Below are 54,803 nucleotides of genomic sequence, written 5' to 3' on the forward strand. Positions count from 1 at the left end.
CCCCCCGGGCGCCCCCCGAAAAATATTTGGGCGCGGGGGGGCGGGCCCGGCCCCCCCGTCCCGTTCCAGGCAGCGGTAAGGCATGCAAGGACTGATCGATTCGCTGCTCCACTGGGCGCAGCTCTTCTCGTGGGGCGACCAGGGCTGGGGCGACGAGTTCGTCTGGGCCGCGGTGATGACTGTGCTGCTCTCCACCGCCAGCTACATCTTCGGAATCGTGGTCGGGCTGATCGCCGCCTGCCTCAAGGTCTGGGGCGGCTTCGCGCTGCGTGGGCTGATGGAGATCTACACCACCGTCATCCGCGGCGTGCCGGAGCTCTTGATCATCTATCTCCTGTTCTTCGGCAACGAGCGGGCGATCAACGCCATCCTCGGCGCGTTCGGCATCACCGAGCCGTTCCGGCTGAACGAATTCGCGATCGGCGTCTTCGCCGTCGGGCTGATCTCCGGCGCCTATGCGACCGAGGTGCTGCGCGGCGCCATCCAGGTCATCCCGCACGGCCAGATCGAGGCCGGCCGGGCCTTCGGCATGCATGGCTTCATGGTGTTCCGCCGCATCATCCTGCCGCAGACCATCCGCCTGGCGCTGCCCGGCCTGGGCAACATCTGGCAGCTGATCCTGAAGGACACGGCGCTGGTCTCCGTCGTCGGGGTGACCGAGCTGATGCGGATCAGCCAGGTGGCGGCGCGGTCGACGCGCGAGCCGTTCCCGTTCTTCATCACCGCGGCGGTGCTGTTCCTGGTCATCACCACGTTCTCGACCAAGATGTTCCGCAAGGCCGAGGCGCATTACGACCGCGGCGTGCGGCGGGCGGGCTGACCATGGATCTCGACCTGATCCTCGACACCTTCGGCCGGCTGCTCGGCGGTGCCCTGGTGACCATCCAGCTGATCGTGCCGGCGCTCGCCCTCGGCGTCGCCATGGCCATGGTGCTGGCGCTGATGCGGGCGTCCGGCAACGGCGTCCTGTCGCGCATCTCCCGCGGCTACGTCTTCGTGTTCCGCGGCACGCCGCTCTTGGTGCAGATCTTCCTGATCTATTTCGGGCTCGGCCAGTTCCGCCCGCTGTGGGAGGCGCTCGGCGTCTGGGACTGGCCGCTGCGCGAGGCCTTCCCCTGCGCGGTGATCGCCTTCGCCATGAACACCGCCGCCTACACCAGCGAGATCATCCGCGGCGGCCTGCAGGCCGTTCCATTCGGCCAGATCGAGGCCGCGCGCGCCTGCGGCATGTCGCGCTCGCTGGTGTTCCGGCGGATCACCGTGCCGATCGCCGTGCGCCAGGCGCTGCCGGCCTACGGCAACGAGATCATCCTGATGGTGAAGGCCAGCTCGCTGGCCTCGATCATCACCATCATGGAGATCACCGGCATCGCCAAGCAGATCAACTCGCGCACCTTCGCGCCGTTCGAGGTGTTCACCGCCGCCGGCATCCTCTACCTCGCCATGAACTTCGTGGTGGCGCAGGGGGTGCGGGCGGTGGAGTGGAAGCTGACCCCGCATCTGCGCCGGCGCAGCTGAACAGCTAAATCCGGCCCTCGGCTCTGCTAAGCTGCAGCGGATGTTCACCTTCACGCCGCTCCGCCCCGCCGACCTGCCGCGCCTGCGCCTGTGGCTCGCCATGCCGCATGTCCGCGCCTGGTGGGGCGATCCGGACGCCGGGATCCGCGAGATCCGCCGGCTGATGGCGTCGGACTGGGCCGAGCCGATGCTGGTCGCCTGGCAAGGCCGGCAGATCGGCTATCTCCAGGCCTATGACGCGGCCGCGGCGGTGCCCGGCGGCGATGCCGAGCCCGGCAGCTTCGGCATCGACCTGTTCATCGGCGAGCCGAGCTATGTCGGCAAGGGGCTCGGCACCGCCTTCCTCGGCGCCTACACCGACCGGCTGCTGAAGGGCGGGCGGGCGCTGCGCATCCTGGCCCGGCCGGCCCGCACCAACCACCGCGCCGTCCGCTGCCTGGAAGGGGCGGGGTTCCATCCGCTGGGCGACGATGGCGGGCCGGTCCTGCTGATGGCGAAGGATCGGCCGGGCCTTTAGGACAAGCCGGGAAACTGCCGAGTCGCGGTCCGGCGCAGGCGTGTTATGCTTCCTCAAAACCAGAACAATCGGGGAATCGCCATGAACGTTGCCCGTATTCTGAATGTGAAGGGGAATACCGTCATCCATGTCGCGCCGGACCTCCGGCTGACCGAGGTGGTGACGCTCCTGCGTGACAAGCGCATCGGCGCCGTGCTGGTCAGCGGCGACGGCCGCCACATCGACGGCATCCTGTCCGAGCGCGACGTCGTCCACCGCCTGGCCGACAGGGGGCCATCGCTGCTGGATGAGCCGGTCTCGGCCATCATGGTCCGAACCGTCATCACCTGCGGCCTCGACGACACGGTGGCGGAGTTGATGGGGATGATGACGCAGCGCCGCTTTCGCCACCTGCCGGTGGTGGACGGCCAGGGGCTGATCTGCGGCATGATCAGCATCGGCGACGTGGTGAAGGCGCGGCTCGACGAGATCGAGAGCGAGGCCGAGAGCCTGCGCGAATACATCACCACCAGCTGACGTGGCCGGCGCAGCGAAGCGGGAACTGCCGGACGGCAGGCCATGTTCTTGCGAGTGAACGTCCGCGCCGGCGCCGCCGGCCGGCCGGCTCACAAGAACGAGGTGCCCGACATGTTCGGCAGTCTGCTCCACTGGGCCGTGGTCTTCCTGATCATCGCGCTGGTCGCGGCCCTGTTCGGCTTCGGCGGCGTCGCCGGCACGGCAATGGCCGGCGCCAAGCTCCTGTTCTGGGTCGCGATCGTGGTGTTCGTGATCATGCTCGTCGCCGGGCTGCTCAGGCGCGGCTAGCGCGGCCGACCACCAGACGCGTCGACGGCCGGGCGCCCCAGGGGTGTCCGGCCGTCGTCGCGACGATTCAGGCCGCCTCGGTCTTGTCGGCCGGCGTCGCTGACAGACGCAGGCCCATCGCCTGCAGCACCCGCATGACGGTGCCGAGCTCGGGATTTCCGCCGCTGCTGAGCGCGCGGTAGAGGCTTTCGCGAGAGAGGCCGGAATCCTTGGCGATCTGGGTCATGCCGCGGGCGCGGGCGACGGTGCCGATAGCCTCGGCGATGAAGCCTGGATCCTCGGTCTCGAAGGCGGCGGTCAGATACTCCGCCTGGGCTTCCGGGGTGTCGAGATGGCGGGCGGAATCATAGGGGCGGGTCGCGGTCATTCCGGTTGCTCCTTGGCCAGGGCCTTGGCCCGCGTGATGTCCTTCGCCTGGGTGCTCTTGTCGCCGCCGCACAGCAGGATCACCGTCACATTGCCCCGCTGGGTGAAATAGACCCGGTAGCCTGGGCCATAGTCGATCCGCAGTTCGCTGACGCCATCGCCGACGGGTTTGGCATCACCGGCGTGCCCGGCGGCCAATCGATCGATGCGGACAGCAATGCGAGCGACAGCACGGCGATCTTCGAGGGGCGTCGATCCAGCGGGAGAATGTAGCGGTCTCGACGATCGAGCGCATAGTGCACTGTAGCTTGTGGGCTACGGATCGGCAAGACGCACATCGGCACGACAAGTGCATTCACGGCGAAAGTCGCCGCCGGCCTATCGAATGATACTATCGCGGAAGGGAGATGGTGGAGCTGAGCGGGATCGAACCGCTGACCTTCTCATTGCGAACGAGACGCTCTCCCAACTGAGCTACAGCCCCACGAATTCGAACCCGGGCGGTTGGGCATCCCGGCGAACGGCGCGGAATATCGTGCCCGCCTCCCGGCTTGTCAAGCGCCTGATCCGGCCACCTGTCGTTTTTCGGCGGCGGTCGTTTGAAACCTCGGGCGGCTCGGATATAAGGGGGCCGGGCCGCAGCCAGGGCGGCCTGATCGGCTCGCAGGCGGGACCATGACGGACTTCATCGGCCAAAAGACGGTCACCCTTTTCGGCGGCACCGGATTCGTCGGCCGCTACGTGGCGCAGATGCTGGCCCAGCGCGGCTGGCGCATCATCGTCGCCGCGCGCCACCCGGACCGGGCCCTGCCGCTGAAGACGGCGGGGGCGGTCGGCCAGGTCGTGCCGGTCTTCGCCGACATCCGCGACGACGGCTCGGTGGCGGCCGCGGTGGCCGGGGCCGACGCCGTGGTCAACCTGGTCGGCATCCTGTTCGAGCGCGGCAAGCAGCGTTTCGACGCCATCCATGGCGAGGCCGCCGGCCGCGTCGCCCGCGCCGCGGCGGCCGCCGGCGCCAGCCGTTTCGTGCAGATCTCGGCGATCGGCGCCTCGGCCGACAGCCCGTCTTCCTATGCCCGCACCAAGGCGGCGGGCGAGGCGGCGGTGCGCGCCGCCTTCCCGGGCGCGTCGATCCTGCGGCCGAGCGTGGTCTTCGGGCCCGAGGACGGCTTCTTCAACCTGTTCGCCAACCTCGCCCGCACGGCGCCGTTCCTGCCGCTGTTCGGCGGCGGCACCACGAAGTTCCAGCCGGTCTATGTCCAGGACGTCGCCGCCGCCGTGGTCGCCTGCCTGGAGCAGGACGGCGCCGCCGGCCAGACCTATGAGCTCGGCGGCCCGCGGGTCTACAGCTTCCGCGAGCTGATGGAGCTGACCCTGAAGCAGACCGGCCGCAAGAAGCGCCTGGTCTCGCTGTCCTGGGGCGTCGCGGCGTTCGAGGCGAAGCTGTTCAGCCTGTTGCCGAAGCCGCCGCTGACCCCGGACCAGGTGGTGCAGCTGAAGATCGACAACGTCGTCGGCGCCGGCGCGAAGTCGCTGGCCGATCTCGGCATCCAGCCGACCCCGGCCGAGCTGATCCTGCCGAGCTATCTCGACCGCTACCGCCCCGGCGGCCGCTTCGGCAACAGCCTGCTGGCCTGACCGGTCACCCCCCGGTCAGCGCCCGGGCCAGGTAGGGTAGGCTCTCATCCATCCGGTAGTCGACCGAGGAGTGGTTGTCCGGGAATTCCTCGTAACGGTGCGTCACGCCCAGCCGCTCCAGCGACCGGTGCAGCCTCCGGGCGCCGTAGACCAGGTTGAACTGGTCGATGTCGCCGCAATCGATGTACAGCGCCTTCAGCGACTTCAGGGCGTCGGCATGCCGATCGGCGAGCAGCGCCGGGTCCCATTCCAGCCAGTTGGCCCAGCGCTCCTCGATCAGCTCGCAGGTGTCGGGGTTGACCGGCAGCCGGATGCCGAGGAACTGCGACGGGTCCGGGTCGTAGGTCGCGGCCATCGCCAGCCACATCAGGATGTGGAGGTCGGCATCCTGGATCTTCTTCGCCTCCTCCAGCGCGGTGATGAAGCGCTCGATCGAGCCCTCGTGCTTGGCCAGCGCCCGCAGCACGTTCGGCATCTCCAGCAGATAGGCCAGCTCGAACGCCATGTCGCCGGAATGGCACGCGGCCGCGCTCCAGGTGTCGGCCCGGCGCATGGCGTGGATGATCGAGCCGTAGCCGCCGGAGCTCTTGCCGAACACGCCGCGCCGGCCCGGCCCGCCGCAGCCGAGCCGCCCCTCCACCGCCGGCAGCATCTCGTCGATCAGGAAGTCCTCCCACCGGCCCATGGCGGCGGAGTTGATGTACTGGTTGCCGCCGAGCCGGGTGAAGCAGTCCGGGAAGGCGATCACCACCGGCGGCAGCTTGCCCTCGGCGATCAGCCGGTCGGCCCGCTCCGGCACGTTCTCGCCGAAATTCTTCCAGTTGGTGTGGGCTGGCCCGCCGGCGGTGAAGCCGACCAGGTCGACCAGCAGCGGCAGGCCGCGCCCGTCATGTCCGGCCGGGATGTAGAGATCGACCCGCCGTTCATGCGGATCGCCCAGCAGGTTGTCCCGCAGCACCCGGCTGTCGATGGTCAGGCTCTCCAACTGCCCGCGCGGGGCGGTCCGGTTCTTGCGCATGCGTTCGCTCCCGTAGATTGTGCCGCCACCCTAGACCGAGTCTCGGTGGGACGCATCCCGGGCCGATCAGAACGGACGCAGCCGGATCGGCTCCAGCGGCAGGGTCTGGCCCGGCCTGACGAAGATGACGACGAAGTCGAAGGGCCGTCCGGTCACGCCGCGCAGCCGCTTGGCGACGCTGAGCTCGGTGCGCCAGGTGTCGAGCCCCTGGTACTTCGCCGCCTCGCCCAGGCACCAGTCGTCGTCCTTCAGGCAGATCACGGCCAAGCCACCGCGGCGCAGCCGGTCGGCGTCGATCCAGGGGGCGTAGGCCGAGGCAAAGGCGGTGAAGTCGGTCGGGTGGTCCGGGCTGTAAAAGGTGGCGCCCAGGGCATAGCTCTCGCTGCCGGCGACGACCGCCAGCGGGGTGCCGACCTGCTGGCGCCACAGTGCCGTCACCCGCTCGGCCACCAGCCGCCGCGGCTCGGCCGCGTGCTCGATGTCGTGCCGCAGGGTCCAGGCGCCGGCGAAGGGCGCCGCCGACAGCAGCAGCAGCCCGCCGATTCCGGTCAGCCGTGCCAGCCGGTGCAGCGCCGCCCGGTCGATCGCCAGCCGCAGCCAGACGATCGCCGCCAGCGGCGACAGGCTGAAGATCGGGATGGCGAACTGGGTGACGATCTTCACCTTGAAGGCCAGGGCGATCGCGACCGTGAGCAGGAAGGGGCCGAGGGCGAAGATCGCCAGCGCCCGGCGGTCGCCCGTGGATGGAACCGGAGGCCGATCCTCCGGCGTCGCCGTCCGGCCGCGCCGCCACAGCCAGGCCAGGGCGGCGCCCAGCAGCGCGTGCACGGCGACGCAGCCGGCGACGAAGATCCCGGCCTTGGCGAGGATCCTGAGCGTGTCGGAGTGGCTCTTGCTGGCCATGTACTGCAGCGGGCCGATGGCGGCGTGCAGGTGCCACAGCACATGCGGCGTCATCGCCGCGGCGAAGACGGCGAGCGCGGCATAGGGAGCGAGGCTGGCGAAGAACCGGCGACGGTCGGGATGGGCCAGCGCCGCGGCCAGGCAGCAGGCCAGGATGACGCCGCTGTAGTATTTCGACAGCATCGCCGCCGCGGCCGCCAGCCCAAGCATGACGGCACTCGTCAGGTCGCGCCGGTCGAAGGCGCGCAGGAACAGCAGCATCACCAGCGGCCACAGCGACAGCAGCACCGAATTGGCATTGAAGTTCAGCGACTGGACCGTGGCGAAGGGCAGGGCCTCCAGCAGCAGCACCGCCGCCAGCCGCGCCGGGCCGGACAGGTACCGGCCGGCGATGGCCCAGACCGCGGCCAGGCCGATCGCGGCATTGACCGAGGACAGCAGGTAGAAGGCCCAGTCGACGATCGGGAACAGGCTGAACCAGCCATGCACCACCCAGGCGTAGAAGGGCGGGTGCTTGTAGGTGCCGAGCGGCATCTCCTGCGCCCAGGAGAAGGCCTCGGTCATGTCGTTCTGCAGGTCCGACGGCGCCAGGTACAACAGGCAGAAGGCGGTCCACAACACGACATGCGCCACCAGCAGCAGCAGGAGGTCGCGGGTGTCGCTCTCGGAACGGCGGAGCGGGGCGCTGAGCGCGATCGACATGGGGCGAGGCAGGCAATGGAACCGGCCGTGCCGTTAGGCCCGGCCGGAGCCGGCGTCCAATTACCTCTTCGTATGCCGCCGGCCGGCGGGGTCAGATCTTCCCGACCTCATAGGCCGTCTCGTAGCCGCCGGGGACGGCGCTCTCGAGCAGCGGCTGGATCCGCGCCACATGCTCGGTGAAGCGCGGGTCCTGGCGGAAGCGCTGGGCGTCCTCGACGGTCTCGAAGGCGGTCACCAGCACCACTCTGCGGCCGTCGAGCGACCGGAACAGCCGGCCGCCGCGCAGCCCCTCGACCTGGCCGCGCACCCGGTGGTGCTGGGCCAGTTGCAGCTCCATGAACTCCTCGAACCGGTCGGGCTTCGGCGTGATCACGCTGATCGAGACATAGGGCTTGGTCATGGTGGGCTCCGGATGAAGGAGCTCCCCTGCTAAAGGTTCAAGCGAGCTTGAGGTCAAGGCTGGTTTTGAGTGCCGGCAGCCAGGAGGCTGGAACAAGCGGTGCGTGACGGCTGCATCAAGCGACATGATTCGCCGATAGTTCCGGATCGGTATCAATATTCTTGAAACAATCGTGCCGAAATGCTGCTCTATCTGCGAATGGCTCTTAACAACGCGAAATTAGTCAACAAATATGACCTAATCGCGAAAAACTGCTCGCCATGGATTTCCGAATTCCGTAAATGTCGCGTGGCCTCGCCGCTGCGGGGTTGTTCGACTCCGCGTGACGAGGGGCCGCCCATGGCGACGAAGATGCTGCAGTTCGTGAAGACCGCCGGCGAGATGCCGTCGAAACGCGCTGCCGAGACTCGCCGGCACGACTGGCTCGAGGTCTACGGGCCCTATGTCCGGCAGAAGGCCGAGGAGCAGTCGTCGCGCTGCTCGCAATGCGGCGTGCCGTTCTGCCAGGTGCATTGCCCGCTGCACAACAACATCCCGGACTGGCTGAAGCTGACCGCGGAGGGCCGGCTCGAGGAGGCCTACGAGATCTCCTCGGCCACCAACTCGATGCCCGAGATCTGCGGCCGGATCTGCCCGCAGGATCGGCTGTGCGAGGGCAACTGCGTGATCGAGCAGTCGGGCCACGGCGCCGTCACCATCGGCTCGATCGAGAAGTACATCACCGACACCGCCTGGGCCGAGGGCTGGGTGAAGCCGCCCGTACCGCTGCGCGAGCGCGCCGAATCCGTCGGCATCATCGGCGCCGGCCCGGCCGGCATCGCCGCGGCCGAGCAGCTGCGCCGCCTCGGCTACCAGGTCCATCTCTACGACCGCTACGACCGGGTCGGCGGGCTGCTGATCTACGGCATCCCCAGCTTCAAGCTGGAGAAGGAGGTCGTCGCCCGCCGGGCGCAGTGGCTGGCCGATGCCGGCATCACCCTGCACCTGAACTTCGAGGTCGGCCGCGACGCCACGCTGCAGGAGCTGCGGTCGCGCCACGATTCGGTGCTGATCGCCACCGGCGTCTACAAGGCGCGCGACTTCCAGGCCCCGGGCTCCGGCCTCAAGGGCATCGTCGCCGCGCTCGACTACCTCACCGCCTCGAACCGCACCGGCCTCGGCGACGACGTGCCCGAGTTTGCCGACGGCACGCTGAACGCCGCCGGCAAGCGGGTGGTGGTGATCGGCGGCGGCGACACGGCGATGGACTGCGTCCGCACCGCGGTGCGCCAGGGCGCCGTCTCGGTGAAGTGCCTGTACCGCCGCAACCGCGCCAACATGCCGGGCAGCCAGCGCGAGGTGCACAATGCCGAGGAGGAGGGCGTCGAGTTCGTCTGGCAGGCGGCGCCGGAAGCGTTCCTGGGCGACGGCATCGTCACCGGCGTGCGCGCCCATTCGATCCATCTCGGCGTCGCCGACGCCACCGGCCGGCAGAGCCCGGTGGTGATCGAGGGATCGGCCCACACCATCGAGGCCGACCTGGTGGTCAAGGCGCTGGGCTTCGACCCCGAGGACCTGCCGACCCTGTTCGACGCGCCGGGCCTGCCGGTGACCAAATGGGGCACGGTCCGGGTCGACCACAAGACCATGATGACCGCGGTCGACGGCATCTTCGCCGCCGGCGACATCGTCCGCGGCGCCAGCCTCGTCGTCTGGGCCATCCGCGACGGCCGCGACGCCGCCGCCGCCATCCACAGCCATCTCGCCGCCAAGGCCGCCGTTCCGGCGGTCGCGGCGGAATGACGCCAGCCGGAAGGAGCCAGCTCATGAGCCAGTTTGAGAAGTCCCCCGGCCAACGCTTCGTCGAGGAATACGACGCCAATGTCGCCCGGCTGATCGAGGCCCATGCCTATGACCCGGCGGAGGAGCATGATGCCTGCGGCGTCGGCTTCATCGCCACGCTGGACGGCAAGCCGCGGCGCGAGGTGGTGCAGGCCGGCATCGACGCGCTGAAGGCGGTGTGGCACCGCGGCGCGGTCGACGCCGACGGCAAGACCGGCGACGGCGCCGGCATCCATGTCCAGATCCCGCAGCAGTTCTTCCACGAGCATGTCGAGCGCGTCGGCCACCGGCCGATGCCGGGCGTGATCGCGGTCGGCCAGGCCTTCCTGCCGCGCACCGACCTGGAGGCGCAGGAGAAGTGCCGCTGCCTGGTCGAGGGCGAGATCCTCAGCTTCGGCTACTACATCTACGGCTGGCGCCAGGTGCCGATCGACGTCGCCATCATCGGCGAGAAGGCGAATGCCGCCCGGCCGGAGATCGAGCAGATCATGATCGCCAACCCCAAGGGGGTGCCGGAGGAGCAGTTCGAGCGCGACCTCTACGTCATCCGGCGGCGGATCGAGAAGGCGGCTCAAGGTGCGGGCATCGCCGATTTCTACCTGTGCTCGCTGTCCTGCCGGTCGATCATCTACAAGGGCATGTTCCTGGCGGCGCAGCTGACCGCCTTCTACCCGGACCTGCTGGACGAGCGCTTCGTCTCCAACTTCGCGATCTACCACCAGCGCTATTCGACCAACACCTTCCCGACCTGGCGCCTGGCCCAGCCCTTCCGCATGCTCGCCCACAACGGCGAGATCAACACGCTGAAGGGCAACAGCAACTGGATGCGCGCGCATGAGACGCGCATGGCCAGCCCGGTGTTCGGCGACGCGATCGAGGACATCAAGCCGGTGATCCAGGGCGGCAGCTCGGATTCGGCGGCGCTCGACGCGGTGTTCGAGGTGATGGTCCGCGCCGGCCGCAATGCGCCGATGGTCAAGGCGATGCTGGTGCCGGAGGCGACCCCGGCCGACGCCGACATCCCGCCGGCGCACCGCGCCTTCGTCAGCTATTGCAACGCGGTGATGGAGGCCTGGGACGGCCCGGCCGCGCTGGCGATGTATGACGGCCGCTGGGTGATGGGCGGCATGGACCGCAACGGCCTGCGGCCGATGCGCTACACCATCACCAATGACGGGCTGCTGATCGCGGGGTCGGAGGCCGGGATGGTCCGGCTCGAGGACAGCCGAATCATCGAGCGGGGGCGGCTCGGCCCCGGCCAGATGCTGGCCGTCGACCTGCAGGAAGGCCGCCTGTACCACGACCGCGAGATCAAGCAGGTGCTGGCCTCGAAGCAGCCGTACCAGGACTGGACCAAGCGGATCAAGGTGATCGACGGGCTGATCCGCGCCGGCGGCGAGGACACCGGCGCGGCGATGCCGCGCGAGGAGCTGCGCCGCCGCCAGGTCGCCATGAACATCACCATGGAAGACCTGGAGCTCATCCTGCATCCGATGGTGGAGGACGCGAAGGAGGCGGTGGGGTCGATGGGCGACGACACGCCGATCGCCATCCTGTCCGACCTGAACCGGCCGCTGCACCACTTCTTCCGGCAGAATTTCAGCCAGGTCACCAACCCGCCGATCGACAGCTTGCGCGAGCGGCGGGTGATGAGCCTGCGCACCCGGCTGGGCAACCTGGGCAACATCCTCGACGAGGATGCCAGCCAGTGCGACCTGCTGCAGCTGGACAGCCCGGTGCTGACCAACGCCGAATACGAGGCGATGCGCGCCTATATGGGCGCGACCGCGGCGGAGATCGACTGCACCTTCGACCGCGAGGGCGGCGAGCAGGGGCTGCGCGACGCGCTGCGCCGGGTCTGCCGCGAGGCCGAGGACGCGGTGCGCGGCGGCGCCACCCATATCGTCCTGACCGACCAGCATGTCGGGCCGGACCGGGTGGCGATCCAGATGATCCTGGCCACCGGCGCGGTCCACACTCACCTGATCCGCCAGTCGCTGCGCACCTTCACCTCGCTGAACGTGCGGTCGATGGAATGCGTCGACGTGCATCATTTCGCGGTGCTGATCGGCGTCGGCGCCACCACGGTGAACGCCTATCTGGCGCAGGAGGCGATCGCCGACCGCCAGCGCCGCGGCCTGTTCGGCGACCTGTCGCTTGACGCCTGCATGAAGCGCTACCGCCAGGCGGTGGATGACGGTCTGCTGAAGATCATGTCCAAGATGGGCATCTCGGTGATCTCGTCCTATCGCGGCGGCTGCAACTTCGAGGCGGTCGGCCTGTCGCGCTCGCTCGTCGCCGAGTACTTCCCGGGCATGCCCAGCCGCATCTCCGGCCTCGGCATGGCCGGCCTTCAGATGAAGGCGATCGAGATGCACGAGGCGGCGTGGAACAGCAACGTCGTCACCCTGCCGGTCGGCGGCTTCTACCGCTACCGCCAGGGGCAGGAGCGTCACGCCTGGGAAGGGCGGATGATCCACATGCTGCAGCAGGCGGTGGCGACCGACAGCTACTCGCTGTACCGCAAGTATTCCGACATGATCCGGCACCAGGCGCCGGTGGCGCTGCGCGACCTGCTGGACTTCGTGCCGGTGCGCGAGTCGGTCTCGATCGACGAGGTCGAGAGCATCACCGAGATCCGCAAGCGCTTCATCACCCCCGGCATGTCGCTGGGCGCGCTGAGCCCGGAGGCGCATGGCACGCTGAACGTCGCCATGAACCGGATTGGTGCCCGGTCCGACAGCGGCGAGGGCGGCGAGGACCCGGCCCGGTTCCGCCCGGACAAGAACGGCGACAATTGGAACTCCGCGATCAAGCAGGTCGCCTCGGGCCGCTTCGGCGTCACCGCGGAGTACCTGAACCAGGCGCGTGAGCTGGAGATCAAGGTCGCCCAGGGCGCCAAGCCCGGCGAGGGCGGCCAGCTGCCCGGCTTCAAGGTGACGGTGGAGATCGCCAAGCTGCGCCACGCCACGCCGGGCGTGATGCTGATCAGCCCGCCGCCGCACCACGACATCTACTCGATCGAGGACCTGGCCCAGCTCATCTACGACCTGAAGCAGATCAACCCGGACGCCAAGGTCACGGTCAAGCTGGTCAGCCGCACCGGCATCGGCACCATCGCCGCCGGCGTGGCCAAGGCCAATGCCGACATCATCCTGATCTCCGGCCATGTCGGCGGCACCGGCGCCTCGCCCCAGACCTCGCTGAAATTCGCGGGCGTGCCGTGGGAGATGGGCCTGTCCGAGGTGCACCAGGTGCTGACCCTGAACCGGCTGCGCCACCGCATCCGGCTGCGCACCGACGGCGGCATCAAGACCGGGCGCGACGTGGTGATCGCCGCGATCCTCGGCGCCGAGGAGTACGGCATCGGCACCGCCAGCCTGATCGCCATGGGCTGCATCATGGTCCGGCAGTGCCACTCCAACACCTGCCCGGTCGGCGTCTGCACCCAGGACCCGGAGCTGCGGGCCAAGTTCTCCGGCTCGCCCGAGAAGGTGGTGAACCTGTTCAGCTTCATCGCCGAGGAGGTGCGCGAGATCCTGGCCCAGCTCGGCTACCGCTCGATCAACGAGATCGTCGGCCGGACGGAGCTGCTGCGCCAGGTCAGCCGCGGCGCCGCCCATCTCGACGACCTCGACCTCAACCCGCTGCTGGCCAAGGCCGATCCGGGCGAGCATGCGATGTATTGCACACTCGAGGGCCGCAACCCGGTGCCGGACACGCTGGACGCGCAGATGATCGCCGACGCCCGGCCGCTGTTCGAACTCGGCGAGAAGACCCAGCTGACCTACTCGATCCGCAACACCCACCGCGCGGTGGGGACGCGGATGTCCTCGATGATCACCCGCAAGTTCGGCATGACCGGGCTGCAGCCGGGCCATGTCACGGTGCGGCTGCGCGGCAATGCCGGCCAGTCGCTCGGCGCCTGGGCGGTGCAGGGGCTGAAGCTGGAGGTGTTCGGCGACGCCAACGACTATGTCGGCAAGGGCCTGTCCGGCGGCACCATCGTGGTCCGGCCCTTCGCGGCGTCGACCTTGAAGACCAACGAGAACACCATCATCGGCAACACGGTGCTGTACGGCGCCACCGCGGGCCGGCTGTTCGCCGCCGGCCAGGCGGGGGAACGCTTCGCGGTGCGCAACTCCGGCGCCACGGTGGTGGTCGAGGGCTGCGGCTCGAATGGCTGCGAGTACATGACCGGCGGCACCGCCGTGATCCTGGGCCCGGTCGGCGACAACTTCGCGGCCGGCATGACCGGGGGCATGGCCTTCGTCTACGACGCCGACGGCAGCTTCGCCCGCCGGGCCAATCCGGAGAGCGTGCTGTGGCAGCGGGTCGAGACCCGGCACTATGACGACCAGCTGCGCGCACTGATCGCCGAGCATGTGCGCGAGACCCAGAGCGCTTGGGCTGCCTCGATCCTGCACGACTGGCCGATCGAGCGGTCGAAGTTCTGGCAGGTGGTGCCGAAGGAGATGGTGTCGCGGCTGCAGCACCCGATCCACGGCGAGGATGAGGCGCTGCGGATCCCGGCGGAGTAGAGCCTGTTCGATAATGCTACTGGTGCGGTCGTCTGATGGCGGTTTCTCCGCTTCCGGTGCTCACGGACTTAACGTCCGCTGCGCGCCGGTTCTCGAAACCACCACCAGCCGACTCACACCAGCGCATTCTCAAACAGACTCTGCGGTGCGTTAGACGATAGGCGCGCTCAAGCCACGGCGTAGCGCTGGTACAGCCCGTTGCGGAACACGCCGCTCGGGTCGTGCCGGCGCTGTGCCGCGACCACCTTGTCCCAGGTGGGATAGGCGCGGCGCAGCTGCTCCGCGGTCGCGTGCAGGCGGTAGGGCAGGTAGTAGGTGCCGCCCGTGTCGAGCGCGGCGTCGATCAGGCCGCGGGTGATGCGCTGCATCCGCTCCTCGCCGGCGGCGGATCTCTCCTGGACGAACAGCATGACCAGGCCGAACACGTCCTCGCGGGCATAGGCCAGGGCGCTGCGGTCGTCGCGGCGGACGTCGCGCACCGTGACGTTCAGCAGGTTGCCCTCGTCGCGCCGGATCACCGCGCGGGCCGCCTGGGCGAAGTCCCACAGCCGGGCCCGCGGCACGAAGTACTCGTGCAGGATGTCGGTCGACCCGGCCTCGCGGTTGGCGAAGACGGCGGCCGGCTCGTTCAGCAGGCTGTTGCGGCTGGTCCGCTCCGCCAGCCACGGCCCGGCTTCGCGCTCCAGCCACCAGCGCAGCGCCTTGCCGGTGTCGCTGCCGGCGGCGTTGCGGAACACCAGCCGCTGCATCCCGCCATGGTCCAGGGTGGGCAGGGGCAGGACGGCGCCGCGGGTCTCCGGCACCGGCACGTACCAGCCCAGCACCGCCTCCTCGAACAGGCCGCCCGGATCGACTGACAGCCTGCCATAGGCCATCTCGACGGGCGACCCCGACGCTGCGACCCGCTCGGCGAAGGCGGCGGCGTAGTCCTTGGTCGGCATTACGGCGAAGTCCGGCACGTACATCGCGTTGGGCAGGATGGCGATCTCGGCCTCCAGGATCACCCCGAACAGCCCGTAGCCGCCCAGCGCCAGGCCGAACAGCTCGTCGTCGGGGCCGCACTCCACCACCGCGCCGTCTGCCGTCAGCAGCCGCAGCCGGCGCACCGTGCTCGCGGCCGGCGGGCTGTTGGCGTGCCAGCCATGGGCGTTGACGCTCAGCGTGCCGCCGATGCTGAAGTCGTTGTTCGACTGCATCACGGCGGGGGAGAAGCCGGCGGCATTCAGCGCCGGCACGATTTCGCGCCACAGCGCCCCGCCGCCCACCCGCATCACCCGGGCCTCGGCGTCGATCGCGAGACCGTTGAGGGGCAGCGCGTCCAGCACCCAGCCGTCGCGCATCAGGCTCTGCCCGCCCATCGAATGCCGCGCGCCGGACACGGCCAAGGCCGGCTCCTGCCCGGCCGCGATCCGCCGCAGCAGCGGCGCCAGCCGCGCCGCTGCCGCGTCCGGATTGGCCTCCGCGAAGGCGACGCCGCGCACCGGCGTCGGGTTCAGGCCGCTGGCGTCGTCAAGGAGGGTGCGGGGCGGGGCCGGGAGCGGCAGTCTGGCCGCATCGGACAGGCGCTGCAGCCACGCCCCGCCCATGCCACCCAGCGTCGCCGCACCCAGCGCCGCGGCACCGGTCGCCAGCACGCGCCGGCGCGTCGATCCCCTCCTGGCCATGCTTCCCCCGCATCATTCCGTGCCGGCGATAATATGACCGGGACGGGAGTGGGATTATGGCGAGACTCAGACGTATTGCGCGATGCCGTTGCCGAAGGACCAGTTCTCCTTCGCCACCTCGATCAGGTTGATGAACACATCCTCGCGGCGCAGGCCCGGGCTCTCGGCCAGGCGGTCGGCGATCCGGCGATACAGCGCCTGCTTCTGCGCCAGCGTCCGGGTGTTGCTGACGGTGGCCTGGATGAACACCACGTCGTCGGTCCGGGCGATGCCCGGATAAGTCGGGTCGTAGTCGAAGCCGGTCTCGTCATGCTCGTGCACCAGCACGAAGCGGTCGTTCTCCGGCACGTCGAAGGTCTCGCGCAGGGACAGGTAGACGGCATCGCGAATGGCCGCGATATGGCCGGCCGGCTTGCCCTTGCGCAGCGAGATGCGGATGAGGGGCATGGGGTCACTCCGAGATTGGCGGCGGGCGCCGCGACGCCTTGGATATAGCGCCGGCTTGACCATTTCGAAATGAACTCGATATCACTATCAGTGATTTCAGATTAAAATGATGAAGCCATGCGGTCCCTCGACCTCGATGCCGTCCGGGCCTTCGTCCTGGTCGCCGATCACGGCAGCTTCACCCGCGCCGCCGATACGCTCGGCGCCACCCAGTCCGGCGTCAGCCTGCGGCTGAAGCGGCTGGAGGATAGGCTCGGCGCCCGGCTGGTCGAGCGCACGCCGCGGCTGGTGCGGCTGACGCCGCAGGGCGAGGCCTTCCTGCCGCGGGCGCGGCGGCTGCTGGAGGCGCAGGACGAGGCCGTCGCCGCGGTCTCGGCCCGGCCGCGGCGCCTGGTGCTCGGCATCAGCGATCATGTCGCGGGGCCGGAGCTGCCGGGGCTGCTGGCCCGGGTGGCGGGGCAGGGGCCGGGGCTGGCGTTGGAGGTCCGTCTCGACTCGTCGCTGGATCTGCTCCGGGAATACGACGCCGGGTCACTCGACGCGGTGATCGTCCGCCGCGACGCCGGCCGCCGCGACGGCGAGGTGCTGTTCCGCGATGAATTCGGCTGGCTCGCCTCGACCGGCTGGCATCATCGGCCGGGCGAGCCCCTGCCGCTCGTCACTCACAGGGAGCGCTGCGGCGTTCGGGTCGCGGCGCTGCGCGCGCTCGACGCCGCCGGCATTCCCTGGGTCGAGGTCTTCGTCGGCGGCGGCGGTGCCGCTGTCGCGGCGGCGGCCATGGCCGGGCTCGGCGTGTCGCCGCTGGCGCGCCGGACGGCGCCGCCGGGCACGGCCGATGTCGGGCCGAGGCTAGGGCTGCCGGCCCTGGCGCCGAGCGAGGTGATGCTGCATTCGCGCCTGTCCGACCCCCGGCTCGCCGGCGCCCTGCGCGGCCTCGCCGCCGCCTTCCGCCTGCCGGTCGCGGCGTGACTCGCCGTCGCAGCCAGACCAAAGGCACGGGCCCGCCGGTTGGTTCCCGGCCGCGGCGCGGGGGTGGCATGTGCCATCGCAGCGCAACGCGACTCTTACCGAACCATGGCGGCATCGGTTAGAGTTCGCGCGCCATGCGAACCCTCTACCACATCTGGCTCTCCGCCCAGTCCCGCATCGTCCGGCTGCTGCTGGCCGAGAAGGACCTGCATTGTGACACCAAGGTCGAGCGGGTCTGGGAGCGCCGCGAGGAGTTCCTCGCCCTGAACCCGACGGGCGAGGTGCCGCTGCTGATCGAGCCGGACGGCACGACGCTGACCGATGTCTGGGTCATCGTCGAGTACATGGAGGAGATGCATCCCGAGGTGCCGCTGCTGGGCGACACCACCCTGGCGCGGGCCGAGACCCGGCGCCTGCTGGTCTGGTTCGACCAGAAGTTCGGCCGCGAGGTTACCGAGAACCTGGTCGGCGAGAAGTTCATGAAGCGGGTGACGCGCAGCGGCCAGCCCAGCTCCGACGCCATCCGTGCCGGCCGGCAGAACGTGCACTACCACCTCGACTACATCTCCTACCTCGCCGAGACCCGGCGCTGGCTGGCCGGTGATGAGTTCAGCCTGGCCGACATCGCCGCGGCAGCCCATCTCTCGGTGGTCGATTATCTCGGCGACGTGCCCTGGGACGCCCATCCTGAGGCGCGGCAATGGTATTCGCGCATAAAGTCCCGGCCCAGCTTCCGGCCGCTGCTGGAGGACCACGTCCCCGGCATTCCGGCACCGGCGCATTACCGCGACCTGGATTTCTGAGCCGGTCCGTCCTATCTGTGTTGTTGAGAGTGATTCTTAGATAGCGCCGTCCTCCGCGACGGATCATCGGAGACGAAGCATGGATGCGTTGGATCTTCTGCTGAAGCGCCGCTCGGTGCCCGCCCGCAACATGGTCGAGCCCGGGCCGGATGCGGCGGCGCTGGAGCGGATCCTGCGGGCCGGCACACGGGTGCCGGACCACGGCAAGCTGGCGCCCTGGCGCATCCAGCTGCTGCGCAAGGACGGGCAGCGCCGGCTGGGCGAGGCGATGGCCGAGATCTTCGCCCGCGAGACCCCGGACGCCACCGAGGCGCTGATCGAGGCGATGCGGCAGAAGCCGGCCCTGGCGCCGCTGCTGCTGGTCGTCACCCACAAGCCGCAGCCCGGCAAGATCCCGGAGCTGGAGCAGATCCTGTCCGGCGGTGCGCTGTGCCAGAACATCCTGGTGGCGGCGCACGCCCAGGGCTATTGCGCAAGCTGGATCACCGGCTGGCCGGCCTACCACCCGCAGATCGTCGAGCTGCTGGGCCACAACCCGGCGACCGACAAGATCATCGGCTTCATCTATCTCGGCACCCCGTCCGAGCCGATGGAGGACCGGCCGCGCCCGGCGTTGTCCGACGTCGTCACGGAATGGTCCGGCCCGCTGGTGCAGGTGGCGTAAGGCGGCGCTTGGTGGGGCGATCGTAGGCTGGGTTCGCATGAGCGAACCCAACAGTGGTTCGGGCGGCACGATGTTGGGTTCGCAGTCGCGAACCCAACCTACATGCTCTCTCACGCCGCCGCGGCCGCCACCCGGTCCGACTCCATCAGCGCCAGGAACGCCCGGGCCGCAGGGTTGACCGGGCCGTCCCCGGCGCCGCGCTCGGCATGGGCGACGCCCAGCTCCCAGCAGATCTCGGGCGGAGCCAGCGTCGCCACCGCCAGCGGCGGGCGGTGCGGGTCGGCCGGATGGGCGGCGATCAGCGCCTCCGGCACCAAAGCGATGCCGAGGCCGAGGGCGACGAGGTCGAGCGCGGTCGGCAGGTCGTTGACCTCGAAGCCGGTGCGGCGCTCCACCCGGATGCGCGAGAAGGCCTGGTCGACCAGTTGCCGGGTGCCCCAGTCGGTCTGGAAATCGACGAAGGTCTCGCGGCCCAGCCGGCTCAGGGCCACGTTCTTCCGGCCCGCCAGCGGATGGTCGTGGCGGCAGGCGGCCACCAGCTCCTCGCAGGCCAGCATGGTGGCCCGGACATCCGGCGGCGGCGCCGGCTGCATCGGCACGAAGGCCAGGTCCACCCGGCTGTCGCGCAGCTTCTCGAACAGCCGGTCCGACCCGCCCTGGCACAGCCGGATCTCGATCCCGGGATGGGCCGCGTGGAACCGGGCCAGCAGCCCCGGCAGGTCGACGAAAGGCGCCAGGCTGTGGGTGGTGCCGATCGCCAGCCGGCCGCGCGCCAGGCCCTGTACCGCGGCGACGGCGTCGCGGGCGCCCTGCGCCGCGGCCAGCACCCGCCGCGCTTCCTCGGCCAGCACCCGGCCGGCGGCGGTCAGGTCGACCCGCCTGGTGCTGCGGATGAACAGCGGCGCGCCCAGCTCCTCCTCCAGCGCCCGGATCGAGGCCGACAGGCCGGACTGGACGATGTTCACCCGCCGGGCGGCGCGGGTGAAGTGCTGCTCCTCCGCCACCGCCAGGAAATGCTCCAGCTGCCTCAGATCCATGGTCGCGCCCGATCCTGCCGATTGTTCTTCGATCATGCTGAATGCGATCTGAACATTCAATTGGAACGCTGAATGCGATGCCGTCATTCTCCAGGCCGGACATGACCGGGAGAAGACCATGAGCGAAGGCCACACGCATCTGCCTACACGGCGCTTCGGCACCACCGACATGGCGATCACCCGGGTCGGCTTCGGCGCCTGGGCGATCGGCGGCGCCGGCTGGGCCGCGGCCTGGGGCGAGCAGGACGATGACGCCTCCGTGGCAGCGATCCGCCATGCCGCCGAGGTCGGCATCAACTGGATCGACACCGCCGCGGTCTACGGCCTCGGCCATTCCGAGGAGATCGTCGGCCGCGCCCTGCGCGAGATCCCGGCCGACAGGCGGCCCTATGTCTTCACCAAGGGCGGGCTGATCTGGGATGAGGCCGACCGCACCGCCGTGCCGAAGCGCGTCGGCGCGCCGGACAGCCTGCGGCGCGAGGTCGAGGCCTCGCTGCGCCGGCTCGGCGTCGAGCGGATCGACCTGTACCAGCTGCACTGGCCGGCCGAGGACGGCACCTCGATCGAGACCCTCTGGCAGACCTTCCTCGACCTGAAGCAGGAAGGGAAGGTGCGGGCCGTCGGCCTGTCCAATCACAATGTCGAGCTGCTGGCGCGGGCCGAGGCGGTCGGCCATGTCGACACGCTGCAGCCGCCCTTCTCGGCGATCCGCCGCGATATCGGGGCGGCGGAGCTGCCCTGGTGCGCGAAGCACGACACCGGCGTCATCGTCTACAGCCCGATGCAGTCCGGCCTGCTGACCGGCGCCTTCACGGCGGAGCGGGCGGCGGCGCTGCCGAAGGACGACTGGCGTTCGCGCTCGCCGCATTTCACCGGCGACGGCCTCGCCCGCAACCTGGCGCTGGCCGCGGCGCTGAAGCCGGTGGCGGCGCGGCACGGCACCTCGGTCGCCGCCGTGGCGGTGGCGTGGACTCTGGCCTGGCCGGCGGTCACCGCCGCCATCGTCGGCGCCCGCAGCCCCGAGCAGGTCGATGGCTGGCTCGACGCCGCGACGCTGGAGCTGACGGCGGCGGATGTCGGCGAGATCGCCGCCGCGATCGAAAGCACCGGCGCCGGCACCGGCCCGGTGCGGCCGTAACGGGTTTGCGTGGACCGGATTCGCCTCCGGGCGGCCCGGTCTACGCGACTGTCAGCGTATCCCCTTCGGCGATCCGGCCGCCGGCCAGCACCTCGGCATAGATGCCGCAATCGGCATGGCCGAAGCCGGTGATCAGGGCCTTGGGGATGTTCAGGTCGCGGTCGCCGGTCGCCGGGTTGACGTTGGTGGCGGCGCAGCGGGTGATCCGTGAGACGACCTTGAGCCGCGCCGGCCCGATCGCCAGCTCGCGCCCGATCCAGTCGAACTCCGTCCAGGCCGGCAGGCCGTCGAGGATGAGGTTGCCGCGGAAGCGCCGCGGGTCGACCGGGGCGCGCGTCACCCGCTCGATGTCCTTCACCGAGGCGAGGTTGATCAACGAGACCAGCTTCTCCGGCTTGTCGGTGAAGGCGATGCCGGGGGCGGAGACGATCTTCACCGCGCCGCGCGGGTCCTTCATGAAGGCGTTGAGGAACTGGTTGATCAGCTCCTGCCCGATCGGCAACGACAGCAGGCCGCGCGCCACCTGCTTGCCGTCGCGCTTCAGCGTCAGCGCCTCCGTGGCGTCGTCATAGTCGATGCCCAGCAGCGCCAGCCGCTCATCGGTCATCCGCTGTAGGAACTGCCGCTTCGGCTGCCAGCTCGGCGCCGTCGGGTCGCATTGGCTGGCGCCGTGCACGATGGCGAAGCGCCGGTCATGCGGCAGCGTCTCGCCGGCGGCGAGATCGGTGGCGGCGAGTTTCTGCCCGGTCATACCCTTGACGGGGTAGCGGTACAGTTCGGCGAGGCGGACGGCGGTCATGGCGGGTCTCGGGTTTCGGGCAAAAACCCTAGCGCGTTATGGCCGGCGGAAACAATCAGCGCGCCGAGGATCGCCGCTATGCGCGATTGGGACCGGCCCCCACCAGCGCGATCACCGTGAGCAACTGCCGGACGTTCCCGGCGGCTCTTGTTGCAGCCCGGCCACACCCCTACATCAGTCCTGCATCCTCCCGGATCGCACTGACGTGGATCAAGGCGGGGTCGGGCTTCGTGCAAGACGATCCTGCCGGACAGTGGAGACAGAGTTTATGGACCTTCAGAAGTTCACCGAGCGCAGCCAGGGATTCCTCCAGGCCGCTCAGACCGCGGCTTTGACCCGCGGCCACCAGCAGCTTTTGCCCGAGCACCTGCTGAAGGTGCTGCTCGACGACGAGGAAGGGCTCGCGGCCAACCTGATCCGCAGCGCCGGCGGCCGGCCCGAGGCCGCTTCCCAGGCGGTGGAGCAGGCCCTGGCCAAGCAGCCCAAGGTCGAGGGCGGCGGCGGCCAGGTCTATATGAGCCGCGAGCTGGCGCGGGTGCTGGACCAGGCGCAGGAGCAGGCGAAGAAGGCGGGCGACCAGTATGTCGCGGCCGAGCGCCTGCTGCTGGCGCTCGCCATCGCCAAGGAGACCGAGGCCGGGCGCGCCCTGGTCCAGGCCGGCGTGACGCCGCAGGTGCTGAATCGCGCCGTCGACGCCATGCGCAAGGGCCGCACCGCCGACAGCCCCGGCGCCGAGGCCCAGTACGACGCCCTGAAGAAATACGCGCGCGACCTGACCGAGGCCGCGCGGTCGGGCACGCTCGACCCGGTGATCGGCCGCGACGAGGAGATCCGCCGCACCATCCAGGTGCTGTCGCGCCGCACCAAGAACAACCCGGTGCTGATCGGCGAGCCCGGCGTCGGCAAGACCGCGATCGTCGAGGGGCTGGCGCTGCGCATCGTCAATGGCGACGTGCCGGAGAGCCTGAAGAACAAGCGCCTGCTGGCGCTCGACCTCGGCGCGCTCGTCGCCGGCGCCAAGTTCCGCGGCGAGTTCGAGGAGCGGCTGAAGGCCGTTCTGCAGGAGGTGACCTCCGCCGCCGGCGAGATCGTGCTGTTCATCGACGAGATGCACCAGCTGGTCGGCGCCGGCAAGGCGGACGGCGCCATGGATGCGTCGAACATGCTGAAGCCGGCCCTGGCGCGCGGCGAGCTGCACTGCGTCGGCGCCACCACGCTCGACGAGTACCGCAAGCATGTCGAGAAGGACGCGGCGCTGGCCCGGCGCTTCCAGCCGGTGTTCGTCTCCGAGCCGACGGTGGAGGACACCATCTCGATCCTGCGCGGCCTGAAGGAGAAGTACGAGCTGCACCACGGCGTGCGCATCACCGACGGCGCGATCGTGGCCGCGGCCACCTTGTCGAACCGCTACATCACCGACCGGTTCCTGCCGGACAAGGCCATCGACCTGGTCGACGAGGCCGGGGCGCGGCTGCGCATGCAGGTCGACAGCAAGCCCGAGGAGATCGAGGCGCTGGACCGGCGCACCATGCAGCTGAAGATCGAGCGCGAGGCCCTGAAGAAGGAGACCGACGCGGCCTCGAAGGACCGCCTCGCCAAGCTGGAGCAGGAGCTGGCCGAGCTGGAGGAGCAGTCCTCCACCCTGACCGCCGCCTGGACCGCGGAGAAGGAGAAGCTGTCCGCGGCGACCAAGGTCAAGGAGCAGCTGGACCAGGCCCGGGGCGAGCTGGATCAGGCGCAGCGCGGCGGCAACTGGGCCCGAGCCGGGGAGCTGACCTACGGCGTGATCCCGGAGCTGGAGAAGAAGCTCACGGAGGCCGAAGCGGCCCAGGCCTCGCACATGGTGCGCGAGGAGGTGCAGGCCGACGACATCGCCGCCGTGGTCAGCCGCTGGACCGGCGTGCCGGTCGACCGGATGCTGGAGGGCGAGCGCGAGAAGCTGCTCCACATGGAGGAGAAGCTGAAGACCCGCGTGGTCGGCCAGGATGAGGCGCTGACCGCCGTCGCCAATGCGGTGCGGCGCGCCCGCGCCGGGCTGCAGGACCCGAACCGGCCGATCGGCAGCTTCCTGTTCCTGGGCCCGACCGGCGTCGGCAAGACCGAGCTGACCAAGGCGCTGGCCGAGTACCTGTTCGACGACGACACGGCGATGGTCCGCATCGACATGTCGGAATACATGGAGAAGCATGCGGTCAGCCGGCTGATCGGCGCCCCGCCGGGCTATGTCGGCTATGACGAGGGCGGAGCGCTGACCGAGGCGGTGCGGCGCCGGCCCTACCAGGTGATCCTGTTCGACGAGGTCGAGAAGGCCCATCCGGACGTCTTCAACGTGCTGCTGCAGGTGCTGGACGACGGCCGCCTGACCGACGGGCAGGGGCGGACGGTCGATTTCCGCAACACGCTGATCGTCATGACCTCGAACCTCGGCTCCGAACATCTCGCCGTCGCCTCGATCGAGCAGGACGAGGGCGAGATCGACTTCGTCAGCCGCGAGAAGGTGCTGATGGCGGTGCGCCAGCACTTCCGGCCGGAGTTCCTGAACCGGCTCGACGAGATGATCGTGTTCCGCCGCCTGACCAGGGCGAACATGACCGGCATCGTCGAGATCCAGCTGGGCCGCCTGCGCCAGCTGCTGGCCGACCGCAAGGTGGTGCTGGAGCTGGACGACAAGGCCAAGGGCTGGCTGGCGGAGCAGGGCTACGACCCGATCTACGGGGCGCGGCCGCTGAAGCGGGTGATCCAGCGCGAGCTGCAGAACCCGCTGGCGACGGCGATCCTGGAGGGCCGGGTGGCCGACGACAGCGCGGTCAAGGTCACTGCGGGCGAGGAGGGGCTGGTGCTCGAACCCCAGCCGCTCGCCGTGGCGGCCTGACCGGGCAGGGAAGGGGCGCTGCGGCGCCCCTTTTTCCTACACCGTGATCTCGAAGACGAAGTCGAGGAAGGCGCGCACCCGCGCCGGGGGCAGGCCGCGCGAGCGGTGATAGGCGTAGACCGGGAAGCGCTCGTCCGACCAGTCGGGCAGCAGCCGGACCAGCCGGCCGGAGGCGATCAGGTCGCGCACGCTGAACTCCAGCGGCTGGCCGATGCCCTGGCCGCCCAGCATGGCGCCGATCAGGCTGCCGGAATCGTTCACCGTCAGCCGCCCCCGCACCGGGACCGACAGCACCTCGGCCTTGCGCCGGAACTCCCACTCATAGGGCCGGCCGGTGGCGGCCTCCTTCACCAGCACGCATTCATGGTCGTCGCGGACCAGGTCGTCCGGATGCTGCGGCCGCCCGCGCCGGGCGACGTAGTCTGGGGAGGCACAGGTCAGCACCCGCGTCTCCAGCAGCAGCCTGCTGTTCAGGCCCGAAGGCTCCGGCTCGCCGAAGCGCAGGGCGATGTCGAAGCCCTCGGCCACCAGGTCGCCGATGCGGTCGCGCACCACCAGCTCCAGCTCGATCTCCGGATGGCGCGCCATGAAGCCGGCCAGGCGCGGGGCCAGGACGGAATGGCCGAAGGCGGCGTCGGCATTGACCCGCAGCCGGCCGCGCACCGCCGTGGCGTCGCCCGACGCCTCGGCCGCCCGCTCCTCGATGCCGGTCAGGTGCGGCATCACGCCGTCGTAGAAGCGCCGGCCCTCCTCGGTCAGCGTGATCGCCCGCGGCGTGCGGTCGAACAGCCGCACGCCCAGCCGCGCCTCCAGCCGGGCGACGGCGCGGCTGACGCCGGACTGGGTCAGCCCCAGGCTGTCCGCCGCCCGCACGAAGCTGCCGGCCTCGACCACCGCGGCCAGGGCGCTGATGCCGCTCAGCAGGCGGCCGTCGAAGGCCATGAGCACGACTCTGAGTCATTGAAATGATGTCGACTATGCGCTCGTGTCGTGGCGGGTCAAGCCATAGGGTCTCCGGCAGCGGCGAAGGGCGCCGCAGCTGATGGAGATCCCCATGGGTGGCAAAGTCGTCGCCGTCACCGGCGCGTCGAGCGGCATCGGCGAGGCCGTGGCCCGCCATTTCGCCAAGGCCGGCGCCGCCGTCATGCTGGGCGCCCGCCGCCTGCACCGGCTGGAGGTCGTGGCCGACGAGATCCGGCGCGACGGCGGCCGGGTCGCGCTGCAGCGCCTGGACGTCACCCGCCGAGAGGATGTCGAGGCCTTCGTCGAGGCCGCGGTGGCGCAGTTCGGCCGGCTGGACGTGATCGTCAACAATGCCGGGGTGATGCCGCTGTCCCCGGTCGCGGACCTGAAGGTCGAGGAATGGGACCGGATGGTCGACGTCAACCTCAAGGGCGTGCTGTACGGAGTCGCCGCGGCCCTGCCGGTGTTCCGGACCCAGGGCTCCGGCCACATTGTCAATGTCACCTCGGTCGCCGACCGGCGCATTGTGCCGACCGCCGCGGTCTATTCGGCGACGAAGTTCGCCGTGCGCGCCTTCTCCGAAGGGCTGCGGCAGGAGATCGGCGGCGGCATCCGGGTCACGGTGGTGGCGCCGGGCGCGACGGAATCGGAGCTGGCCAACGGCATCTCCGACCCGGAGCTGCGGCGCGCGGCGATCGAGGATTACCGCCGCGACCTGATCCCGGCCGACGCCATCGCCCGTGCCATCGCCTACGCCGTCGCCCAGCCGCCGGAGGTCGATGTCAACGAGCTGGTCGTGCGCCCGACCGCCCAGGCCTATTGAGCGGAGGCCGTGATGATTTCCTCCCGCATCGCCCTGGCGGCTTTGGCGGTTCTTGCCGCCCCGGCCGCCGAAGCCCAGTCCCCGACCACCCCGGCACAGGCCATCGACATGACGCGCACCGACCTCTCCGAAACCGATCTCGTCGGCATGTGGGTGACCGAGAACGGCCACATCCGCCTCGAGCTGCTGCCCGGCGGCCGCTACGACGAGGCGCGCGGCGCCAAGCGCAGCGCCTATACCGGCCGCTGGGAGATCCGCGGCCCGGGCCAGCTCTTCTTCGCCGACGATTCCGGCTTCACCGCCACCGGCACTGTCGCCGACGGCACCCTGGAGGTGGGCGGCGACCGCTTCCGCCGGGACGGGCGCTGGGACTGACCGGCATGCCGTCCTATCATTCCCATGTCTGAGGAGGAGGACGGCATGATCCGCATCGACCATCTCGACCATCTGGTGCTGACCGTGGCCAGCATCGAGGCGACCTGCGACTTCTACACCCGCGCGCTGGGCATGACGGTGGAGACCTTCGGCGCCGATACGCCGGAGGGGAGCCGCCGCAAGGCCCTGCGCTTCGGCGGCCAGAAGATCAACCTGCACCAGGCCGGGCGCGAGTTCGAGCCGAAGGCGCTGCGGCCGATTCCGGGCTCGGCCGATCTCTGCTTCATCGCTGCGACGCCGCTGGAGGAGGTGGTGGCCCATCTGGAGAGCCTCGGCATCGCCATCGAGGAGGGCCCGGTGCCCCGCACCGGGGCGACCGGCCCGATCCGTTCGGTCTATCTGCGCGATCCCGACGCCAACCTGATCGAGATCTCGAACCCGGCCTGAGACCGGCGGGGCTGTCGCAGTCCATTCAAACCGTCATGGCGAGCCCCGAAGGGCGTGGCCATCCAGGATGGCGGGGTCTGCTCCGGCTGTGTGACGGGATGGCCACCCCCGGTTTTCGCCGGGGTCGCCATGACGGTTGAAGGGCATGCTCATGCTCTTCAAGAGACGGCGAAGCCGACGAAGCAATCCATGCTTCCGCTCTTGCGGCCCTGGATTGCGGAATTCCAGAAGCGAGTCCACCGCGGCGGCGGACTTGGCGGCCCGCGACTTCGTGCTGTAGCCGAAGGACCGGGAGGCCTGTACCGGCCTCTCGGTCGAGCCTTGTGATGTACAGGTTCCCGCTGGAACGCCGCGGATATCCTGGCTTTCCGGCAGCGGGCTAGCCTAATTCGCGATTTTCGTTCATGATATGTTCTATGAAGAAGGCGCACTCCGTCTCCACCCCGCAGCCCGCCGCACCGGCCTCCGCCGATGCCGAGCAGGCGGCGCGCATGTTCGACCGGCTGGCCGAGATGGCGATGGAGCAGGCCGAGGCGATGCATCGGGCCACCATGGCCGCCGTCAAGGCCGATGACGCCGCCAAGGCCAAGGAGTTCGGGCTGGCCTTCGAGCGCGCCGGCCGCGGCGTCAGCCGCATGCTGGCGCTCAAGCTCCACCTCGCCCGCAAGCGCCAGGAGATGGCGGAGAAGGCCGCCACCCACGCCCGCGACGGGGCCGCGGCGAAGGAGACGCGTCGTCACCGGGTGGCCCGCGCCGTCGCCTGCTCGGTCGCCGCCAACCGCGACCTCGATGTTGAGAGCTGCGAGGCGCAGATCGCCGCGATGTGGAAGCGGCTGGTCGACGACCCGGAGATCGACGCCGATCTTTCCCTGGCCGGGCATTCGCTGGAGGAGATCGTCTTCCACCTCTGCCGCGACCTGCGCATCCGCCCCGACCCGGCCTGGCTGGACCCGGAGTATTCCGGCGCCGACTGGTTCGGCCGGCGCCCGCGGGCGGAGGGCGACAAGCCGCCCGCGTCCTGGTGGCCCGAGGACGGCCCGGATGCCGGCCGCTACTGGCATCTCGAGGAAAGCGACAAGATCCCGGTCCGGGGCTGGTACGACATCGAGACCGGCGAACGCCTCGACCGCGCCCCCTGGCTGCTCAAGCCCGGCGGCGGATGACCGCCGCCGCGGACGTCCCAGCCCATCTCCAACCGGCCCAGCCTTCCGCTCTCCCCTCCCTCTCGCGGGAGGGGGAGGGGTCTGCGCGCGAATGCGTGCAGGATCATGGCGGGCCGCTCATCCCCAGTCCCCCCGCTTCTTGCCGGCGCGGTACTGCTTGTGCCGCTGGATCCAGACCTTGCGCGCCCTTTCCCGGGCCAGCGGGTCCTCCTTGCGGTCGAGATGCGCCAGCTCGCGCTGCAGCTTGCCCCAGCTGCGCCAGCGCTCCGGGTCCAGGCTGCCGTCGTCCAGCGCCGCGCGCACGGCGCAGCCGGGCTCCGCCTCGTGGCCGCAATCGGCGAAGCGGCACGCCGCGGCCAGCGCCTCGATGTCGGCGAAGGTCGCGGCGACGCCGTCCCCGGCGTCCCACAGGCCGAGCTCGCGCATGCCCGGCGTGTCCAGCACCAGCCGGCCGTTCGGCAGCAGCACCAGCTCGCGATGGGTGGTGGTGTGGCGGCCGCGGGCGTCGTCCTCGCGGATGCCGCCGGTCGCCATCAGCTCGGTCCCCGCCAGAGCGTTGACCAGGCTGGACTTGCCGACGCCCGAACTGCCCAGAAGCACGGCGGTCTGGCCGGGTGCGAAGCTGTCGCGCAAGCCGTCGACGCCCTCGCCGGTGACGGCGGAGACGACATGCACCGGCACGCCGAGCGCCACCGCCTCGATCTCGGCCAGCGGCCCGTCGCGATCGTCGCAGAGGTCGGCCTTGGTCAGCACGACGATGGGGGAGGCGCCGCTCTCCCACGCCGTGGCCAGGTAGCGCTCGATCCGCCGGGAGTTGAGCTCGGCGTTCAGCGAGGTGACCAGGAAGGCGACCTCGACATTGGCGGCAACGATCTGGCCGGTGGGGCGGCCGGGGCCAGCGGCCTTGCGGGTGAAGGCGCTGCGCCGCGGCAGCAGCTGGTGGATGGTGGCGCTGCCTTCGTCCGGGCGCAGCACCGCCGCCACCCAGTCGCCGGCCACCGGGTAGTCGCCCTCCAGCGCCTCATGGGCGAAGCGGCCGGAGAGCTGGCCGGTCATTTCCCCGGCCGGGGTGACGAGCCGGCAGGCGCCGCGCTGCTGCACGGTGACGCGCGCCGGGCTGAAGCCGCGGGCGGCGAGCGGACGGAAATCATGCTGGAGCGCTGGGCTCCAGCCATAGCGATCGATCAATTCGGGATCCTCGGTCGGAGGGCCTGTCAGGCACCGGCCGAGAGGAATCCTGCTGTCAGGAGGCCCGAACGGCGGCACAGCGAAGGGGGGCGCGAAGCGCGCGGACAATCGCAGCCATCGTTCTAACCCTCCTTTCCGAGCCGTCAGGGGCGATCCAGGGATAAGCCGGCCGGGGCGGGGCGTCAAGCCGGCGCACGATCTTACCGCTTGGAGGCCGGGCCGGGGTCGGGCGATGCTCGTTCCCGCAAACCATCGAAGGGGGCTTCCATGCTGCGCATTCCGGCCGCGACGGCCGTCCTGTCCCTGGCGCTGGCCGCCGCGCCGGCGGCGCAGGCGGCGGAGGGGCTGTGGAGCGTCTACGACTCGGCGCTGAAGAGCGCCAAGTACATCGACCTGACCCACGCTTTCGCGCCGACCCAGCCGGTCTGGCCGGGCTTCGGCAACGCCGAGTTCAAGCCGGCTGTCGCGGGCAACGAGCTGCCGGACTACGCCAAGAAGGGCGACGAGTTCACCTATGCCAAGCACGGCTTCGTCGCCAGCGCCTATGCCCTGCCGACCGACCAGTACGGCACCCAGCTGGACCCGCCGGCGCATTGGGACGAGTTCGGCGCCACCATCAGCGACCTGCCGCCGACCTTCGCGGTGCGGCCGCTGGTGCTGATCGACATCCATGAGAAGGTGGCGAAGGATTCGGGCTACGCCATGACCGTGGAGGACGTCACGGCCTGGGAGGCGAAGCACGGCACCGTGCCCGAGGGCAGCGTCGTGATGGTCCGCACCGACTGGTCGAAGAAGTGGGGCGACGTCGCCCATTTCAACGACAAGCCGTTCCCCGGCGTGTCGCTGGACGCGCTGAAGTTCCTGCATCTCGAGCGCCGCATCCTGTTCCACGGCCATGAGCCGCTGGACACCGACGCCACGCCGACGCTGGAGGGCGAGGCCTGGCTGATGCACAACCACTTCACCCAGGCGGAAGGGGTGGCCAATCTCGACCAGGTGCCGGAGGCCGGGGCGCTGATCACCATCGGCTACGCCAAGCCGCTGGGCGGCACCGGCGGCTATGCCCGCTACATCGCCATCGCCCCGGCCGACTGGCCGCATGGCGTCACCATCGCCGAGTCGCCGGGCGCGCCGCTGCCGAAGCAGACCGCCCCGCTGCGCCGCGGGCCCGACGGGGTGATGCGGCCGACGCCGCAATGACCGTGCAGGGAGGGCAGGAGCCCTCCCCTGCGCAGGAGGAGCCGGGACGGATGCCGGAGCTGCGGATCACCACCGATTTCGAGGGCGGCAGCGTCGCGGTGCTGGACTGCAGCGACCCCGGCGCGATCCGGCTGGCGCTGCGGCCCGACGGCCGGGCGCCGGACATGCAGTGGTTCCACTTCCGGCTGCACGGCGCCCGCGGCCGGGACTGCCGCCTGACCTTCGAGAACTCGGACCGGCTGGCGCGGCTGGCTGGGCGGGACGAGATCCCGGATTGCTGGACCGGCTACCGCGCCGTCGCCTCGCATGACGGCACGGAGTGGCTGCGGGTTGGAGCGGAGGTTCGGGACGGTGTCTTCTCGATCGTCGACCGGCCGCAGCACGACGCGGTCGACTACGCCTATTTCGCGCCCTATCCGCTGGCGCGGCACCGGGCGCTGGTCGACCGCGCCCGACAGGCGCCTCGGGTGGCGCATGAATTGCTGGGCCGGACGCCGGACGGGAATCCGATCGACCGGCTGACGATCGGCCATCCCGGACCGGGCAAGAAGCGGCTGTGGATCATGGCGCGGCAGCACCCGTCCGAGACCATGGGCGGCTGGTTCCTGGAGGGGCTGGTGGGCCGGCTGCTCGACCCGGCCGATCCGCTAGCGGCCGGGCTGCGCGAGACGGCGGTATTCCATATCGTGCCGACCGCCAACCCGGATGGCTGCGCCCGCGGTCACACCCGTACCAACGCGCTGGGCATGAACCTGAACCGCGCCTGGAACGATCCGGCGGCGACCAACGCGCCGGAGGTGGCGGCGATCCGCGGCGCGATGGAAGCCGATGGCGTCGATTTCTGCCTCGACATCCATGGCGACGAGGAGCTGCCCTATAATTTCCTCGGCGGGCCGCTGGAGATCCCGTCGCGCAGCCCGGCGTTGCGCCGGCGCTTCGTCGCGTTCATGCGCGGGCTGGAGGCGGCGAGCCCGGACTACCACCGCCGCCACCCCTATCCGGGCGGGCCGCCGGCCGAGGCCGATCTGCGCATGGCCTGGAACTGGATCGCCGAGCGCTTCGGCTGCCTGACCGTGCTGCTGGAGATGCCGTTCAAGGACCAGATCGACACGCCGGACGCCCGCACCGGCTGGTCGCCGCAGCGCAGCGCCCGCCTCGGCCGGGCGATGCTGGAACCGATCGCCTCGGCGCTGCCGGGGCTGCGGCAGGGCGCGCCCGGCGCCGGGATGTGATAGACTTCGACGGGGATCCGCAGCGAAGCGGGCAGGATGACGATCCTGGGGAGGGCACGTGGTTGGATTTCGGATGCTGGCGTGGGCGGCCCTGGCCGCTTCGGTCCTGATCGCGAGTGGTACCGCGATGGCGGCCGAGACGGATCACGAGACCAAGGGGGTGACCGAGAACAACCTCCCGGTCTTCTACCAGAAGCTGAAGGACCGGCTGCATTTCGCCCTGGCCTGGGACCGGGCCGGCGGGGACTTCTCGCGCTGGCGGGCGGAGGCGCGGGCGAAGCTCTGGGACCTGCTGATCCAGCCGGATGACGCGACGCCTTTCGACGCCCGGGTGGTCGAGGAGCAGGATCGCGGCGACCACGTAGCGCGGAAGATCGTGCTGTCGATCACCGGCAACAGCCGCATCGCCGCGCTGCTGCTGGTGCCGAAGGGGCAGGGGCCGTTCCCGGCGGCGCTGGTGCTGCACGATCACGGCGGCAAGTTCGACATCGGCAAGGAGAAGATGATCCGGCCCTGGGGCGACGACGCGCGGCTGGCCTCGGCCCAGGCCTGGGTCGACAAGTACTATTCCGGCAACTTCATCGGCGACGACTTGGCCCGCCGCGGCTATGTCGTGCTGGCGACCGACGCGCTGGGCTGGGGCGGCCGCCAGAACAACGGCCCGGAGTCGCAGCAGGCGCTGGCTTCGAACCTGTTCAACCTCGGCTCCTCGCTGGCCGGCACCATCGCGGTGGAGGATGTGCGGGCGGCGCGCTACCTGGCGTCGCTGCCGGAGGTCGACAAGGCGCGGGTCGCGGCGATCGGCTTCTCGATGGGTGCCTTCCGCGCCTGGCAGGTGGCGGCGCTGACCGACGCGGTCACGGCCGGCGTCGCGGTCAACTGGATGGCGACGCTGGACGGGCTGATGGTGCCCGGCAACAACCAGCTCAAGGGCCAGTCGGCCTTCAACATGCTGCATCCCGGCATGTTCCGCTGGTTCGACTACCCCGACGCGGCCGCGATCGCGGCGCCGAAGCCGATGCTGTTCTATGCCGGTGAGACCGACCCGCTGTTCCCGGTGGCCTCGGTGCGCCAGGCCTTCGCCAGGATGGAGGCGGTCTGGGCCGATGCCGGCGCGCCGGAGCGGTTCGCCGCCAAGGTCTGGCCGAACGCCCATATCTTCCGGGCCGAGGAGCAGACCGACGCCTTCGACTGGCTCGACCGGCAATTCGGGCGGCCAGAATGAGGGGTGGGCGCATCTCTTTTTCCTCGACCGTCATGCCCGCGAAAGCGGGAATCTCCCTCCGATCTTGGACTTGCGGCTTGGGTGTGCCGAGGGACCGCGCCGTATAGCGGACGCGCGATTTGACCAGGCGGCTGGTCGGGTATGATGGCTTCCAAGAGAAGAACGGCCCGGGCGCACGAGACGCCCGAGCCGGAATAGGTTAGAGCATGAAGTCCGAGGCCTGCAGCGTGATTGCGCCGTCGAGACGAATGTGGAAGTCCGAGGTGCCGTCGCCGTTGATATCGCCAGCGATGGTGGTGACGCCGGGGCTGGTGACCGCATAGCGCAGCTGGCCGGCGACTCCAGTGTAGGCGGCGGCGCCGATGAAGCTGAAGGCCGTGTCGCCGTTCCCGGCATCGCCGTCGGCATCGATCATCCGAACCGAGATCAAATCCCCCGTCTGGAAGTCCTGAATCGTGTCGGCGGCCGAGGCCGTGCTGTCGGACACGGCGGTGTAGCTGAAGTAGTCCGCGCCGCTGCCGCCGTTCAGCGTGTCCGCGCCGCTGCCTCCCCGCAGGACGTCGGCGCCGCCGCCGCCGTTGAGGCGGTCATCCCCGTCGAACCCGATGAGCGCGTTGCCCAGGGCGTTGCCGGTCATCACGTCGTCGTGATTGCTGCCGTTGATCGTCTCGATGTCGTCGGCGATCGTATCGCCCTCGGCCGTGCCGCCGGTGTTGACCTGGGTCTGGAGGTTGATCGTCACGCCCACGGCACTGTCCCAGTAGCTGGCGATGTCGTAGTCGGCACCACCGGTCAGCTGGTCGGCACCGGCGCCGCCGCGCAGGAGATCGCCGCCAGCGCCGCCGATCAGCTGGTCGTCGCCATTGCCGCCCTCGAGGGTGTCCCAACCAGTGCCGCCATCGAGCACGTCGTTGCCGTTGAAGCCCCGCAGCGTGTTCGCCGCGCCGTCGCCAGTCAGGGTGTCGTCGAAGGCACTGCCGTGCAGGTTCTCGACTGCGCTCAGCGTGTCGCCCTCAGCGTAGCCGCCGGTGTTGGCATTGGTCGCCAGGTTGACGGTGACCGCAGATCCGCTGCCGTTGTAGTCGGCCGTGTCGATGCCAGCGCCGCCATCGATCGTATCGGCCCCCGCGCCGCCATTCATGGCGTCGTTGCCAGCGCCGGCATCGATCGCATCGTTGCCCGCGGCGCCGTTGATCGTATCGCTTCCCTCAAGGCCGATGAGCGTGTTTGCAAGCGCATCGCCGATCAGGATGTCGTTCAGCTGGCTGCCGCTGACGCCTTCGATGCCGGTCCAGTGGTCCCCGGCGGCAAAACCCCCGGCGGCCTCGCCGGTGGTGAGATTGACCGTGACGCCGGCATCCGAGTTGAGATAGGCGATCAGGTCGATGCCGTCCCCGCCATTGAGCGTGTCGGCGCCCCAGCTGCCGTGCAGCTCGTCGTCGCCCGCGCCGCCATCGATGACATCGTCTCCCTGCCAGCCAATGAGCCGGTCATTGCCCTCGATGCCGAGGAGCGTGTTTGCAGCCGCATCGCCCTGCAGGGTGTCGTTCAACTGGCTGCCGCTCACGCCTTCGACGCCGCTCCACTGGTCCCCGGCGGCGAAACCTCCTTCTGCCTGACCGGAGTTGAGACTGATGACGACAGCGGCGTCCGAGTTGAGATACGCGATGATGTCGAAGCCGTCGCCGCCATTGAGCGTGTCGTTGCCCCAGCTGCCGTGCAGCTCGTCGTCGCCCGCATCGCCATTGACGATGTCGTTTCCTTGCATGCCGATCAGCCGGTCGTTGCCGCCCAGGCCGTTGATGGTGTCGTCGTCAGCGGTGCCGCTGAAGTTGTCCGCACCTTCCGTGCCGTTCAAAATCGCCATTGTCGAGTCTCTCCAGGATTTTGTTTGGGTTGTCGTTCCCAACGTTCCGGGACGGCATGCCATAGCGGCCGCCGGGAACGAGGCGTAAACAAAAATGCAATGATAAGTAGGATGAATCGCCTACGGAGGCGATTGAGTAACAAATTCTGGAGCATTGGCAAGGCACTTGTTTCCAAATTTCATGAAATTTTATGTGATCATCAGAAATAAGGAGTTTTGGGCGAGATCGCGCAGAGGCATGTCCGCCAAGGGACAGCCCTGTGCGGACGCATCCGCCGCTCCGTCGCAAGGTCCGCTTCTCTGCCCAAGAACGACATTCAGGCGGCCCGGTACGCGCCTTCGATCAACCGGGGCGCGGACGAACTCACCCCCTGCTCCAAGGCGAGGTCGACATCGCGCGGAAAGCCGCCATCGATCAGCTCGCGGCCGGACACCGATTCCCGGATCAGGCGAGGCAGGTCCGTGCCGGCCGCCCGCCAGGCGTCCCGCGCCACCTGGGCCTCGGGTGAGCAGGGCAGCGCCAGCGCATCGATGACGGCGCCGGCGCCCAGCAGATCCTCGATTGCGGGACGGAGGCCGCCATCCGGCCAGCGCTCGCCGGCGGGAACGACGCCGACCGTGCCGCCCCGGGCGAGGCCGAGGGCCGCCCGGGCCACGGCGGCGGCGTTCCTCAGGCAGCCTGCCAGCACCGGCGTGCCGGCGCCGGCCAGGGACAGCCGCGAGCCGTTGGGGGAGGGCAGCATCAGCCTGGTCCCGGCCGGGATCTCCAGCAGGCTCGCCGGCGACAGGCTGAACTGTCCGCCGGCCGCCCGCCGCGGCCGCGCCAGCACCGCGCCGGCGCGCTCCGCCGCCTGCCGGGCGGCCGAGTCGTCGCCATGGGGGAAGGGGACGACCGCCGCGTCCCGCGACACCACCACGTCGACGGCGGTCGAGAACGACAGCACGTCGACGATGACCAGCACCGCGACCCGGTCCCGCAAGGCTTCGACGCCCGCCATGCCCCATTCGGCCAGAACCAGTGTCATCCGGCGTTCTCCCGGCTGATCCGAAGGGGCCTTCCCGGTGCCGTCAGCGCTTCAGCGCGGCGACGCCGGGCAGGTCCTTGCCTTCGAGCCATTCCAGGAAGGCGCCGCCGGCGGTGGAGATGTAGGAGAAGCGGTCCTCGACCCCGGCATGGGCCAGGGCGGCGACGGTGTCGCCGCCGCCGGCCACGGTCAGGAGCTTGCCGGCCTGGGTCAGGTCCGCGGCGGCACGGGCCACTGCGACGGTGCCGGCATCGAAGGGACGCTTCTCGAAGACGCCGAGCGGGCCGTTCCAGACCACGGTCTTGGTCTCGGCCAGCAGCGCCTTCAGATTCGCCACCGATTTCGGCCCGATATCCAGCAGCATGGCATCGGCCGGGATGGCCGAATTGTCGACGGCCTCATGCGGGGCATCGGCCTTGAATTCGCGGGCGACCACGCCGTCGACCGGCAGCACGATCTCGCAGCCGGCCGCCTTGGCCTTGCCGAGGATGGTGTGCACGGCATCGGCCATGTCGTGCTCGCACAGGCTCTTGCCGACAGCCACGCCCTGGGCGGCCAGGAAGGTGTTGGCCATGCCGCCGCCGAGGACGAGCCTGTCCACCTTGGCGACGAGATTGCCGAGCAGGTCCAGCTTGGTCGAGATCTTGGCGCCGCCGACGATCGCCAGCACCGGGCGCTTCGGCGCCTCCAGCGCGGCCGACAGCGCCTCCAGCTCGGCCTGCATCAGCCGGCCGGCGACGGCCGGCAGGTGGTGGGCGATGCCCTCGGTCGAGGCATGGGCGCGGTGCGCCGCAGAGAAGGCGTCGTTGACGTAGACGTCGCCGAGCGACGCCAGGGCCTTGGCGAAGGCCGGGTCGTTCTTCTCCTCCTCCGGATGGAAGCGGACATTTTCCAAGAGCAGGATCTGGCCGTCCTTCAGCGCCTTGACCGCCGCCTCGGCCGTCGGACCGACGCAGTCTTCGGCGAAGGCGACCGGGCGCTCCAACACCTCTTCCAGCGCCGGCAGCACGATGGTCTTCAGGCTGAATTCAGGGGTCACGCCCTTGGGCCGGCCGAAATGGGAGATCAGCACGACCCGGCCGCCCTTGTCGGCGATCTCGTCGATGGTCGGGGCCAGCCGGTCCAGCCGGGTGGTGTCGCTGACGTTGCCGTCCTCGACCGGCACGTTCAGGTCGCCGCGCACCAGCACGGTCTTGCCGCGCACATCCACGTCGTCGAGGGTCTTGAAGGCGCTCATCGGATCGGGCTCTCTCGTCAGGGGCAAGATCGCCGGCACCGAACCACAGAGGCCGCCGCGACGCAACCGGGCCGGTGGATCGAGATCGGGTCTGGAAGCCGACGGCACCGCATGCTACCCGGACTCTCCCCACGGCTGACGAGGGATCCCCCATGGCGACCGGCATCGACATCTCGGGCCTGATCAAGTGGGCGCAGCGCGACGAGTGGGCGGAGATGTGGGAGGACGTCTTCTGGGAGCACGTCGGGTCAGGGTGCGAATCCTTCGACCTCGACACGGACGACCTCCCCCGCGTCCTCGGCGAGCATCAATTCATGAATCTGTGGGGATGCGCCTTCGAGGATTTCCTGACTCGCAGCCGCTCCTCAGACGGGCAGACGATCGTTGCCGACTACCTGAAACGATGCGGCTGGAAGGAGCCAGTTCCGGTCAAGCGCTACATGCAGGCGCTCGGGACCTCCGTGATGAGCCTGTACGAGGTCAGCGATATCGTGCCGGGCGAATCCTTTCTTGCCCGCGACCTGATCCGGGGTGGCGAGCCGGTCCGCATCAGCGAGCGCAGCGCGAGCCGCATGCTGAAGCCCTGGGACAAGATCGGAGCGCGGGTCGTCGAATACAGTGGCAAGACCGTGATGGGCGGCGGCGCTCTGGTGTTCGACGCCGCGGCCGCGGAACGGCTGCTGAGCGCCATGGCCGAGCTGCAGAAGCGGATGCGGCGGGAGGTCCGGAAGATCGCGAAGGACGCTGGCGAGCCTCTATCCGATGCTGCCGCCCGGGAGGCGACGGCGCTGATCGTCCTCATGAACTCGGCGTGGGTGTTCACCGGTGTCTGGCTCGATCACTATCTGCCGCGCGTGCTCGGCCTGAAGCGGCCGAAGCTCGTCAACCACGACGGCGACGACATCGTCTTCTGCACGACGCGCTACCCGTGGGCCTCCGGAACCGGGGCCGAGGCGATCCGGGATCGCCTGCGCCGGGTTCCGGACTTCGCCGAGGCCAGCGACACCTTCTGGAACTGGATCGGTCGGGCGCCGGCCGCTGACGCCGGTGGCGGCGAACCGACGCAAGTGGCCGGTCCGGTCGCGGAGATCCTCTCCACCACGCTCGACACCGGCGAGCTGGTGCTCGGGAACATCGAGATCATCGACGGCGCGGTCGTGCTGACGACGAACTCCATGGCGCGGAAGGAGCGTGGATCGGCCCTGCTCGCCGAGTGCCTCGGAGATCTCGTCCGGCCGCCCCTCACCGAGATCCAGACGGTCGAGCAGGCGATGGCGGAATCAGCAGGCCGGTCTCCCGCACCAAGCGGCCCGCCATCCGAGGCCGAGGTGGAGATCGTCCGCAAGTCGCTGGACGCGCATTACCGCGAGACGCTCGACACTCCGGTCAAGATGCTGGGCGGCGTGTCCCCGCGGGCGGCAGTGCGGACCGCCAAGGGCAAGGAGAAGGTGGTCGCCTGGCTGAAATATCTCGAGAACCAGAGCCACCGAAACCCCGACGAGACATTGGCGAGCTACGATCTCTCCTGGATGTGGGAGGAACTCGGGGTGCCCGACCGGCGGCGGTGATTCCCGTCATTTCGGCCCTGGCCGCAATGACGGAAGGGCAGGCTTTCATCAGATCTTCGTCCAGGCCGCGTCCTTCTGCGACGACGCCACGCAGGCGGCGATGAAGCGAACCCCGGCCAGCCCGTCCTCCACCGTCGGCACCAAGAGGGCGTCCGGCGCCGGGTCGCGCTTTTCCAGCCGGGCCAGGATCTGCTCCGCCGCGTCGCTGTAGATCTGGGCGAAGCACTCAAGATAGCCCTCGGGATGGCCGGGCGGCACGCGGGTGGCATGCGCTGCGGCCGGGCCGCTGCCCGGGCCGCCGCGGGTCAGGCGGCGATGCGGCTCGCCCAGCGGCATGAAGGTCAGGTAGTTCGGGTTCTCCTGGGCCCATTCGAGGCCGGCCTTCTCGCCATAGATGCGCAGGCGCAGCCCGTTCTCGTTGCCGCTGGCCACCTGGCTGGCCCAGATCATGCCGCGGGCGCCGCTGGCGTAGCGCAGCAGGATGTGGGCGTTGTCGTCCAGCCGCCGGCCGGGGACGAAGCTCTGCAGGTCGGCGGCCAGCGACTGGGCGCCCTCGCCGGTGACGAAGCTCGCCAGGTTGTAGGCGTGGGTACCGATGTCGCCGACGCAGCCGGCCGGGCCGCTGCGCGCCGGGTCGACCCGCCACTCGGCCTGCTTGCTGCCGGTGTCCTCGGCCTTGGTCGCCAGCCAGTCCTGGGCGTATTCCGCCTCGACCAGCCGGATCTTGCCCAGCGCGCCCTCGGCCACCATCGCCCGGGCCTGCCGGATCATCGGATAGCCGGTGTAGTTGTGGGTCAGGGCGAAGACCTGGCCGCTCCGCTGCACGGCCGCGACCAGGTCCTCGGCATCGGCCAGCGTCGTCGTCAGCGGCTTGTCGCAGATGACGTGGAAGCCGGCCTCGAGGAAGGCCTTGGCCGGGCCGTGATGGACGTGGTTCGGAGTGACGATGGCGACGGCGTCGACCGCCGGACCGCCGCCGTCGCGCAGCTTGCGTTCGCCCTCCAGCATCGCCTGCCAGCTGGGATAGGCGCGGGCGGGATCGAGCCGCAGGTCGGCGGCCGAGGCCAGGGCCTTCTGCGGATCGCTCGACAGCGCCCCGGCGACGAACTCCCAGCGGTCGTCCATCCGCGCCGCCAGGCGGTGCACCGCGCCGATGAAGGCGTCGCGGCCGCCGCCGATCATGCCCAGGCGCAGGCGCCGGCTGGGCGCCCGTTCCGCGGTTCCGGAAACCATGCTTGTCCTCCCTTTTCTGGTCAGATCAGAGCCCGATCGAGAACGCGCCTGATGTGAGTCGGCTGGTGGTGGTTCCGAGAACCGGAGCGCAGCGGACATTTGGGTCCGTGAGCACCGGAAGCGCAGGAACCGCCGCCAGACGGCCGCAGCAGGCGTGTTATCGACGGGCTCAGCGGTCGATGCCGAGCAGGCGGCGGTTGGCCGCCTCGTCGGTGCCGCCGGAGGCGAAATCGTCGAAGGCGCGCTCCGTGACCCGGATCAGATGCGCCGCGATGAACGGGGCGCCTTCGGCCGCGCCCTGCTCGGGATGCTTGATGCAGCACTCCCATTCCAGCACAGCCCATCCGTCGAAGCCGTACTTCGTCAGCTTGGAGAAGATGCCGCCGAAATCGACCTGGCCGTCGCCGAGCGAGCGGAATCGCCCCGCCCGGTCGGCCCAGGATGCGAAGCCGGAATAGACGCCTTGGCTGGCGGTCGGGTTGAACTCGGCGTCCTTGACGTGGAAGGCGCGGATCCGCTCGTGATAGCGGTCGATGTAGCCGAGATAGTCGAGCTGCTGCAGCACGAAGTGGCTCGGGTCGTACAGGATGTTGCAGCGCGGATGGTTGCCGACCCGCTCCAGGAACATCTCGAAGGTGGTGCCGTCGAACAGGTCCTCGCCGGGATGGATCTCGTAGCAGAGGTCGACCCCGGCCTCGTCGAAGGCGTTCAGGATCGGCGTCCAGCGCCGCGCCAGCTCGTCGAAGGCGGTCTCGATCAGCCCGGCCGGGCGCTGCGGCCAGGGATAGACATAGGGCCAGGCGAGGGCGCCGGAGAAGGTGGCGTGGGCCTTGAGGCCGAGACGCCGCGACGCCTGGGCGGCGTAGCGCAGCTGCTGCACCGCCCATTCCTGCCGCGCCTTCGGGTTGCCGCGCACCTCCGGCGCCGCGAAGCCGTCGAAGGCCTCGTCATAGGCCGGATGCACCGCCACCAGCTGGCCCTGCAGATGGGTCGACAGCTCGGACAGGGCCAAGCCGTGCTTCTGCAAGGTGCCGAGCACCTCGTCGCAGTAGTCCTGGCTCTCCGCCGCTCGCTTCAGGTCGAACAGCCGGCCATCCCAGGACGGGATCTGCACGCCCTTGTAGCCGAGCCCGGCGGCCCATCCGGCGATCGAGTCGAGGCTGTTGAAGGGCGGCGCGTCGCCGGCGAACTGGGCGAGGAAGATGGCCGGTCCCTGGATCTCTTTCATGGTTTCCTCCTCCGTAGGGTGCTCGGCAGGCACCCCTCCCTGGGCGATGATTTGTTCGATGCGCGAGCCTAACGCCCGGTCCGGGCACCGCGCAATGCAATCGATTACAGAGTGAACGCCTTTGCCGCCTATCGTCCCGTTCCGGGGCTGGCTTGTCAAACTATTGTCCGATGAATGCTGGACTATTCATTGAAATATTGCTGCCCGACCAGAGCGTGGCGTAAGATAATTGCCGTACCGCTCGGAGAGAGGCGGGACTCGAATGGAGGCCAAGATGCGTTTGATCGCGCTGATCGCCGGTCTGGCGATCGTTCTCGGGCTCACCGCCTGCACGCCGCCCAGCGCGCTCGACACCAACCCGCAATATGTCCGCATGACCCGGGGGGAGTTCGACCGCTACGTGCTGGGCCGGCCGTTCCTGGTCGAAGGCGTGATGGGCGGGCCGGACCGGCTGTTCGAATACCGCCGCAACGGCAAGTACACGCTGAGCGGCCTGGACGGGAACGGCCGACCGATCCTGGTACGGGAGGGCAACTGGCGGTTCGAGGCCGGCACGGTCTGCACCGGCCGGCTGAGCCGCAGCGAGGTCGGTGACAGCTGCATCACCATCTTCTCCTCGCCGCTGGTCGAGGCGCCGGATGTGATGAACTGCACGGTCCGCTGGGTGGGCGAGCGCGGCAATCTCGACGACGGCACGGTGCATCGCTGCCGGGCCACCATGCGGCGTTAGATCGGTCAGTCCTTCGCCGCCAGCGCCTCGGCCCAGGCTTCGAGGCGGGCGGCGAGGGCGGCGTCGCCGTCGATCCCGATCAGCTTGGTGCGGTCGGTGGCACCGCCGACGATGGTCAGCGCCGATTTCGGCAGGCGCCAGCTCTTGGCCAGAAGAGCGATCAAAGCGTCGTTGGCGGCGCCGCGCTCCGGCACCGCCGTGACCGCGGCCTTGAGGAGGGGCGCGCCGTCGGCACCGGCCGCACGACCGGTCACCGCGTTGCGCCCGGCCCGCGGCGTCAGCCGGACCGTGACGCGGATGCCGCGCGGCCCGGCGACGAAGAGCGGGCCTGCCATCCGGGCCTGATCAGGTCACGAGTGCGATATAGATGTTCCGCAGCACCATCTGCAGGAAATAGATCAGCAGCAGCAGCACCACCGGCGAGATGTCGATGCCGCCGAGATTCGGCAGGATCCGCCGAATCGGCCGCAGCGCCGGCTCGGTCAGCCGGTAGAGGGCGTTGCCGATCTGGTAGACTACCTGGTTGCGCGTGTTGACCACGTTGAAGGCGACCAGCCAACTGAGGATGGCGGCGGCGATCACCACCCAGACATACATCTGCAGCACGATGTCGATGATGCGGAAGATTGGGTCGATGACGATCATGCGCCTGTTCCAGAGGTGGTCCGTGCCGGCCCGGTCGCCGAATCCGCCCGTACCGTAACGATGCGGCCGCGGGGGAACAAGCGATGCGACGCGGCCCGGCGGACGGCCCGGCCGCGGAAACCATCAAACTTTCACAAAGCGCGAATTCCCCTGTTGACAGGGGGAGGGGCGGCATCCTACATCACGGCCCGCCGCATCGCCCAGGTGGCGGAATTGGTAGACGCGCAGGTTTCAGGTACCTGTGGCCGAAAGGTCGTGGAAGTTCGAGTCTTCTCCTGGGCACCATCATTCCGATGGGCCCGACGATGCGATGCAGTGGTAATGACCCGCTTGTCCAAGCGGGTCTTTCCTTTTGGGGCCGACGCTCAGCTTTCGGGGAAGGGCCGCGGCCGACTACGGAAGGTGGCGACCGGTGTCCGAACCGATTCTGCATGACGGGGATCTGCCCGACGGCCTCGATCTCGGCGACGTGATCGCGATCGACACCGAGACCATGGGCCTGAACCCGGTGCGCGACCGGCTGTGCCTGGTCCAGCTCAGCGCCGGCGACGGCACCGTCCATCTCGTCCAGCTCCGCCGCGGTGTCTACAACGCGCCCAACCTGTCGGCGCTGCTGACCGACCCGGCGCGGCTGAAGCTGTTCCATTTCGCCCGCTTCGACATCGCCGCGCTGCAGGCCTATCTCGGCGTCGTCACCGCGCCGGTCTACTGCACCAAGATCGCCTCGCGGCTGGTGCGCACCTTCACCGATCGGCACGGGCTGAAGGATCTGTGCCGCGACCTGCTCGGCGTCGAGCTGTCGAAGCAGCAGCAGAGCTCCGACTGGGGCAGCGACCAATTGACGCCCGAGCAGCTGCGCTACGCCGCCAGCGACGTGCTGTACCTGCACGCGCTGAAGGCGAAGCTGGACGAGATGCTGCGGCGCGAAGGGCGCGAGGCCCTGGCGCAGGCCTGCTACGACTTCCTGCCGGCCCGGGCCGCGCTCGACCTCGGCGGCTGGTCGGACCTGGATATCTTCGCCCACTAGCCCGATATGGGGTCACATTCGTGCCGTCTTGTGGCGGTACGGGATCGGCCGGGGCCCAGGCAGGGCCCTCGGCGCAGATCCGGATCGACGGCCAGGAACGACGGATCGTGGTTCGCGCTCTCCGGACCGGCTATAGCAGCCGCCGCGTGGACCATTTGGGAGAAGGCATGGTGGTAACCGCAGGGATCGAGGCCGGCCGCAAGGCGCTGCTGGTGGAGCGCGACGCGCTCGACCGCCTCGCCGAATCGCTCGACGCCAGCTTCGACCGGGCCATCGACACAATCGTCGGCGCCGAAGGCCGGGTCGTGGTCAGCGGCATCGGCAAGAGCGGCCATGTCGCGCGCAAGATCGCGGCGACCTTGGCTTCGACCGGCACAGCGGCGCTGTTCGTCCATCCGGCCGAGGCCAGCCACGGCGATCTCGGCATGATCCACCGCCAGGACGTGGTGCTGGCGCTGTCCAACTCCGGCAACACCGCCGAGCTGGCGGATGTGATCGCCTATACCCGCCGCTTCGCCATCCCGCTGATCGGCGTGACCAGCCGCTCGCCCTCGAACCTGGCGGACCAGTGCGACACCGTGCTGCTGCTGCCGCCGGCGCCGGAGGCGTGCCCGACCGGGCTGGCGCCGACCACCTCGACCACCATGATGATGGCGCTCGGCGACGCCCTGGCGGTGGCGCTGATGCATCGCCGCGGCTTCTCCTCCGACGATTTCCGGGTGCTTCACCCCGGCGGCTCGCTCGGCACCAAGCTGATCCGGGTGCAGGACCTGATGCATGAAGCGGCCGAGCTGCCGCTGGTCGGCCCGCAGACGCGGATGGACGAGGCGATCATCGAGATGAGCCGGGTCGGCTTCGGCTGCGTCGGCGTGGTCGATGCCGACCGCCGGCTGGTCGGCGTGATCACCGACGGCGACCTGCGGCGCCACATGAGCGCCGGCCTGCTGGGCCAGACCGCGGGCCAGGTGATGACCCCCGGCCCGCGCACCATTCGCCCCGCGGCGCTGGCGGCGGAGGCGCTGGGGCTGATGAACCGCTATAAGGTGACCAGCCTCTTCGTCACGACGGAGGATCGGCCGGTGGGCATCCTCAGGGTGCATGACTGCCTGCGGGCAGGGCTGAGTTGAGCACGGTGGCCGCGCCGCAGACGCCGGGCCCGGGCGGGGCGCAGCGCAGCGCCAGCGCCTCGGGCCGTCGCGCGCGCCTGGCCGCGGCCGGCCGCGGCGTCAGCCTCAGCCGAGGCTACAGCCGCATGGTCGGGGTGCTGAAATACGCGCTGCCGGCCGTCGGACTGGTGATCGTCGGCCTGGTCGTGGCGTGGCCGGAGCTGCACTCGTCCCAGGTCGACATCTCCAACCCCGCCGAGCGTCCGGCCGCCGTCGCGGGCGAGATCCAGAATCCGCGCTACAGCGGCGTCGACGAGGCGGCGCGGCCCTACACCGTCTGGGCGAATCTGGCGAAGCAGGTGCAGGACGAGATCTTCGACCTGAACCGCCCCAAGGGCGAGCTGAAGCTGCAGAACGGCCTGGTGCTGAACCTCGACGCCCAGTCCGGCAAGCTGGACCGCAGCAGCAAATCGGTGCATCTCAGCGGCAACGTCACCCTGCGCCGCAGTGACGGCACCACCATGGTCACCGACGCGGCGGACATCGACCTGGCCGACAAGGGCGCGCGCAGCAGCACGCCCGTGACGGCGGAGGGTCCTTTCGGTACGCTGTCGGCCGAGGGCTTCAAGGTCGAGCAGCAGGGCGACGTCATCATCTTCACCGGCCCGACCAAGCTGTTTCTCAAGCCCGGCGCCGACAAGGCCTTCCAGGGAACGCCGCAATGATCCGTCCGCTGATCCTCGCTGTCCTGCTCGGTGTGGTGGCCATGCCCGCCCTGGCGCAACAGCAGCTGCAGCTGGGCGGCGGCAAGGACGAGCCGTCCGAGATCCAGGCCGACGACGCGCTGGAATGGCACCAGAACGAGAAGACCTACATCGCCCGCGGCAACGCCGTGTACAAGCGCGGCGAGCTGACGGTGAAGGCCGATGTGCTGACCGCCTATTACCGCGAGCTGCCGGACAAGAGCACCGAGATCTTCCGGGCCATCGCCGACGGCAATGTGCTGATCACCCGTGGCGATACCACCAGCGCCACCGGCGGCAAGGGGGTCTACGAGCTCGACGCCCAGACCTTCACCCTGACCGGCGGCAACCTGAAATTCGTCAACAACGACGACGTGATCACCGCAACCGACAGCATGGTGTACCGCCAGGCCGAGGATGTGGCGATCGCCCGCGGCAACGCCACGGCGACCCGCCCCAAGGAGCAGAAGACGCTGCGCGCCGACACGCTCACCGGCCATTTCGCCCCGAACGAGAAGGGCGAGAAGGAGCTGTCGGTGGTCGACGCCGACGGCAATGTCAAGCTGACCACGCCGACCGACGTGGTCACCGGCCGGACCGGCCGCTATGACGTCAAGACCCAGTTCGCGACCATCACCGACGATGTCCGCATGACCCGCGGCGGCAACCAGCTGAACGGCGACTATGCCGAGGTGGACATGGCCAGCGGCGTCAGCAAGCTGTTGACCCGGCCGGGTCAGGGCGGCCGCGCCCGGGCCCTGCTGGTGCCGGACGAGAAGGGCCAGAGCCCCGGAGGGCTGCCGGGCCAGCCCGCCACGCCGGCCCCGCCGGCGCCGAAGAAGTAGGGGCGGGCGATGACCAAGCCGATCAGCGCACTTGCATCCGAGACGACGACCGCGCCGCGCCTTGTCGCCAAGAATGACGGGCTCGTCGCCCGCAATCTCGGCAAGCAGTACAAGAAGCGCCCGGTGCTGCGCGACGTCAGCCTGCAGGTGCAGCGCGGCGAGGCGGTCGGCCTGCTGGGCCCGAACGGTGCCGGCAAGACCACCTGCTTCTACATGATCACCGGCCTGATCCAGCCGGATTACGGCACGATCCTCTTGGACGGGCAGGAGCTGACCGACCTGCCGATGTACCGCCGCGCCCGGCTCGGCATCGGCTATCTGCCGCAGGAGGCGTCGATCTTCCGCGGCCTGACGGTCGAGCAGAACATCCGCGCCGTGCTGGAGATCTCCGAGCCGGACCGCTCGACCCGCGAGGCGGTGCTGGAGGACCTGCTGGCCGAGTTCTCGATCAGCCATCTGCGGCGCACCCCGGCCCTGGCGCTGTCGGGCGGCGAGCGCCGGCGCGTCGAGATCGCCCGGGCGCTGGCCAGCCATCCGCATTTCATGCTGCTGGATGAGCCGCTGGCCGGCATCGACCCGATCGCGGTCGGCGACATCCGCGACCTGGTGGCGCATCTGCGCGACCGCGGCATCGGCGTCCTGATCACCGACCACAATGTGCGTGAAACCCTCGATATCGTCGATCGGGCCTATATCCTCCACGACGGGCGTGTTCTGATGGAAGGCGAACCATCCGACATCGTCGGCAATGAGGAGGTGCGGCGCGTGTATCTGGGCGAACGCTTCAGCCTGTAGACCACCGGGCAGCCATGGCCATTTCGCAACGCCTCGGGCTCCGGCAGAGCCAGGCACTGGTCATGACGCCGCAGCTGCAGCAGTCGATCAAGCTGCTGCAGCTGTCCAACATCGAGCTCTCCGCCTTCGTCGAGACGGAGCTCGAGCGCAACCCGCTCCTGGAACGGGAGGAGGGCGAGCGCGGTGATGACGGCGGCGACAGCACCAGCGACCGAAACGACACCGAGCCCCCTGGTTCCGCACCGGCGGGGGCGGTGGCGTCCGACGTCGCCCTGACCGCGCCGGAGCCGCCGGGCATCGTCTCGGCCGATGCGCCGCTCGACACCGACTGGAGCAACCTGTTCACCGGGTCCAGCTCCACCGACCGCAATGACGATTACGGCGGCGAGGCGCAGTTCGCGGGCGCGGGACGTGGCCGGACGGATTTCGCCGACGACCTGCCGGGGCTCGAGGAGACGCTGGCTCAGCGGCCCAGCCTGCGCGACCACCTGCTGAGCCAGATCGCGATCGAGTTCTACGCCCCGGCCGACCGGCTGATCGCGGCGCGGCTGGTCGATCTCCTGGAGGAGACCGGCTATCTCGGCGCCACGGTCGAGGAGGTGGCGGCCGGCCTCGGCTGCCCGCCCGAGCGGGTCGAGGCGGTGCTGCGCCGCTGCCAGCGGCTCGACCCGCCCGGCATCTTCGCCCGCAGCCTGGCCGAATGCCTGGCGATTCAGCTGGCCGAGCGCAACCGCCTGGACCCGGCGATGCGCACGCTGCTCGACCATCTCGACCTGCTGGCCCGGCGCGACCTCGCCGCGGTGATGCGGCTGTGCGGCGTCGACGCCGAGGACCTGGCCGAGATGATCGCCGAGATCCGCGCCCTCGACCCGAAGCCGGGCGCGGCCTTCGACCACGAGATCGCGCAGACCCTGATCCCGGACATCCTGATGCGGGCTGAGCCCGAGGTCGGCTGGGTGGTCGAGCTGAACGCCGACACCCTGCCGCGGGTGCTGGTCAACCGCCGCTACCACGCCGAGATCAGCCGCGGCACCCGCAGCAAGGTCGACCGCGACTATGTCGGCACCTGCCTGGCCGACGCCAACTGGCTGGTCCGCGCCCTGGACCAGCGCGCCAACACCATCCTCAAGGTCGCGTCCGAGATCGTGCGCCGGCAGGACGCCTTCTTCGTCCGCGGCGTGCAGCATCTGAAGCCGCTGACGCTGAAGGACGTGGCCGAGACGGTCGACATGCACGAAAGCACGATCAGCCGGGTGACCACCAACAAGGTGATCGCCACGCCGCGCGGCGTGTTCGAGCTGAAGTATTTCTTCACCCAGGCGATCCAGGGGGCGGACGGGGCCGACGCGCATTCGGCCGAGGCGGTGCGCCACCGCATCCGCAGCATGATCGACGCCGAACCGGCGGACGCCGTCCTGTCCGACGACCGGATCGTCGAAATCCTGCGCGGGGAGGGGATCGACATTGCACGGCGGACCGTCGCCAAGTACCGTGAGGGGATGCGGATACCATCCTCCGTCCAGCGACGGCGTGAGAAGGGTCTGAGCCGATGAGCGCTCCCCCAGCTTCCTCCGCAGCCCGGGATCGGGCCCCCTTCGTTGACATGAAGGCGCCCCATCCCTATGGTCGCCGCCCGAAGGCGGCCCCCAAAAGGCCGCCCCGTTCTTTTTGGGCGCCCGTATCTCATCGTGCAGCAGTAAAGCGACAGCCATGCAACTGACCGTTCGAGGCAAGCAGATCGACGTCGGTGACGCATTGCGCACCCATGTCAGCGACGCCCTCACCAGCACGACCGCGAAGTACTTCAACAACGCGATCGAGGCGAATGTCGTCTTTTCCCGCAATGCCCATCTGATCCGGAGCGACCTGTCGGTCCATGTCGGCCGCAACATCCTCCTGCAGAGCAATGCGGAGGCCGAGAGCCCGTATCACGCCTTCGATGCTGCGGCCGACAAGCTGGCCAAGCGGCTGCGCCGCTACAAGCGCCGGCTGCGCGACCACCACAACGGCGACGCCCAGCAGCCGGCCCTGCCGGCGCAGGCCTATATTCTCGAAGCCGAATCCGAGGAGCTGCTGAACGGCGAGGAGCCGAACCAGCCGATCGTGATCGCCGACGTCTCGACCTCGATCGAGAGCCTGACGGTGCTGCAGGCGGTGATGCGCCTCGACCTGGGCGACCTGCCGGCGCTGATGTTCCGCAACCAGGCCCATGGCCGGCTCAACATGGTGTTCCGCCGCCCCGACGGGAACATCGGCTGGGTCGATCCGAAAGGGACCGAGGATGCCGCCGCCTGAGGGCGGCGCATCCGATCCGTCATGATCGATTTCCTACGCCCCGAGGCGATTCTCGCCAATCTGAAGGCTGCCAGCAAGAAGCAGGCTCTGCAGGAGCTGGCCCGCCGTGCCGCCGAACTGACCGGCCAGCACGAGCGCTTCATCTTCGACGTGCTGCTGGAGCGCGAGCGGCTGGGCTCGACCGGCGTCGGCCGCGGCATCGCCATCCCGCACGGCAAGCTGCCGCATCTGCAGGGCGTGTTCGGCGCCTTCGCCCGGCTGGAGCGGCCGATCGATTTCGACGCGGTCGACGAGCAGCCGGTCGACCTGGTGTTCCTGCTGCTGGCGCCGGAAGGGGCGGGGGCGGATCATCTGAAGGCGCTGGCCCGGATCAGCCGCATGCTGCGCGACGAGAGCCTGTGCGAGAAGCTGCGCGGCTGCCAGAGCGCCGACGCCATCTTCGCGCTCCTGTCCCAGAGCGAGTCGGTGAACGCCGCTTGACCGCCGGCCCTCCGCTCCGCTAGCGGGAGCGGATCGGCCCTCGTCTGCGGTTCCGCCATGCTTCTGCTCGGCCTCGACGCCGGCACCTCGGTCATCAAGGCCGCGCTGTTCGGGCGCGACGGGCGGCAGCGCGCCGCTGCGTCCCGGCGCACCACGGTCTCCCACCCGCACCCCACCTGGTCGGAGAGCGATCCGGAGACCGCCTGGGCCGCGACCACGGCGGTGATCCGCCAGGTCCTGGCCGAGGCCGGGGTGGACGGGTCCGCCGTCGCCGCCATCGGTGTCACCGGGGCCATGGTCGGGGCCTGGGTGATCGATTCCGGGGGGCGGCCGCTGCGCCCCGGCATCCTGTGGGATGACGGCCGCAGCCAGCCCTGGATCGAGAAGAGGCTGGCCGGCGATACCGGCTTCCTGTCGCGCATCTTCGCCTCCTCCGGCTCGGTCATGCAGCAGGGCTGCACCTTGCCGGTGCTGCGCTGGCTGCTGGACCACGAGCCTGAGGTGATGGCCAAGGCCGACTGCGTGTTCGGCTGCAAGGACTACCTCCGCTTCCGCCTGACCGGCCAGCGCGCCGCCGACCCGACCGAGGCGTCGGTGGCGCCCGGCGACGCCCGGGCCCAGGGCCGCAGCGAGGCGCTGCTCGCGCTGTTCGGCCTCGGTCCGCACCGGCATCTGCTGCCGCCGGTGCTGCCGTCCGAGGCGGTGGCCGGGACGGTGACTGAGGCCGCCGCGGCGAAGACCGGCCTCAGACCTGGTACACCGGTGGTCACCGGCGCCGGCGACGTCGCCGCCAGCGTCATCGGTTCGGGCGGGCTCGCCGCCGGCTCGGCCTGCACCGTGCTCGGCACCACCTGCCTGAACGGTGTGGTGCTCGACGCGCCCTCCTTCGAGCCGCCGGATCTCGGCCTGCTGTTCAGCCTGCCGGGCCGGCTGTGGCTGCGCTGCATGGTCAATGTCGCCGGCACCAGCAACCTCGACTGGTGCCTGCGCAGCCTGTGCCCGGACCTGGCCCGGGACCCCGACCCCTATGCCGCGCTGGAGGCGCTGGCCGAGGCCGCCCCACCGGGCGCCGGAGGTGTCGTCTACCTGCCCTATCTCAGCGAGGTCGGGATCATCGCCCCGGCGGTCTCGGCCGCGGCCCGGGCCCAGTTCGCCTGGCTGGTCCCGGGCCACGGCCGGCCTGAGCTGGTGCGCGCCGTCTATGAGGGCCTGGCCTATGCCATTCGCGACTGCTTCGCGGCGATGGCGGAGCGGCCGCAAAGCGTGCTGCTGTCGGGCGGCGGCGGCCGCAGCCGCTTCTGGTCGCAGATGATCGCCGACGTGCTCGGCCTGCCGGTGGAGATCCCCGACGGCGGCGAATACGGGGCCTGCGGCGCGGCCCTGTTGGCCGGGACCGGCATCGGATGGTATCCCTCGATCGGCGACGCGTCGCGCCGGGTCCGCAGGGTCCAGCGCACGCATCGTCCCGATCCGGCGCTGCGGGAGGCCTATGAGGCCGCCTACCGGCGCTACGGTGGGCATCGCGACGCGCTGCTGCGCATGCCCGCACCTATGTCCGACCTTTCTTGACGAGGTCCGGATCGGCCTTCATCATGCCGATTGTGGTCTAGACCACCAGGGCCCGCCAATGACCGACCTACAGCCGAGTCCGACGGACAAGCCGATCTACCAGCAGATCGCCGAGGATCTGGCCGACCGTATCCGCGCCGGCGGTTTCGCCGTGGGCGACCGGCTGCCCTCCGAGCGCGACCTGGCCGACCAGCTGGGCATCAGCCGGATGACCGTGCGCCAGGCCTTCAAGAGCCTGACCGATGCCGGGCTGATCGAGAGCCGGATCGGCCGCGGCTGCTTCGTCGCCCGGCCCAAGGTCGACCAGCGGCTGCAGCGCCTGACCGGCTTCAGCGAGGACATGGCCCGGCTGGGCCGCCGCGCCGCCAGCGTGATCCTGCGCCAAGCCGTGGTGCCGGCGGACGGCGAGGCGCGCGAGGCGCTGGGCGTGGCCGAGGGCGCGCCGCTGGTGCTGCTCGAGCGCGTCCGCCTGGCCGATGCCGTGCCGATGGCGTTCGAGGTCACCTGGCTGAACGGGGCGCTGGTGCCCGGCATCCTCGACCGCAACGATTTCCGCACCGCCTCGTTGTACGAGGTGCTGCGCCACGATTACGGCCTGGTGCCCTGGCAGGCGGAGCAGACGGTCGAGGCCGACCTGCCCGACGCCGTCACCGCCGGTGCCCTCGACATCCCGCGCAGCGCGCCGGTGCTGGTGTTCACCCGGCGCACCGCCGATGCCGACGGCCATGTCATCGAATTCGTCCGCTCCGCCTATCGCGGCGACCGCTACAAGATGCGGGCACGGCTTTCCCCACCGGACACATCGGACTCATGACCTCGACCGCCCTTTCCGGCGCCGCCGCCTATCTCGCCGGCATCGCCGACCGCATCGCCGCCCTGACGGCCACCCAGGGCGAGGCGATCGGCGCCGCGGCGGCTTCCTGTGTCGAGACCATCCGGCGCGACGGGCTGATCTACATCTTCGGCACCGGCCATTCGCATCTGATGGCGGAGGAGGGGCATTTCCGCGCCGGCGGCCTGGCCTGCGTGGTGCCGATCCTAGCCTCGTCGGTCATGCTGCATGAGGGCGCGGTGGTCTCCGGCGTGCTGGAGCGGATGGCCGGCCTGGCCGCGCCGCTGCTCGGCCGGTACCCGATCGGGCCGACCGACACGCTGTTCGTGTTCTCCAACAGCGGCGTCAACGCCGTGCCGGTCGAGGCCGCGCGCCACGGCCGGGAGAAGGGCGCCACGGTGGTGGCCGTGACCTCGATCGCCTATTCCCGGGCCGCGGCCGCCGGCCGGCCGACCCTGGCCGAGACCGCCGACATCGCCATCGACAACCAGGGGCCGCCGGGCGATGCCCTGGTGACCGCCGCCGAGGGGCTGACCGTCGGCCCGATCTCGACGGTGCTGGGCGCCGCGATCTGGAACGCGGTGCTGACCGAGACGGTGGCCCGGATGGCGGCATCGGGCGAGGTGGCGCCGGCCTATATCAGCTCGAACATGCCGGGATCGAAGGAGCGCAACGCCGCGCTGGTGGAACGCTACCGGACGCGCAATCCGCATCTGTAAGGCGACCCTGGCGGACGCTCGGCCAACGACGCGCCGCATCCCGGGCCGCAGGACAAACAGGGGAGAGGGCAATGGCGACGAGATGGTCGATCGTGTCGGGCGTGGCCGCGGCCGCGCTGCTTTGGGGTGCCGCGGCGGCGCAGGCGGAACCGGTGCAGCTGGTGCTGTGGCACATGGAACAGCCGCCGCACCGCGTGGCACGGGTGCAGGAGCTGATCGACGCCTTCAACAAGAGCCACCCGGACATCGCGGTGAAGCAGGAGCCGCAGAGCTGGGGCGAGATCTACGCCAAGGCGCCGGCCGCGATCGCCGCCGGCAACGCGCCGGACATGCTGTTCGCGATCCCGGATTTCGCCCCGATCCTGAAGGATCTGGGGGCACTGCAATCGGTCGACGGTTTCGTCAAGCAGCTCGATTCCGAGCACCATTTCGTGCCCAGCGCGCTGGCGCCCTACAGCTATGACGGCGGCGTCTGGGCGGTGCCCCTCTACAACATGGCGATGTCGCTGTGGTACCGGAAGAGCGTGTTCGAAAAGGCCGGGCTGACCCCGCCGAAGACCTGGAGCGAGTGGCAGGCGGCGGCGGAGAAGCTGACGGCGGACGGTCGCTTCGGCATCGGCCTGCCGGCGAACAAGCAGCTCTACACCGACCAGACCGTCTACGATCTGATGGTCAATGCCGGTGCCGCCGACATCTACAACCCGGACGGCACGCTGCGCTTCGACAACCCGCAGACGGTCAAGGCCTACGATTTCTACAAGGAGCTGTACCAGTTCTCCGCCGCCGACGCGCCGAGCTGGACCTGGGGCGAAGCCGAGGCGTGCTTCGCCAGCGGCGGCTGCGGCATGATCCTGCAGTTCACCGTGATCAGCACCTATGACAGCCAGGCCGAGGGCGACGCCCAGGATCTCGGCGTGGCGCCGATCCCGCATGCCGACGACCGCAAGGAGTCGGGCACCATCGCCTATTCCAACGCGGTGATGATCCTGGCCAAGGACGAGGCCAGGCGGAAGGCGGCCGAGACCTTCATCGCCTGGCTCTTGGAGCCGGAGACCTATGGCCGCTTCCTGAACATGGAGCCGGGGCTGTTCCTGCCGGTCACTGCCGACGGCGCCAAGGCCAAGAGCCTGTGGAGCGACCCGCTGGTGGTGAAGTACAAGCCGCAGATCGAGGCGATGATCGCCAACAGCCGCAACGGTGCCCTGTTCGGCTTCACCGGCGGCCATACCTTCCCCAGCATCGCCGCGATCTCGGCCCAGAACATCCTGGCCGAGACGCTGCAGAAGATCGTGGTCGACGAGATGTCCGCCGCCGACGCGGTCAAGGCCGGGCAGGCCCGGATGCAGGAGGCGGTGAAGTAGGAGAGTGGAGAACTGGTGGTTCCGCTCCACCCATTCACCCTCCCATGGCATTCATAGATCTCTCGGCTTTAGGTCGCGTGGCCTCTCCCGCTTGCGGGAGAGGTCGGACATCCGAAGGATGTCCGGGTGAGGGCATGCCGGCCTGGCCGAAAGCTCGGCTCTGCCGCGGGCGAGCGCGTGATCCGCTCCTGTTCCTGACGCAGCGGTTCCCGGCGTCTCGGCCGCATCGCCCTCACCCGGTCTCGCTGCGCGAGCCCGACC

General features: G+C 69.7%; 52 protein-coding genes and 2 tRNA genes. 35 read left to right on the forward strand and 19 right to left on the reverse strand.

Annotated features, from left to right (window positions below):
* Positions 1-82: 82 nt before the first annotated feature.
* The 5 genes from AAHM41_RS10235 to AAHM41_RS10255 all read left to right on the forward strand — a co-directional run bounded on the left by AAHM41_RS10235 (position 83) and on the right by AAHM41_RS10255 (position 2,839).
* Positions 83-820, forward strand: coding sequence for an ABC transporter permease (locus tag AAHM41_RS10235; RefSeq protein WP_342236431.1), 738 nt, complete (start codon positions 83-85; stop codon positions 818-820).
* Positions 821-822: 2 nt separating this feature from the next.
* A complete protein-coding gene (locus tag AAHM41_RS10240; protein WP_342236432.1) occupies positions 823-1,518 on the forward strand; it encodes an ABC transporter permease in 696 nt (231 codons plus the stop codon).
* Positions 1,519-1,558: 40 nt separating this feature from the next.
* The gene (locus AAHM41_RS10245) at positions 1,559-2,035 is read left to right on the forward strand and encodes a GNAT family N-acetyltransferase (protein WP_342236433.1); all 477 of its coding nucleotides are present in this window, start codon (positions 1,559-1,561) and stop codon (positions 2,033-2,035) included.
* Positions 2,036-2,116: 81 nt separating this feature from the next.
* On the forward strand, positions 2,117-2,551 hold the full coding sequence (locus AAHM41_RS10250) for a CBS domain-containing protein (protein ID WP_342236434.1): 435 nt from the start codon (positions 2,117-2,119) through the stop codon (positions 2,549-2,551).
* Between the two features lie 42 nt (positions 2,552-2,593).
* Positions 2,594-2,839, forward strand: a complete 246-nt coding sequence (locus AAHM41_RS10255; protein ID WP_446719440.1) for a DUF1328 domain-containing protein — start codon at positions 2,594-2,596, stop codon at positions 2,837-2,839.
* A 67-nt stretch (positions 2,840-2,906) separates the two neighbouring features.
* Here the strand turns inward: AAHM41_RS10255 and AAHM41_RS10260 are convergent, their stop codons facing one another.
* The 3 genes from AAHM41_RS10260 to AAHM41_RS10270 form a co-directional block, all read right to left on the reverse strand.
* Positions 2,907-3,206, reverse strand: a complete 300-nt coding sequence (locus tag AAHM41_RS10260) for an addiction module antidote protein (RefSeq protein ID WP_342236435.1) — start codon at positions 3,204-3,206, stop codon at positions 2,907-2,909.
* Positions 3,203-3,403: a type II toxin-antitoxin system RelE/ParE family toxin gene (locus AAHM41_RS10265; protein WP_342236436.1), complete on the reverse strand. Its 201-nt coding sequence runs from the start codon at positions 3,401-3,403 to the stop codon at positions 3,203-3,205. Before AAHM41_RS10265 ends, AAHM41_RS10260 begins: the two co-directional genes overlap by 4 nt.
* A 210-nt stretch (positions 3,404-3,613) precedes the next feature.
* Positions 3,614-3,689: transfer RNA gene (locus AAHM41_RS10270), tRNA-Ala, on the reverse strand.
* Positions 3,690-3,880: 191 nt separating this feature from the next.
* Here AAHM41_RS10270 and AAHM41_RS10275 point away from each other — a divergent pair.
* Positions 3,881-4,843 carry a complex I NDUFA9 subunit family protein gene (locus AAHM41_RS10275; protein WP_342236437.1) on the forward strand — a complete coding sequence of 321 codons (963 nt, stop codon included), beginning with the start codon at positions 3,881-3,883 and terminating at the stop codon, positions 4,841-4,843.
* A 4-nt stretch (positions 4,844-4,847) separates the two neighbouring features.
* Here the strand turns inward: AAHM41_RS10275 and AAHM41_RS10280 are convergent, their stop codons facing one another.
* The 3 genes from AAHM41_RS10280 to AAHM41_RS10290 form a co-directional block, all read right to left on the reverse strand.
* Positions 4,848-5,861 (reverse strand): alpha/beta hydrolase, encoded by a 1,014-nt coding sequence (locus AAHM41_RS10280; RefSeq protein WP_342236438.1) that lies wholly within the window; start codon positions 5,859-5,861, stop codon positions 4,848-4,850.
* 66 nt (positions 5,862-5,927) lie between these two features.
* Entirely contained in the window at positions 5,928-7,466 is a 1,539-nt protein-coding gene (locus AAHM41_RS10285) for a glycosyltransferase family 39 protein (protein WP_342236439.1), read from the reverse strand.
* 91 nt (positions 7,467-7,557) lie between these two features.
* Positions 7,558-7,866, reverse strand: coding sequence for a putative quinol monooxygenase (locus tag AAHM41_RS10290; protein ID WP_342236440.1), 309 nt, complete (start codon positions 7,864-7,866; stop codon positions 7,558-7,560).
* 339 nt (positions 7,867-8,205) lie between these two features.
* Here AAHM41_RS10290 and AAHM41_RS10295 point away from each other — a divergent pair, with 339 nt between their 5' ends.
* Together AAHM41_RS10295 and gltB are read left to right on the forward strand one after the other, a co-directional pair.
* Entirely contained in the window at positions 8,206-9,648 is a 1,443-nt protein-coding gene (locus tag AAHM41_RS10295) for an NAD(P)-dependent oxidoreductase (RefSeq protein WP_342236441.1), read from the forward strand.
* 23 nt (positions 9,649-9,671) lie between these two features.
* A complete protein-coding gene (gltB, locus tag AAHM41_RS10300; protein WP_342236442.1) occupies positions 9,672-14,228 on the forward strand; it encodes a glutamate synthase large subunit in 4,557 nt (1,518 codons plus the stop codon).
* A 167-nt stretch (positions 14,229-14,395) separates the two neighbouring features.
* On the opposite strand, the gene AAHM41_RS10305 is transcribed toward gltB, so the two are convergent.
* Both AAHM41_RS10305 and AAHM41_RS10310 read right to left on the reverse strand, forming a co-directional pair.
* Positions 14,396-15,892 carry an FAD-binding oxidoreductase gene (locus AAHM41_RS10305; RefSeq protein WP_342236443.1) on the reverse strand — a complete coding sequence of 499 codons (1,497 nt, stop codon included), beginning with the start codon at positions 15,890-15,892 and terminating at the stop codon, positions 14,396-14,398.
* Positions 15,893-15,958: 66 nt separating this feature from the next.
* Positions 15,959-16,339 (reverse strand): tautomerase family protein, encoded by a 381-nt coding sequence (locus tag AAHM41_RS10310; RefSeq protein ID WP_342236444.1) that lies wholly within the window; start codon positions 16,337-16,339, stop codon positions 15,959-15,961.
* 117 nt (positions 16,340-16,456) lie between these two features.
* Here AAHM41_RS10310 and AAHM41_RS10315 point away from each other — a divergent pair, with 117 nt between their 5' ends.
* The 3 genes from AAHM41_RS10315 to AAHM41_RS10325 all read left to right on the forward strand — a co-directional run bounded on the left by AAHM41_RS10315 (position 16,457) and on the right by AAHM41_RS10325 (position 18,775).
* Positions 16,457-17,308, forward strand: a complete 852-nt coding sequence (locus AAHM41_RS10315; protein WP_342236445.1) for a LysR family transcriptional regulator — start codon at positions 16,457-16,459, stop codon at positions 17,306-17,308.
* A gap of 134 nt (positions 17,309-17,442) precedes the next feature.
* Positions 17,443-18,111, forward strand: coding sequence for a glutathione S-transferase family protein (locus AAHM41_RS10320; RefSeq protein ID WP_342236446.1), 669 nt, complete (start codon positions 17,443-17,445; stop codon positions 18,109-18,111).
* Between the two features lie 79 nt (positions 18,112-18,190).
* A complete protein-coding gene (locus AAHM41_RS10325) occupies positions 18,191-18,775 on the forward strand; it encodes a nitroreductase family protein (protein ID WP_342236447.1) in 585 nt (194 codons plus the stop codon).
* A 110-nt stretch (positions 18,776-18,885) separates the two neighbouring features.
* Here AAHM41_RS10325 and AAHM41_RS10330 read toward each other — a convergent pair whose 3' ends face one another.
* Positions 18,886-19,812 (reverse strand): LysR family transcriptional regulator, encoded by a 927-nt coding sequence (locus tag AAHM41_RS10330; protein ID WP_342236448.1) that lies wholly within the window; start codon positions 19,810-19,812, stop codon positions 18,886-18,888.
* Positions 19,813-19,930: 118 nt separating this feature from the next.
* Between AAHM41_RS10330 and AAHM41_RS10335 the strand changes: the two genes are divergently transcribed.
* Positions 19,931-20,950, forward strand: coding sequence for an aldo/keto reductase (locus tag AAHM41_RS10335; RefSeq protein WP_342236449.1), 1,020 nt, complete (start codon positions 19,931-19,933; stop codon positions 20,948-20,950).
* Positions 20,951-20,990: 40 nt separating this feature from the next.
* Here AAHM41_RS10335 and AAHM41_RS10340 read toward each other — a convergent pair whose 3' ends face one another.
* A complete protein-coding gene (locus AAHM41_RS10340; protein WP_342236450.1) occupies positions 20,991-21,749 on the reverse strand; it encodes an MOSC domain-containing protein in 759 nt (252 codons plus the stop codon).
* Positions 21,750-22,017: 268 nt separating this feature from the next.
* Between AAHM41_RS10340 and clpB the strand changes: the two genes are divergently transcribed.
* Entirely contained in the window at positions 22,018-24,621 is a 2,604-nt protein-coding gene (gene clpB, locus AAHM41_RS10345) for an ATP-dependent chaperone ClpB (protein WP_342236451.1), read from the forward strand.
* A gap of 36 nt (positions 24,622-24,657) precedes the next feature.
* Here the strand turns inward: clpB and AAHM41_RS10350 are convergent, their stop codons facing one another.
* On the reverse strand, positions 24,658-25,563 hold the full coding sequence (locus AAHM41_RS10350) for a LysR family transcriptional regulator (protein ID WP_342236452.1): 906 nt from the start codon (positions 25,561-25,563) through the stop codon (positions 24,658-24,660).
* A 112-nt stretch (positions 25,564-25,675) separates the two neighbouring features.
* Between AAHM41_RS10350 and AAHM41_RS10355 the strand changes: the two genes are divergently transcribed.
* The 4 genes from AAHM41_RS10355 (at position 25,676) to AAHM41_RS10370 (ending at position 28,392) form a co-directional block, all read left to right on the forward strand.
* Positions 25,676-26,407, forward strand: a complete 732-nt coding sequence (locus tag AAHM41_RS10355) for an SDR family oxidoreductase (protein ID WP_342236453.1) — start codon at positions 25,676-25,678, stop codon at positions 26,405-26,407.
* Positions 26,408-26,419: 12 nt separating this feature from the next.
* Positions 26,420-26,782 carry an Atu4866 domain-containing protein gene (locus AAHM41_RS10360; protein ID WP_342236454.1) on the forward strand — a complete coding sequence of 121 codons (363 nt, stop codon included), beginning with the start codon at positions 26,420-26,422 and terminating at the stop codon, positions 26,780-26,782.
* 45 nt (positions 26,783-26,827) lie between these two features.
* Positions 26,828-27,229, forward strand: a complete 402-nt coding sequence (locus AAHM41_RS10365; RefSeq protein ID WP_342236455.1) for a VOC family protein — start codon at positions 26,828-26,830, stop codon at positions 27,227-27,229.
* A gap of 416 nt (positions 27,230-27,645) precedes the next feature.
* Positions 27,646-28,392 (forward strand): hypothetical protein, encoded by a 747-nt coding sequence (locus AAHM41_RS10370; protein ID WP_342236456.1) that lies wholly within the window; start codon positions 27,646-27,648, stop codon positions 28,390-28,392.
* A gap of 117 nt (positions 28,393-28,509) precedes the next feature.
* On the opposite strand, the gene rsgA is transcribed toward AAHM41_RS10370, so the two are convergent.
* Positions 28,510-29,580, reverse strand: a complete 1,071-nt coding sequence (gene rsgA / locus AAHM41_RS10375; RefSeq protein ID WP_342236457.1) for a ribosome small subunit-dependent GTPase A — start codon at positions 29,578-29,580, stop codon at positions 28,510-28,512.
* Positions 29,581-29,847: 267 nt separating this feature from the next.
* On the opposite strand from rsgA, the gene AAHM41_RS10380 reads away from it, so the two are divergent.
* The 3 genes from AAHM41_RS10380 (at position 29,848) to AAHM41_RS10390 (ending at position 33,237) form a co-directional block, all read left to right on the forward strand.
* On the forward strand, positions 29,848-30,780 hold the full coding sequence (locus AAHM41_RS10380) for a cyclase family protein (protein ID WP_342236458.1): 933 nt from the start codon (positions 29,848-29,850) through the stop codon (positions 30,778-30,780).
* Between the two features lie 50 nt (positions 30,781-30,830).
* Positions 30,831-32,012: a M14 family metallopeptidase gene (locus AAHM41_RS10385; RefSeq protein WP_342236459.1), complete on the forward strand. Its 1,182-nt coding sequence runs from the start codon at positions 30,831-30,833 to the stop codon at positions 32,010-32,012.
* A 73-nt stretch (positions 32,013-32,085) separates the two neighbouring features.
* A complete protein-coding gene (locus AAHM41_RS10390; protein ID WP_342236460.1) occupies positions 32,086-33,237 on the forward strand; it encodes a dienelactone hydrolase family protein in 1,152 nt (383 codons plus the stop codon).
* Positions 33,238-33,436: 199 nt separating this feature from the next.
* Here the strand turns inward: AAHM41_RS10390 and AAHM41_RS10395 are convergent, their stop codons facing one another.
* The 3 genes from AAHM41_RS10395 to AAHM41_RS10405 all read right to left on the reverse strand — a co-directional run bounded on the left by AAHM41_RS10395 (position 33,437) and on the right by AAHM41_RS10405 (position 37,366).
* On the reverse strand, positions 33,437-35,167 hold the full coding sequence (locus AAHM41_RS10395; RefSeq protein WP_342236461.1) for a calcium-binding protein: 1,731 nt from the start codon (positions 35,165-35,167) through the stop codon (positions 33,437-33,439).
* Positions 35,168-35,421: 254 nt separating this feature from the next.
* Positions 35,422-36,129, reverse strand: a complete 708-nt coding sequence (locus tag AAHM41_RS10400; protein WP_342236462.1) for a 2-phosphosulfolactate phosphatase — start codon at positions 36,127-36,129, stop codon at positions 35,422-35,424.
* 43 nt (positions 36,130-36,172) lie between these two features.
* Positions 36,173-37,366, reverse strand: a complete 1,194-nt coding sequence (locus tag AAHM41_RS10405) for a phosphoglycerate kinase (RefSeq protein ID WP_342236463.1) — start codon at positions 37,364-37,366, stop codon at positions 36,173-36,175.
* 152 nt (positions 37,367-37,518) lie between these two features.
* On the opposite strand from AAHM41_RS10405, the gene AAHM41_RS10410 reads away from it, so the two are divergent.
* Positions 37,519-38,934, forward strand: a complete 1,416-nt coding sequence (locus AAHM41_RS10410) for a hypothetical protein (RefSeq protein ID WP_342236464.1) — start codon at positions 37,519-37,521, stop codon at positions 38,932-38,934.
* Positions 38,935-38,982: 48 nt separating this feature from the next.
* On the opposite strand, the gene AAHM41_RS10415 is transcribed toward AAHM41_RS10410, so the two are convergent.
* Both AAHM41_RS10415 and AAHM41_RS10420 read right to left on the reverse strand, forming a co-directional pair.
* The gene (locus tag AAHM41_RS10415) at positions 38,983-40,167 is read right to left on the reverse strand and encodes a Gfo/Idh/MocA family protein (protein ID WP_342236465.1); all 1,185 of its coding nucleotides are present in this window, start codon (positions 40,165-40,167) and stop codon (positions 38,983-38,985) included.
* A 169-nt stretch (positions 40,168-40,336) separates the two neighbouring features.
* Positions 40,337-41,395: a sugar phosphate isomerase/epimerase family protein gene (locus AAHM41_RS10420; RefSeq protein WP_342236466.1), complete on the reverse strand. Its 1,059-nt coding sequence runs from the start codon at positions 41,393-41,395 to the stop codon at positions 40,337-40,339.
* A 274-nt stretch (positions 41,396-41,669) separates the two neighbouring features.
* Here AAHM41_RS10420 and AAHM41_RS10425 point away from each other — a divergent pair, with 274 nt between their 5' ends.
* A complete protein-coding gene (locus AAHM41_RS10425; protein WP_342236467.1) occupies positions 41,670-42,125 on the forward strand; it encodes a hypothetical protein in 456 nt (151 codons plus the stop codon).
* Positions 42,126-42,130: 5 nt separating this feature from the next.
* On the opposite strand, the gene AAHM41_RS10430 is transcribed toward AAHM41_RS10425, so the two are convergent.
* The gene (locus AAHM41_RS10430; protein WP_342236468.1) at positions 42,131-42,460 is read right to left on the reverse strand and encodes a DUF167 family protein; all 330 of its coding nucleotides are present in this window, start codon (positions 42,458-42,460) and stop codon (positions 42,131-42,133) included.
* Between the two features lie 10 nt (positions 42,461-42,470).
* Positions 42,471-42,770, reverse strand: a complete 300-nt coding sequence (locus AAHM41_RS10435; protein ID WP_342236469.1) for a YggT family protein — start codon at positions 42,768-42,770, stop codon at positions 42,471-42,473.
* A gap of 198 nt (positions 42,771-42,968) precedes the next feature.
* Between AAHM41_RS10435 and AAHM41_RS10440 the strand changes: the two genes are divergently transcribed.
* The 13 genes from AAHM41_RS10440 to AAHM41_RS10500 all read left to right on the forward strand — a co-directional run bounded on the left by AAHM41_RS10440 (position 42,969) and on the right by AAHM41_RS10500 (position 54,542).
* Positions 42,969-43,055 (forward strand) — tRNA-Leu (locus tag AAHM41_RS10440).
* 127 nt (positions 43,056-43,182) lie between these two features.
* The gene (locus AAHM41_RS10445) at positions 43,183-43,797 is read left to right on the forward strand and encodes a ribonuclease D (protein ID WP_342236470.1); all 615 of its coding nucleotides are present in this window, start codon (positions 43,183-43,185) and stop codon (positions 43,795-43,797) included.
* 167 nt (positions 43,798-43,964) lie between these two features.
* Positions 43,965-44,924: a KpsF/GutQ family sugar-phosphate isomerase gene (locus AAHM41_RS10450; protein WP_342236471.1), complete on the forward strand. Its 960-nt coding sequence runs from the start codon at positions 43,965-43,967 to the stop codon at positions 44,922-44,924.
* A gap of 5 nt (positions 44,925-44,929) precedes the next feature.
* On the forward strand, positions 44,930-45,628 hold the full coding sequence (gene lptC / locus AAHM41_RS10455) for an LPS export ABC transporter periplasmic protein LptC (protein WP_342236481.1): 699 nt from the start codon (positions 44,930-44,932) through the stop codon (positions 45,626-45,628).
* Positions 45,625-46,491 carry an LptA/OstA family protein gene (locus tag AAHM41_RS10460; protein WP_342236472.1) on the forward strand — a complete coding sequence of 289 codons (867 nt, stop codon included), beginning with the start codon at positions 45,625-45,627 and terminating at the stop codon, positions 46,489-46,491. The genes lptC and AAHM41_RS10460 overlap by 4 nt, the downstream gene beginning before the upstream one ends.
* 9 nt (positions 46,492-46,500) lie before the next feature.
* Positions 46,501-47,286, forward strand: coding sequence for an LPS export ABC transporter ATP-binding protein (gene lptB, locus AAHM41_RS10465; protein ID WP_342236473.1), 786 nt, complete (start codon positions 46,501-46,503; stop codon positions 47,284-47,286).
* Between the two features lie 14 nt (positions 47,287-47,300).
* Positions 47,301-48,839 (forward strand): RNA polymerase factor sigma-54, encoded by a 1,539-nt coding sequence (gene rpoN, locus AAHM41_RS10470; protein ID WP_342236474.1) that lies wholly within the window; start codon positions 47,301-47,303, stop codon positions 48,837-48,839.
* A gap of 157 nt (positions 48,840-48,996) precedes the next feature.
* Positions 48,997-49,581: a ribosome hibernation-promoting factor, HPF/YfiA family gene (gene hpf, locus AAHM41_RS10475; protein ID WP_342236475.1), complete on the forward strand. Its 585-nt coding sequence runs from the start codon at positions 48,997-48,999 to the stop codon at positions 49,579-49,581.
* A 21-nt stretch (positions 49,582-49,602) separates the two neighbouring features.
* Positions 49,603-50,061, forward strand: coding sequence for a PTS IIA-like nitrogen regulatory protein PtsN (ptsN, locus tag AAHM41_RS10480; RefSeq protein WP_225771036.1), 459 nt, complete (start codon positions 49,603-49,605; stop codon positions 50,059-50,061).
* A 57-nt stretch (positions 50,062-50,118) separates the two neighbouring features.
* A complete protein-coding gene (locus AAHM41_RS10485) occupies positions 50,119-51,630 on the forward strand; it encodes an FGGY-family carbohydrate kinase (RefSeq protein WP_342236476.1) in 1,512 nt (503 codons plus the stop codon).
* Between the two features lie 58 nt (positions 51,631-51,688).
* Positions 51,689-52,444 (forward strand): GntR family transcriptional regulator, encoded by a 756-nt coding sequence (locus tag AAHM41_RS10490; protein ID WP_342236477.1) that lies wholly within the window; start codon positions 51,689-51,691, stop codon positions 52,442-52,444.
* Positions 52,441-53,181 carry an SIS domain-containing protein gene (locus AAHM41_RS10495; RefSeq protein ID WP_342236478.1) on the forward strand — a complete coding sequence of 247 codons (741 nt, stop codon included), beginning with the start codon at positions 52,441-52,443 and terminating at the stop codon, positions 53,179-53,181. Before AAHM41_RS10490 ends, AAHM41_RS10495 begins: the two co-directional genes overlap by 4 nt.
* 71 nt (positions 53,182-53,252) lie before the next feature.
* The gene (locus AAHM41_RS10500) at positions 53,253-54,542 is read left to right on the forward strand and encodes an ABC transporter substrate-binding protein (protein WP_342236479.1); all 1,290 of its coding nucleotides are present in this window, start codon (positions 53,253-53,255) and stop codon (positions 54,540-54,542) included.
* Positions 54,543-54,803 lie beyond the last annotated feature (261 nt).

It is taken from the genome of Inquilinus sp. OTU3971, from assembly GCF_038440215.1.

Bases quoted from the DNA above. Each gene is read 5' to 3' on its own strand.
- AAHM41_RS10315 (WP_342236445.1), top strand. From the start codon at position 16,457: ATGCGGTCCCTCGACCTCGATGCCGTCCGGGCCTTCGTCCTGGTCGCC.
- AAHM41_RS10415 (WP_342236465.1), bottom strand. From the start codon at position 40,167: ATGGTTTCCGGAACCGCGGAACGGGCGCCCAGCCGGCGCCTGCGCCTG.
- AAHM41_RS10290 (WP_342236440.1), bottom strand. From the start codon at position 7,866: ATGACCAAGCCCTATGTCTCGATCAGCGTGATCACGCCGAAGCCCGAC.
- AAHM41_RS10400 (WP_342236462.1), bottom strand. From the start codon at position 36,129: ATGACACTGGTTCTGGCCGAATGGGGCATGGCGGGCGTCGAAGCCTTG.
- AAHM41_RS10490 (WP_342236477.1), top strand. From the start codon at position 51,689: ATGACCGACCTACAGCCGAGTCCGACGGACAAGCCGATCTACCAGCAG.
- AAHM41_RS10310 (WP_342236444.1), bottom strand. From the start codon at position 16,339: ATGCCCCTCATCCGCATCTCGCTGCGCAAGGGCAAGCCGGCCGGCCAT.
- AAHM41_RS10380 (WP_342236458.1), top strand. From the start codon at position 29,848: ATGCTGCGCATTCCGGCCGCGACGGCCGTCCTGTCCCTGGCGCTGGCC.
- AAHM41_RS10275 (WP_342236437.1), top strand. From the start codon at position 3,881: ATGACGGACTTCATCGGCCAAAAGACGGTCACCCTTTTCGGCGGCACC.
- AAHM41_RS10280 (WP_342236438.1), bottom strand. From the start codon at position 5,861: ATGCGCAAGAACCGGACCGCCCCGCGCGGGCAGTTGGAGAGCCTGACC.
- AAHM41_RS10420 (WP_342236466.1), bottom strand. From the start codon at position 41,395: ATGAAAGAGATCCAGGGACCGGCCATCTTCCTCGCCCAGTTCGCCGGC.
- AAHM41_RS10250 (WP_342236434.1), top strand. From the start codon at position 2,117: ATGAACGTTGCCCGTATTCTGAATGTGAAGGGGAATACCGTCATCCAT.
- AAHM41_RS10495 (WP_342236478.1), top strand. From the start codon at position 52,441: ATGACCTCGACCGCCCTTTCCGGCGCCGCCGCCTATCTCGCCGGCATC.
- gltB (WP_342236442.1), top strand. From the start codon at position 9,672: ATGAGCCAGTTTGAGAAGTCCCCCGGCCAACGCTTCGTCGAGGAATAC.
- clpB (WP_342236451.1), top strand. From the start codon at position 22,018: ATGGACCTTCAGAAGTTCACCGAGCGCAGCCAGGGATTCCTCCAGGCC.
- AAHM41_RS10435 (WP_342236469.1), bottom strand. From the start codon at position 42,770: ATGATCGTCATCGACCCAATCTTCCGCATCATCGACATCGTGCTGCAG.
- AAHM41_RS10485 (WP_342236476.1), top strand. From the start codon at position 50,119: ATGCTTCTGCTCGGCCTCGACGCCGGCACCTCGGTCATCAAGGCCGCG.
- ptsN (WP_225771036.1), top strand. From the start codon at position 49,603: ATGATCGATTTCCTACGCCCCGAGGCGATTCTCGCCAATCTGAAGGCT.
- hpf (WP_342236475.1), top strand. From the start codon at position 48,997: ATGCAACTGACCGTTCGAGGCAAGCAGATCGACGTCGGTGACGCATTG.
- AAHM41_RS10370 (WP_342236456.1), top strand. From the start codon at position 27,646: ATGAAGAAGGCGCACTCCGTCTCCACCCCGCAGCCCGCCGCACCGGCC.
- AAHM41_RS10355 (WP_342236453.1), top strand. From the start codon at position 25,676: ATGGGTGGCAAAGTCGTCGCCGTCACCGGCGCGTCGAGCGGCATCGGC.
- AAHM41_RS10340 (WP_342236450.1), bottom strand. From the start codon at position 21,749: ATGACCGCCGTCCGCCTCGCCGAACTGTACCGCTACCCCGTCAAGGGT.
- AAHM41_RS10255 (WP_446719440.1), top strand. From the start codon at position 2,594: ATGTTCTTGCGAGTGAACGTCCGCGCCGGCGCCGCCGGCCGGCCGGCT.
- AAHM41_RS10325 (WP_342236447.1), top strand. From the start codon at position 18,191: ATGGATGCGTTGGATCTTCTGCTGAAGCGCCGCTCGGTGCCCGCCCGC.
- AAHM41_RS10405 (WP_342236463.1), bottom strand. From the start codon at position 37,366: ATGAGCGCCTTCAAGACCCTCGACGACGTGGATGTGCGCGGCAAGACC.
- AAHM41_RS10235 (WP_342236431.1), top strand. From the start codon at position 83: ATGCAAGGACTGATCGATTCGCTGCTCCACTGGGCGCAGCTCTTCTCG.
- rpoN (WP_342236474.1), top strand. From the start codon at position 47,301: ATGGCCATTTCGCAACGCCTCGGGCTCCGGCAGAGCCAGGCACTGGTC.
- AAHM41_RS10350 (WP_342236452.1), bottom strand. From the start codon at position 25,563: ATGGCCTTCGACGGCCGCCTGCTGAGCGGCATCAGCGCCCTGGCCGCG.
- AAHM41_RS10285 (WP_342236439.1), bottom strand. From the start codon at position 7,466: ATGTCGATCGCGCTCAGCGCCCCGCTCCGCCGTTCCGAGAGCGACACC.
- AAHM41_RS10460 (WP_342236472.1), top strand. From the start codon at position 45,625: ATGATCCGTCCGCTGATCCTCGCTGTCCTGCTCGGTGTGGTGGCCATG.
- AAHM41_RS10410 (WP_342236464.1), top strand. From the start codon at position 37,519: ATGGCGACCGGCATCGACATCTCGGGCCTGATCAAGTGGGCGCAGCGC.
- AAHM41_RS10500 (WP_342236479.1), top strand. From the start codon at position 53,253: ATGGCGACGAGATGGTCGATCGTGTCGGGCGTGGCCGCGGCCGCGCTG.
- AAHM41_RS10385 (WP_342236459.1), top strand. From the start codon at position 30,831: ATGCCGGAGCTGCGGATCACCACCGATTTCGAGGGCGGCAGCGTCGCG.
- AAHM41_RS10295 (WP_342236441.1), top strand. From the start codon at position 8,206: ATGGCGACGAAGATGCTGCAGTTCGTGAAGACCGCCGGCGAGATGCCG.
- AAHM41_RS10245 (WP_342236433.1), top strand. From the start codon at position 1,559: ATGTTCACCTTCACGCCGCTCCGCCCCGCCGACCTGCCGCGCCTGCGC.
- AAHM41_RS10330 (WP_342236448.1), bottom strand. From the start codon at position 19,812: ATGGATCTGAGGCAGCTGGAGCATTTCCTGGCGGTGGCGGAGGAGCAG.
- AAHM41_RS10365 (WP_342236455.1), top strand. From the start codon at position 26,828: ATGATCCGCATCGACCATCTCGACCATCTGGTGCTGACCGTGGCCAGC.
- AAHM41_RS10240 (WP_342236432.1), top strand. From the start codon at position 823: ATGGATCTCGACCTGATCCTCGACACCTTCGGCCGGCTGCTCGGCGGT.
- AAHM41_RS10425 (WP_342236467.1), top strand. From the start codon at position 41,670: ATGCGTTTGATCGCGCTGATCGCCGGTCTGGCGATCGTTCTCGGGCTC.
- AAHM41_RS10320 (WP_342236446.1), top strand. From the start codon at position 17,443: ATGCGAACCCTCTACCACATCTGGCTCTCCGCCCAGTCCCGCATCGTC.
- AAHM41_RS10260 (WP_342236435.1), bottom strand. From the start codon at position 3,206: ATGACCGCGACCCGCCCCTATGATTCCGCCCGCCATCTCGACACCCCG.
- AAHM41_RS10390 (WP_342236460.1), top strand. From the start codon at position 32,086: ATGCTGGCGTGGGCGGCCCTGGCCGCTTCGGTCCTGATCGCGAGTGGT.
- AAHM41_RS10430 (WP_342236468.1), bottom strand. From the start codon at position 42,460: ATGGCAGGCCCGCTCTTCGTCGCCGGGCCGCGCGGCATCCGCGTCACG.
- AAHM41_RS10360 (WP_342236454.1), top strand. From the start codon at position 26,420: ATGATTTCCTCCCGCATCGCCCTGGCGGCTTTGGCGGTTCTTGCCGCC.
- AAHM41_RS10305 (WP_342236443.1), bottom strand. From the start codon at position 15,892: ATGGCCAGGAGGGGATCGACGCGCCGGCGCGTGCTGGCGACCGGTGCC.
- AAHM41_RS10450 (WP_342236471.1), top strand. From the start codon at position 43,965: ATGGTGGTAACCGCAGGGATCGAGGCCGGCCGCAAGGCGCTGCTGGTG.
- AAHM41_RS10335 (WP_342236449.1), top strand. From the start codon at position 19,931: ATGAGCGAAGGCCACACGCATCTGCCTACACGGCGCTTCGGCACCACC.
- AAHM41_RS10395 (WP_342236461.1), bottom strand. From the start codon at position 35,167: ATGGCATGCCGTCCCGGAACGTTGGGAACGACAACCCAAACAAAATCC.
- lptB (WP_342236473.1), top strand. From the start codon at position 46,501: ATGACCAAGCCGATCAGCGCACTTGCATCCGAGACGACGACCGCGCCG.